The organism is Pseudarthrobacter sp. 10T415 (assembly GCF_056394175.1).
Genome location: NZ_JBFTHJ010000015.1, coordinates 1 through 57,671 on the forward strand (window position 1 = coordinate 1; position 57,671 = coordinate 57,671).

The following is a 57,671-nucleotide window of genomic DNA, read 5'->3' on the forward strand; positions in this document are numbered from 1 at the left end:
GGCGCTGCTGTCGGCAGAGAGCGTGTGGGGCCTGCAGATCGTCAAAGATGTTGGCAAGAAGCCGGGTACCGTCTACCCCATCCTGGACAAGCTTGAAGCTGCCGGATGGGTCCGGGGCGAATGGGACGCCAGCGAGGAGCGGAAAGGCCCGCGCCGCCGGTATTACCGGCTCCTGGCCGAGGCCCGCCCCCTTGCCCAGGAATACGTTGCGACGCAGAAAGCCAAGACGCCACCAGTGCAGGGACGACCGTCGCCCGCGCTTCTCGAAGGTCGCTGGAGCGGGGCATGAGCATCGGCGACGCCCTCCTGACCCTGTGCCTGATGGTGACACCGCCCCACCTGCGCGCAGTCCGCGAAGAGCAATGGAGGGCCGACCTTCGCGACGGCCCGTCCATGGGCATTTCAGCGGGTTCACTCCTTGCGGCAGCCGCGCGTTCGTCGGCCACCGCAAGGGTCCAGGACATGCTTTACCGCGGCGGCACCGTGCTGGCGCGCATCAAAGGGGGAAACATGAAGATGACACTGGGCATTGCCGGCGTTGCTGCATTCGTGATGGCTGGGACCGTCTTTGGCGTTCAGGCCAGCAACTCGGCCGGGGAGGCACCCGTGGCTCAGACGCCTGTGCATGACCTGCAGATCCAAGGATACGAGGGGTGGTGGAACTCGACGCCGGTAGACGGTGACACCACCGGGCTGCCGGCGGAGACAGTTACCGTCAACACCCGCACCGGAGACGTCATCGACGTCTTCAAACGGGCCAAGAACAGCACCCTGGCCTCGGATGTGGATTACACGCCGGTCCCGGATCCGTCCTGGCCGGCCAACTCGATCATCATCATTGACACAGCATCCGGACAGGTCATCGAAGATTTCCTGGTCGACGACAAGGGCTCCCCACTCGACGAAAACGGCAAACCCCTCGGATCCCCTGGCGCATAGAGGTCGCTGAGGTCCGACCGGTACGGCAGCCGCTCACGAGCCCGTTTAGAGTGCAAACCGGTTCTGACTTCTACCGCCGTCAGCCCGACAACAGAAGCCGAACGTCCCACCGGACCCACTAAAGGGCCCCACTCCCCCGGCTTTACAGAATCTCCATTATCGGCTCTTTGGTTTGCCTGCTGAAAGGGGTGCAGGTCGGGATTCGGCGTTTGTCAGGTTGTGCATTGCCAAGACGCCGATCAGCGGGCCGGGAAGCAGCAGCAGGAAGGTGTACTGCCATCCCACTATGGCGGCGAACAGTGAACGAACTGGATGGTTACCACCGTCAGGAGGAAGCCGACGGCTGTCTGGGTCGTGAGTGCCGTTCCGATGTATCGCGGATCCACGTTTTCACTCAGCGATGTTGAGAAGACACCGGAATCTGCGATGACGGCGGCTCCCCATACGAGGAGAAAGATGAGCATGGGCAGGCCTTCGGCCTTGAACATTATGGGAGAAAAGAAACAGCAGGTCCCGCTGACAGCGGGGCGGCGGCGGCGGTCTTGGGCCGTCCCCAGCGATCCGCGGCCCATCCTCCGAAGGGGCGCCGGCGACCCCGCCGACCCCCATTGCGACGAATACTGTTAGCCCTGTTTGGGGCGTTCCGCTCATGCCTGCCTGGCTGGCCAGCAGGTACATCGGGAGTCAGGTCCAGAGCGCGTAGAGTTCCCACATGTGTCCGAAGTAGCCGATGTTCGCTAGCTTGGGGCGTTGTTCTTTGAACATGGCCAGGGCATAGCGGGGGTTCGGTCTGGCACTGCTTTTTTCTGCGTACGGTCCCGGCCGAAGGGCGAGGACGGCTGTCACGGCGCCGGCACCGGCGAGGGTCGCGGCGGTGGCCATGACGTTCCGCCATGGCAGGTCGCCCATGCTGCTGATCAGATGCGGTGCGGCTGATCCCAAGGTTAGGGCTCCTATCAGGATTCCGAAAGCCTTTCCGCGCAGTGCAGGGGCAGACCATGAAGCGATCAGCTTCATACCCACGGGATAGACGCCGGCCAGGAAGACGCCGGTCAGGAATCGGAGCGCGATGGCCGGAACCAGACCGTCCACGAAGGCTGCCAGAGCGCCGGTGGTGAGGGCCGCTCCGGCGGCGCAGGCGCCAAGGAGCCGCTGTGGCCGGAATCTGTCAGCCAGGCCCAGCATTGTTGAAGTGACCGCACCGGCAACGAAGCCGATCTGCACCGATGCTGTCAGCCATACGCCGGCAGCGGAGCTGATGCCCCATTCGTGCTGCAAGGTAGGGCCCACTGCGGAGGCGGAGAACCAGACAGCGAGGCTAAGGATCTGCACGAGGGCGATCAGGGCCTGCTGCCGGTTCACGCGCTCAAAGTCCATGGTCAGTTGGTCCTGCAGCTGGGAACGGGCACGCGTGCAAAAGCCCTGAACCGGCATGGTGGCGGCTTTTTTGGTCGCTGCGCAAAGCAAGCCCTCTCCTGTATCGGCGGTGCCGGTACTTCGGCGGCAACACTCAGGCGGTCCCGTAACCCAGCCGGCAGGACGGTCAGTGCTGGGCCGGTGAAGCAGCGAGTTGGGCGTGGACTTCGGCCATGTCGAGCGCGCCGATGGCTTCCACGATGTTACCCAGCTGGGGTTCGCTGAGAACCCCGGAATGTGAGAACACAAGGACGTTCTCGCGGAAGGCCATGATGGTCGGAATCGAAGTGATTTTCAGGGCTGCGGAGAGTTCCCTCTCAGCCTCGGTGTCGACCTTCACGAAAGCCACGTCGTCGTGCTTTTCCGAAACCTTCTCAAAGATCGGCCCGAATTGACGGCACGGACCGCACCAGGCGGCCCAAAAATCAACGAGAACAATATCGTTGCCCTCGATTGTCGCGGTGAACTGTTCTCCGGTGATGTTGGTTGTCGCCATGTTGTTCCTTCCGTTGAAAAATATACGGGCCGTGGAGGCGGGCCCGCGTCAGCTAAGTCGGGTGATTACTGGGACCGGGTTGGCCAGAGTGTCGCGAATCGGTGACGTGGCTACGAGTGCGTGGACCAGGTCTTCAAGGTCCTCGCGGGAAGTGTCTGGGCTGTCGATTTGGACGTCCACGGTGATCTGCTGGGCGCCCTTGCGGACGTTGTCGTCAATTCCGAGGAAGCCGCTGAGATCAATATCGAAGCCCAAGGTCAGTGCAACGTGGTTCAGGGGAATGTTCCTGCCCGCGGCCAGTGACGCCAGGGTGACCATGTAGCAGCCGGCCAGGGCTTTGAGGATGTACTCAGCGGGGCTGACGGCGGTGTCGGTGCCCAGCAGGGAGACTGGTTCGTCGCTGTGCAGCGTGAATTTGCCGCGGCGCGATTCGTCGGCCACTCCTGCCTGTGTGAGAGGGCCTGTAATGGTCCGGGCGGTCAGGCCGCCTGCGGACTCGCTGAGCACACTGAAGTTGACCTTGCCAAGCTCACGCTGTTCGGTGACGGCCGCCACTGTCGCTTCGATGGCGGCGCGGTCCGCGAAGGCCTCCGTGCTTAGGGTGTTCATTTCGGTCATGGTGGTGTTCCTTTTCAGATGCATGCCTGGGGTGAAAGTTTCGGCTTCACGCACGTGGGTGAGAGCCGTGACTTCTCAGGACTGTGGGAAGCGAGAGGTTATGTAGTGGTCACTAAATAACTCTGGTTCATATTATGTAGTGGTTGATACAGAAATCGCAAACCACTGAACCTCCCACATGGTCCGGCAGATGCTTTGTCAGCCCGAAGTAAGCCTCTCGCTGGGGCCTTTCACGGCGTCAGTTCCTCTGTCGGGCGTTTTCTTATCGATGTTTATACGGCGCGGGCTCGGCTCGATGCTTTGCCGGGCTGGTAGTAGACCAGGCTCGTCTAGAGGCTGTAGCCTTGGGATTTTTCGATGAATTTTCGTGAGTGGAATCCATCGGCTGCCAGCCAGATGCCGGAAGCATCGGGCATGACGTCATCGACCAACCCGATGCGGTAGAGGGACATGCCAAGCCGGACCTCAACAATTGCCCCTAGAACGGACCGCCATTCAGTGCAGCGTTACAAACGCATCGACGTGATCCTTTGCTGGTTGGCTCTTATGTGTTGGTGCTTGGGGCTGTTCGCGGCACTCGCAGCGGCCAGGGCAAGTGCCGGGTGGAGCACCGTCCTCTTGGCAGTCGTTACAACTGCTGTCACTTTTCCCTTCCGCTTGCACGGGGCTGGTTTCAGTGCCCGGCAGTTATGGTCTTGCGATAGCCGAATAGACCGGGTTGCCCTCCGGTGTGAAGGAATAGGATGTCGCCGGCATGTCCGAGACCGTGTTCCTCTTTCTGGGTGCAGGCGATAAGGCCTGCCATGGCCTTGCCGGTGTATACCGGGTCCAGAAGGATTCCTTCGGTTCGGGCCAATAGATGTAAGGCGTCCTGCATTTCTTTCGTGGGTAGTCCATAGCCGGGCCCGACGAACCGGTCATCGACGGTGACGTCGTCCATTGTGGGACTGTTATGACGGTCGGCCCCCAGAAGGGCGGAGGTGTCGAGTGCAAGACGATGGACTTTTTCACGCTGGGGCTGTTCGGCGAAGGCCACGCTGAAGCCGACGACCGGGGTCCTATCCCCCGAAAACCGAAATCCGCTGAGAAGTCCTGCCTGGCTGCCTCCGCTGCCGGTACCCAGCACCAGTGCGTCGAATTTAGTTCCGGTGGCCATGATCTCTTCTGCGCATCGGACGTAGCCGAGTCCGGCGGGGGCGGTGGAGCCGCCAACTGGAATAGCGTATGGAGTTTCGCCGCGCTCACGGACGGATTCCACTGCAATACTGAGTTCCTCAGCGAGCGTGCGTTCCGGACCGACGAGCCTAGTTTCCGCCCCGAACATGTGATCAAGGAGCACGTTGCCGGAGTTGCGGTAGTCCTCGTCGGAGAGTGCTCCTGGTCCGAGGACAAGAACGCATTTGAGGCCTGCCCGGGCGGCGGCAGCAGCGGTCTGGCGTGCGTGGTTTGACTGCACGGCCCCGCACGTCACTAGCGTTGTTGCACCCACGAGCTGTGCCTGTCCAATGAGGTATTCAAGCTTGCGGACTTTGTTGCCTCCGAGCGCGAGACCGCTGTGATCATCCCTCTTGATCCAGATCCGGGTGGAACTCCCAAGGGCTTCGGAGAAGCGGTCGAGTGGGTGCAGGGGCGTTGGGAAGAAACCCAGCGGGGTCCTTACCTCGAGTGCTGCAGCAGTCACTGTTTTTGATCCATTCGTGGTTTCGCGCTTGTGCGCGGATTGGCGTGCCGCGGTGGCATGGGTGCAGTGATAGAAAGTCAGCCCTGGTGGCTACGGGCACGTTGCACATAGAAGCGGAACAGAGTTTTGGTGTCAATGCAGACCGGGTCTTGCCGAAGTCTCAGCACCACCGCCCACAACCTTGCAGGCGGCCAGGCCTATCGCTCCTCTGTTTCAAAGAGGCATCAATGGAGGGGGTAGCCCGGTCGCTTGGAAGTGAGGCGCCAAGACCGGAATATTGCTGGGGTCAGCTCGCTGCTGGTTTCAGCACGACGTACGGTCTGCCCCAGCTGGTGCAGAGAGGTCTATCTGGTTCAGTTGTTGACGCTGAGCCGGCGCATGCTGCTGTTGCTGAAGCGGGGATCAAGCTCAATCAGGGCTTCTGAGAAGGCGGAAGCCTCCTGCTGCAACCACTCAACGATCTGGGACCGGCGCGGCTCGGTCATGCGCGGTTCAATTGCGGCGACGCTGAGCGACGCTACAGGGTCCCCGTCCGCTCCAAGGACCGGTACACCAAGGCCGGCTGAGTCCGGGATCAGAAGCCCGGGGAAGTACGCGTATCCGTTTGCCCGGGCTTCATTAACCATTTGACGCACCACGGTGGATTCGAGACCAAGATTTCCACCGGGGTGGTCTGCATCGTCGCGGATGATGCGTTCGATGTCGTCGTCGCTCAGCCATGCCAGCAGGGCAAGGCTTCCGGCGCAGGTTCCGAGCCGGAGCCGGTCGCCCACGCGCGGGTTGAGCGTCCGGATGGGGAAAGATCCTACGGCCTGGTCGATGCAAAGGGCCTTGTTGCCGGCGCGAACGGAAAGGTAGATCGTGTCTCCGGTCAGTTCAGCGAGGCGGAGCAGGTATGGTTCGGCTACATCGAGAAGTCCGTGCCTGTCTGCTGCGGCGCTTCCGTAGCCAACCAGGGGCAGTCCCAGGAAGAACGTCGCTGACTCGTCATCCTGCTCGACCCAGCCAATTTTTGTAAGCGTTGCCAGCAGCCGGTGGACTGTGGTCTTGGAAAGTTTGGTTTCAGCGGCTATGTCGACCAGGCGGCTGCCGCTGCGGCCCGCGGCGGAGATCGCCTGGATCACAGCGGCAGCGCGCTCCACACTACGGATGCTGTCTGTGGCCCCAGCCAGCGCAGGCCCCTGCTCTTCAGGCGTCGTCATGGAATCAGGATATCTGGTATCGACATGGGAAGATCCGGGCGCTGTCATGGCTACCGCTTTATCCCGAGATAAGCAGTTCGTTGTACAGCCGGTCGCGAGAGGATCGCCTCTTCAATGGGTTCCGTTCCCCACCCTGGCCGGCCGGGAACCTGGAGCCGGTCTTCGCGCAGTACCGGGGCGTGGGTGAAGAGTTCATCGTCGAATTCAAGGCGGTCCACATCGTGTTCCATGATCCGCAGGTTCGGTGCCGCTGCCGCGAAATTGGCCGACATCATGGTTGAGAGGTGGCTGTAGAAGTTATGCGGAGCAACGTTGACGTCGAAAGCTTCTGCGGTGTTGGCAATCTTCATAGCCTGCCAGGCGCCGTTCCAGACGACGTCCACAATGCCCACGTCAAGGGATTGCCGCTTGAAATACGGCAGGAACTCCCGGACTCCAAAGAGGGTCTCGCAAGAAGCAATGGGGACGCCGCCCTGTTCCCGGATGTGGGCCAGGGCATCTGGGTTGTAAAGGTCGAGCTCAGCCCAGAAAAGGTTTACGTCCTTCAGTGCACGCAGCAGGCGAAGGTATCCCTCGGTGCGGGCGTTGAAGTTCATGTCCAGGAGGATCTCAACCTCATCCCCCACTCCCGCCCGGAGCGCCTCGACATGGGCGACAACGTCCTTGATGAGCCTGAGGTCAATGTTAAGTCCTGGCTCGTACGGGTTACCGAAGCCGGCGCCCCACGATTTGGGGCCGTTGGGGCCGTAGGAGAACATGTTGGTCTTGACCGCCCCGAATCCGCGATCACGCGCTTCCCGCCCGACATCAGTGACCCCGGCAAGGTCGGAGATGCGGGATCCGTAGTGGTCGGGGTGGCTGATCCGCCAGCTGGCGCAGTGGGACCAGTAGACCTGGATTTCATCCCGGTGCTTGCCGCCAAGCAACTGATGGACCGGAATACCAAGGATCTTGGCCTTGGCGTCGAGCATGGCGTTTTCGATCGCGCCAAATGCCTCTGCCGGCAGCCCGGAGGGTGCCGGCCGTGCTGTTGCGGCAACCTGCATGTAGGTGCGTTCGTGGTTGAAGATATCGGCGCCCACATAGAGGGGGGCGTAGAGCTCGATGACGTTGGTGAGGCCCCTGGGGCCGAAGTCTTCGTCGAACTCGGACCAGCCGACGACGCCGTCCTCGGTCGTGAGTTTAACGAAGTGGTAATTCCGCCATCCTGCGTCGCAGGACAACGTTTCGATGCTGCGGATTCGTACGGTCACTTCATCGTGGTTCATCTTGCCTCCATCGGGAAGAGTCTGGTGTGGGGTGTGTTGACCGGGTGCGCGGCCTGCTGGCCGTTCAGCAGGCGGGCTACGTCGGTAAAGGCTGTGGTGCTGACCTCCTGTAAAGAGTCAGCTGAGAGATACGCGATATGTGGTGTCAGGGTGATGGCCGGCTGGGACCGCAGCGGGCTGGTGTCCTGAAGCGGTTCCTGCTCGAAAACATCCAGGGCGGCTCCGGCCAGGTGGCCGGAACTGACGGCCTCTGTAAGGGCGGCTTCGTCGATGATGCCACCCCGGGATACGTTGACCAGGAAGCTGCCTTTCTTGAATCGGCCCAGAGTGTCCTTATCGAGGAGGTTTCGTGTCTGGTCCGTCAGTGGGACGTGCAGCGATACGATGTCCGATGTGGCGATGAGCTCCTCGAATCCCATCGCGTCCACCTCGGCTGAACCTGTGTTGGCCGGATTTTTGCGTGGGCTGTGAACGCGGATGGAGAAGCCGATGGGTGCCGCGATCTCTGCCAGCCGTTTCCCTGAGCGCCCGTAACCTACGATTCCGAGGGTCAGTTCGGACGGTCGCCGGATGGTCCTGCCAATTTCCTGGCCGTTCCATCCGTGTGCCCGTACATCGGCGTCGAATTCCTTGATCCGCCGTATGCCGCTGAGGATGAGTGCGAGGGCGTGGGTGGCGACGTCGGTGTAGTTGCCGTCGGGAACGTTGGTTACTTGTACTCCCAGCTCGGTTGCGGCGGTCATGTCGATTGAATCGACGCCAACTCCGGGCCGTGCAATTACTTTGAGGTGCGGTAAGGCCTCCAGGACGGTCCGCGTGATGGGCTCGGTCATGACGACGAGCCCATCCGCGTCCCTGCAGTTCGTGATGATCTCGGCCTCGGTCGCACAAGGCCGTACCTCGAATGAAACACCGAGCTTTTCGAAGCCCTTCATCGTTGCCTGGTCGACAGCGATTGGGGAGCTATCAATTTTGTATACCCGGTGCATCACGAACGTTTCCTATCTTGCGTTGGAGAACTAGTGTGCGGACTACGCCAGCGTCGTGACGACGTCAACGGGGCGGATCAGGGTGTCCCGGATCGGGGACCGCTGCTGGACCGTCTCGACCAAGTCCTCAAGTTCCTCCCGTGTGGCGGTGGGGGCGTCGAGTTCCACCGTGACGCGGATCTGGCTGGCGCCGGGGTGCTCTTCAGGAGCCACGCCCAGGAAGGACGCAAGGTCAAAGTCAGCCTCGAGCTGCAGCTTGTAGCTCTTCAGCTCGATGTTCCTTGCAGCGGCATTGGCCGTCAGGGTGACGGTGTAGCAGCCTGCCAGTGCCTGGAGGACATATTCGGCGGGTGATACCGCGGTGTCTGTGCCCAGGAGGCTGGCCGGCTCGTCGCTGCGCATCTCGAACTTGCCTGCGCGGGAGTTGTCCTTCTGGCCGGCCTGGGTAAGTGGGCCGGTCGCGGAGCGAAGCTTGAAGCCGTCTTCCCACTGACCTTCTACTGAGAATGTGACTTCACCGAGGGTCCGCTCGCCGCGCACCGCGTCGATGGTAGCCGTGAGCTGGTCCAGATCGACGCCATTGACGATGCCGCGCTGTGTGTTGGTCTCTGTTACAGACATTGATGATCTCCTGTTTGTTCTGGCAAGTGCCTAGTTAATGTAACCACAGTTCCGTTTAGCGGAACAGTGTTCCGTTTTATTTGATTGCGATTGGTGCGTGGGCGAACTCTTCTGCCGCTATCTTCGCGTTTTTGATGATCCGTGCTCGCGCGACGAGGACAAGGGCGCCGGACAGCAGCGTGAAGGCGCTGGCGACGAGCATTCCGGGCTGAAGGCTTCCGGTCATGTCCTTGAAGTATCCGGAAATGTAGGGGGCAAAGAATCCGGCGAGGTTGCCGATGGAGTTGATGACCCCGATGCCGGCGGCAGCCGCTGTGCCCGTAAGGAATGTGGGCGGAATCTGCCAGAACACCGGAATCGAGCAGAAGACTCCGACTGCAGTGATGCAGATGCCGATCATGCTCAGCAGAGGCGAGCCGAGGACCAGCGAAACGGCGAGGGCGGTTCCGCCGAGAAAGCAGGTAATGGCGACATGGACGAAGCGTGACTGCGTCTTGTCCGAGTGCCGGGACCAGGGAAGCATGACGGCGGTGGCGACTGCATAAGGAATGGCGGTGATCAGGCCGATCTGGGTGAGGTCGAACTTCACGCCGTAGGTTGCCTGGAATCCGGAAACGATCTGCGGGAGGAAGAACCCTACGGCATAGACACCGTATGCAATTCCGAAGTAGATGAATCCCAGCATGAAGACACGTGGGCTGAAAGCCTTGCGGATCGAGTGCCCGTCGTGGGCTGCGTCCACTGCAGCGTCTTCGGCGGCAATTGTGGCTTCCAGCCGCAGAGCGTCGGCTTTGTCCAGCCATTTGGCCTTGCTGGGACGGTCGACAAGGACGAAGTATCCGACAACACCGGCGGCAACGGTGATCAAGCCCTCGATGAGGAACATGAAACGCCAGCCGACAAGTCCAAACACGCCGTCGCCGTACTGCATCATCATGGTCGAAATCGGCGATCCCAGCAGGAATGAGATCGGAGCCGCGATGTAGACGAAGGCTACGATGCGTGCCCGCTGTCCGCGGGGGAACCACATGCCAAGGAAGTAGATAATGCCGGGGAAGAAACCTGCCTCGGCGACGCCGAGCAGGAAGCGCAGGATATAGAAGCTGATGGGTCCTTGCACGAAGGCCATTGCGGCAGCGATAGCGCCCCAGGTCACCACGATCCGGGTGATCCAAATGCGGGCACCGAACTTGTCCAGCATGAATTGGCTGGGTACTTCAAAGAGGAAGTAGCCGATGAAAAATACGCCTGCGCCCAGTCCATACGCGGTGGCACTGAGCCCCAGGTCAACGTTCATGGTCAGTGCGGCGAAGCCTACGTTGACCCGGTCTACGTAGCTGAGGAAATACAGAATCATCAGCATGGGAAGCAGTCGCACAGCGACCTTCTTCAAAACTGGTTTATCGATGTCGGCAATGGTCATCGAGGTGCCTCCTACAACGTCAATGTTGTCTGTGAATGTGACAGTTTCGGTTTCCACCCAAGTGGAAGATTGGTAGTGCCGCCGGCAGCAGAGCGCGGGGACTCAAGCTCGTTTCAGTCAATCGGACGGGGCAAACCTGACCCGAACGGAGCCGTTTGCCTTACGCCTTTAGTGAACCAGCTCACGTAAGATGGAGTCAAGGAAAAGTTTCACTAGACGGGTTCCAGTTCCAAGCAACGGAACTATTACGAACGTCTGGTCCTGAGCCCCCTCTCCCTCCACACGTCCCGCGACTGGCCCCTACGACAGACACGGGACGCTACGGCAGAGACGTTTGAGACGTGGCGGGGATGCCGCGGGCACGGAACCTGCACAGCATTGGCTGAAGAGAAGGGCTGGCGGTTCGGACACCCAGGCGCAGAATGTCCGTGGCGGCTTCACGTCCTTTTGCGGGGTGTGCAAATCGCGCGGATCCGAGACGAATGCCGCATTGCCTGGCAGGGACGCGGCCAACCGTCGTTCTAAAGCAGAATCGGTAGATATACTGTAGCGAACCCTACAGAAACTGCAGACAGCATCAGTTTCGAGCCCCTCAAGGAGCGCACGACATGCCGGGAGGCCGCAAGCGCACGTTCGACGACCAGGACGCCCTGCGAACAGCCATGGAACTGTTTTGGCGCCAGGGGTACGAGGGCACCTCCATTGCCGACCTGACGCAGGCGCTGGGCATCAACCCGCCCAGCCTATACGCGGCTTTCGGCAGTAAGCGCGAATTGTTCGAAAGAACCCTGAACCGGTACATGTGCGAACGAACCATTCAGCTGGAAGAGGCAATGACGCGTCCTACTGCTCACGAGGCCGTACTGGAACTCTTGACCGGCAGGGTCGAAGTATTCACCTCGCCCAGTCAGCCCGCTGGGTGTATGACAATCCAGGCAGGGTTAGCCTCTGGCGACCCACACCAGGAAATTGTCGATCTGCTGGCGGCTGCCCGCGAGGAGATGCGCCGATCGGTGCTACGGCGCTTCGATAAAGCCTTGGCAGAGGGCGATCTCCCTCCCGACACTGACTGCCGTGCCTTAGCGCGCTACGTAATGTCAGCCATATATGGGCTGAGTGTTGAGGCCGCCTCAGGGGCTCCGCGACAGGAACTTATGGCTGCTGCTGTCCTCGCGGCCGGGGTAGTGCCTAAAGCTTGACTTTTCCCACAGGGATACCCATGCCATCCCTCCCTGAGGGAGATCTGCGCACCCTTACGCTGAACTCAAAGTTCTGCTTCCGGCACGCAGTAAAAGTAATCCGAACGCTCTGTTGCCTGGCGCCGTATACGGCAAGCCCCGAAGCACTTATTCTTGCCCCCCATTTACACAAAGTGTTAAAATCCTAAAATTGAGTGCAGTAGATTCAACAGCTTTCGGATGGAGTACGAGTATGGGCAGTCAGGTGAGGGACACGGTGGCGCCAGCTCCAGAAGGTCTCCAAGGAATGGATGCTGAGTCCATCAACTGCGTCCTTGAACTTCTCGTGGAGCCCCTCCAGGCTTCTGTTCCCCAGCCGACGGAGGTTGTACTGCACGACTTGCAGCGAATCCCTGACACGGTCCGGGCCATTGCCGGAGTAGTGACCGGCCGGCGCATCGGCGATCCGCCCACAGACAAACTTCTGGAACGGGTTGCTGCCGGAGACCTCAGCCATGAGATCGGGTACCGGTCTCAGTTGCCCGACGGGCGGATACTTCAGAGCACCACGATCATCTACTCCGACCGGGACGGTCGTGCCGCAGCAGCACTGTGCCTGAACACAGACGTGTCAGCCTGGGTCACGTTGCGTGCAGCAATGGATCGTTTCGTCTTGGGCCACGAGGCGGCACCCGCGCAGACGCAGGCATCGCTGGCGGCCCACCGGTCCGCGTCATCGTCGGAACCGGTGAGCGGAAGTGAGTACTTTCCACACAGTGTTGAAGAGCTGAGCGGTCGCCTTGTTGATGCAGCGATTTCAACTGTCGGGGTGCTGCCCGAGAAGATGCGCAAGGAACATAAGGTCCAGGTAGTGGCTGAACTTGACCGGCGTGGCTTCTTCCTGATCAAGCAAGCCGCGGAGACAGTTGCCGCCGCTCTGGGCGTTACCAGGTTCACGATCTACAACTATCTCAATGAAGTAAACGGATCGGCTGCCGAACAGAGCGCTTAAGCAAAGAAGGCCCGGGGCTCCTGCCCGGGCCTGCTTCCTTGGTTTCAGGGACGGACCCGTCCCATTCGTTCGACAGCTTCAGTCAGGATCGTCGGGGAGGTCGCGAAGTTCAGGCGGACGTGGCCCTCGCCGCCACTGCCGAACACGTGTCCCGAGCTTAACGCCACCCTGGCTTTATCCAGGAACAGCTGGGCCGGCCCCGCCAAGTCACTCACCACAGCGAGCCCACCGGAACTTTGGTGTGTTTGAACTCCGAGGTGGCGACAGTCCAGCCAGGCCAGGTAAGTACCTTCGGGCTCTTTGTAGCCAACGTCCGGCAAATGCTCTGCAAGCAACTGCCCTAACAGGGCTCGGTTCGAGTCCAGCCCCTGAATCAGCGCTTTGAGCCACTCCTGCCCGTGCTCAAGCGCCGCTGTGTGAGCTATGAGCCCCAGATGGCTTGGTCCGTGGCTTACTTCTTCGGGCATGCGGGCGAGGTCTGCAGCGGCGTCGGGGCCTGCCGCAGCCAGTGCGGCTTTCAGCCCGGCCAGGTTCCATGCCTTCGAAGCTGACATCACGGCAAAGGCGTTCTCGGAGCCGGGGACGCTCAGGAACGGGATGAACGTGGCGCCGGGCAGAACCAGCGGGGCATGGATCTCGTCCGAAACGACCCGCACTCCGTAAGAGTTCGCTAGTTCAGCCACCGCTGTCAGTTCCTCGAGCGTGTGAACGGTGCCGGTGGGGTTGTGGGGGTTGCTCAGCAGGTAGGCGGCCCCGCGTCCCTCGTGCCTGATGCGGCTAAAGGTTTCCTCAAGGACAGCCAGGTCAATCCGCAGGTCCTCGCCCAGGGGGGATTCCACAACCCGACGATTGTCGTGGGTGACAAAGGCGTAGAAGGGTGCGTAGACCGGGGAATTGACGACAACTGCGTCACCGGGACTGGTAACCAGCCGCAGAACTTCCACCACACCCATCATCACGTCAGGAACAATCGCAGTCCTGTCGACATCCAACCCACTCCAAGCCCAATGCGCGGCCGCGAAAGCAGCAAAGGCCTCGGCATAGGCTGTGCCGACCGGATAACCTGTGTCACCTGCGTCGATGGCACGATGGAGTGCCTCGGCAACGGGGGGTGCGAGTTTGACATCCATCTCCGCAACCCACAGCGGCAGCACGTCATCCGGATGGGTCCGCCACTTCATGCTGGTGCGCTGACGAAGCTCGTTCAGACTGAGCTCCTCCAAAGGGTTGGGAAGCTGGCTGGCACCGTCGGCATGCATGCCAGTCATTCTCTCTGTGATCAGCATTGGACGGCCAGCTCAATTTCCACGCAGGCCCCCAACGGAAGAGACGCCACACCCAGCGCCAAACGCGCATGCCGGCCCCTCTCCCCCAAGGCGTCCAGGATCCGTTGCGATGCCGCATCCACAACTGCGGGCGCGTTGTTGAACCCTTCCCCGGCAGCGACATACCCGCCCAGCCTTGCGACACCCCTCACCGCATCCAGGGAACCCAGCGCCTCACAAATCACATCCAGGCAGTTGCTGGCGGCCAGGGTCGCCGCCTCCCTGGCCTGCTCCACGGTCACCTCCGTACCCACCTTGCCGGGATACAGGAGACCGGACCCGTCGACAGGAAGCTGACCCGAGACAAACAGCAGGTCACCAACACGCATTGCGCGGGCGTAAAGGGGAGGGGCAGTTACGGGCGTAGTCATAGTCAGGCCTTCCATAAGTTCAAAAATCGGAGCAGACGCACCCAGTGCTGCGGCGCGTATTCGCCGCTCAGCTTCCGCTAAACAACAGTGAGTGGTGGTCAAAGACCATGATTCCACAAAATGTGTAGCTGAGGAAGCAGGAACGACGCCTCACCTCACGATTGAGCGGTTTATTGTGAGTCAGATTGAAGTACTTGCAACTTGCTGTTGATTCTTGTGTGACTTGGGGCATATCCTCAACTGTGAATTGAAACGAAGGTGCCCTCGCCCCTCGCCCCTCAACGTTCAATCCGGAAGCTTGCTCCTTCGCCCTCCTGTGCTCCGGCACGCGCGGTCAGAGATACAGAAAACCCATCGACATCTCCACGGCAGATGCTCCCATCCCTGACAACCCCTCCTACGGTTGACCGGGATCGGTGACATCGCCCGCCAATGAAAGGTCCCCATGTCCATCCCACAATCTGACCTTGACCTGCCACCTGAGCGGGAAAACACCCGTGAAACCCGTTCTGTTCACGCCGAAGACGCCGGCTATCAGAAGAGCCTGAAGCCGCGCCAGATCCAGATGATCGCCATCGGCGGAGCAATCGGCACCGGCCTGTTCCTGGGCGCCGGCGGCAGACTTGCGGCCGCAGGACCATCGCTGGTCCTCGCCTACGCCCTCTGCGGATTCTTCGCTTTCCTCATCCTTCGCGCTCTTGGTGAACTCGTACTTCACCGACCGACAACTGGCTCGTTCGTCTCCTACGCCCGCGAATTCTTCGGGGAGAAGGCCGCTTTCGTGTCCGGCTGGTTCTACTGGCTTGTCTGGGCCACAACGACCGTGGCCGACATAACCGCCGCCGCGCTCTACATGAATTTCTTCGGCAACTACGTGCCGTGGATCGGAGCAGTTCCGCAGTGGGCCTGGGCCCTTATCTCACTCGTGGTCGTGCTCGGCCTGAACCTAATCTCGGTCAAGGTCTTCGGCGAAATGGAATTCTGGTTCGCGTTCGTCAAGGTGGCTGCGCTCGTTATCTTCCTCATCGTGGGAACCTACTTCGTCATTTTCGGCACTCCCACAGGGTCCCCCGTCGGCGTCCAGTTAATCCTTGATAACGGCGGGTTCTTCCCCACCGGTGTGCTGCCCATGATCGTCCTGATGCAGGGAGTCGTCTTTGCCTACGCCTCGATCGAACTGGTGGGCACGGCCGCCGGCGAAACCGAGAACCCCCAAAAGATCATCCCCAAAGCCATCAACTCCGTGGTCTTCCGCATCGGAGTGTTCTACGTCGGCTCCGTCATCCTGCTTTCCCTGCTGCTCCCGTACACGTCGTACCAAAAGGGTGTCAGCCCGTTCGTGACATTCTTCGGCTCCATCGGCATCGAGGGCGTGGACGTCATCATGAACCTCGTCGTCCTCACCGCGGCCCTGTCCTCCCTGAACGCCGGGCTCTACTCCACCGGCCGGATCCTGCGCTCCATGTCCGTCAACGGCTCCGCACCCAAGTTCGCCTCCCGGATGAACAAAGCAGGCGTGCCTTACGGCGGGATTGCCATCACTGCCGCCGTCTCCCTCCTGGGCGTCCCGCTGAACTACCTGCTTCCGGGCGAGGCCTTCGAAATCGTCCTCAGCGTCGCGGCGGTCGGCATCATCACCACCTGGGCCACCATTCTTCTTTGCCAGATCCAGCTCAAACGTTGGGCCGACAAGGGTTGGCTCCAGCGCCCCTCATTCCGCATGTTCGGCGCCCCCTACACCGGCTACCTCTCCCTCCTCTTCCTGGGCGCAGTGCTCATCATGATCTTCATCGACTCCCCCGCGACGCTCCTCGTCACGATCGCGGCTGTGACCCTCATGGTGGTCGGATGGTTTGCCTGCAGGGACCGCATCAGGACCATTGCAGAAACACGGGACGGCTTCACCGGCGCAGCTGCAACGATACCCAGCCCGCACCACCAGAAGCCATAACCCCTCCCCCGCGACGTCCCGGCGGATGCCTCCTCCTGCGGAGCACAGTGTCCTGTGATGGCGGAAGTCACAACCAGCAAACTCAAACGCCGGGTTTCGGCCCATAAACGATGGGCCGAAACCCGGCGTCGACTCGTCTTAAGAGAACCCTGAGGTGCGGGAAGACGAAGCCGTCTTCCCCGCCCCGAGAAGTAGTTGCACCCAATTACTTGAAGAGGCGTCGCAAGGATCCGAGTTCGCGCGTCGTCCCCTATACATATGCGTGCGGGTTTTTCCGGCAAGTCAGCTGGAGGATCATTTGCCATGACGAAGGACAATCAAGTGAAGCGTGAAAAGTACAGTCAGTGGAACGCCCTCATCGGCGCACGCGTGGAAATCCGCCACCACGGCATCGTCATCAGGAACGGCACTGTCGATGCCGCCACGGATGATTCCTCCGTTCTCTGGGTTGCAGCCGAGGGTGTCCAGCCGCGAACTATGTACGAGGCAGCCTTGGTCTATCAAGTCTGGGTCAAGCCCCAAGAGCTAGTCGGGACCAGTTGCTTCCGATTCCGGATGACAACGGCTCATCTCTATCCGCTCAACAATGGCTCCCGCGTTCAGTAGATGTCGGTGAGCTCTTTCATACGTAAGTCCTGCCCCTTACTACTGGGCACCAAGCACATGAAAGAGGTGGCAACCCGGCATGGCGGGTAGCTGGAGACACTGAGCAAGGGGACCGGGGCGCACGGGTGTTCGTCCAGATGCGGCACACCCCAATCTGACACGCAGGTCCTTGCCTAGTCCGCAGAGAAATGGCGACATTCTGGTTAGCGCGGTGTTCCCGATCGGGTTACCCAGGATCAACGGTGGATCCCAGGGCAATTGGGGCGAGGCGGGTGTCGTAAGAGTCCCGCGCTGCCATGACGTCTTCAATGTGTTTTTCGGCCCATTGGCCCAGAGCATTCAGCGGCTCGCGGAGCGTGCGGCCGAGTGCGGTCAATTCGTACTCAACGCGGGGAGGCATCTGGTCGTACGCGGTTCTGTCCACGATCCCGTCACGTTCCAGGTCCCGCAGGGTATCGGCCAGGACCTTGCCGCTGATGCCGTCCACTGCCTGCCGCAGCTCGCCGAACCTCAGGGGACCCCCGCTGAGCGCTATGACGATCATGGCGGTCCATTTGTTTGCGATCCTTGCCAAGGACGTCCGCGAGGGGCAGGTTGCCACCATGACGTTCCAGGCCTGCACGTTCATGAATTCAACTCCATAGTTACGTTGAGGTAACAGGTTACCAAGTGTAACCATGGGCAGGTAAGCAACCGGAGGAGAACCAAATGATGACTGACCAAACACCAGCGGCCGTGACCGCTTCGTACTTTGATGCACTCAACCGTGGTGACGTGCCCGCGGCGATGGGACTGCTAAGCCCTGACGTCGTCTGGCATCAGCCAGGTTCCAATCGTTTTTCCGGTGATCATTCCGGAATCGATGGCGTGGGTTCTTTGCTGGGCGGCATGATGGAAACCAGTCAGGGCACATTCCGGCTGACCGTTACGGGACCTGCAATGGTGAACGGCGGGTTCGTTGCCGTTCCGGTACAGTTCTCGGGCAAACGAACGGACGTGTCGATGGATATGTCCGGTGTAGATCTCCTCACGGTCCGTGATGGAAAGATCGTCGAAGTGCGATTGTTCTCCGCCGACGGTCCAGTAGAGGACGCTTTCTGGGGACCCGCCTAGTGAGTTGGAGCACTCCCAATGCAGATACATGCCTCTTTTCGTGGTCCTCCGGAAAACTAGTCCGACAAATTGAATTTATCGATCATTCCAAGCCACATAGCAAGGTGCCAGTCCTGGTCATTGGCAAGGGGATCGGCAGTGTGAGCTGGGACCCCGTCAACGGCGGTGGGCATGATGAAGGCACAGGTTGCTGACCCGTCGGGAAAGTAATTGCTCATGTTTGCACGAAGGATAGTTATGGCCAGGCTTTCATGCCCTGCATTCAGAAGTTCCTCCGGCAGGCCTAGAAGAGCCTCTGCGGTCAGGGCGCTCCAATAGTGAGGAAAAACATCGCCCCATTGCCGACGAAGGCCGAACCAGTAGCCGTCCCAGTGGCGGATTGCCACTCCGTACAATCGGGTGTGCGGCTGCGGCCCTCCGAAGGCAAGCAGCCATGGCAACGCCGTGCGTGTGGCTTCGAGGAACACGTGGTCCCCTGTAAGCCGGTAGGCATCACTGAATAGGCAGACCAAGGGCGCCACGATTGACTGTTCGTAGAACACTTCATGTGGGGGCAGCTGCACCCCGCGGGCAGCAAAGTGATGGGCGCTTTCAATCACTTGGCCTCTAAGTTGTTGGGCTGCCTCAAGAGCACCAGCGGCGGCCAGCGCGTCGGCCACTGCAACGCAGGTGCCAGAGAAGTGAATTGCCAGGAAGCCTTGCGCTCCCAAGGCGAAGGCACGGTTGAGAATTCGTTCTGCGCGGTGAAGGTGGTTGGTGTCTCCTGTGTGAAGGTAGCGCTCGAGGAAGAACTGGGCCAGCCATGGCGCGTCGTAAAGCCGTGCTCCGGTGTGATGGTCCTGGGAACCCCGGCGAGGCGCATCAGTGCTGTCCATAAGGTTCTCCACCGCGAACTCGGCCCACCCCTCAAGGGCAGCGTCAAGGGCCGGGTCTATCAGGCTGCGGCGTACGGCCATTTGCAGGAGCAGGGCCATGCCAATTCGTTCCGAGCCATCTGTCCAGTCAGACCAGCCGTTAGTGGTCTGAGCCAACTTTGTTGCGGTATCGACGGGGACGAACGCGTGGGCCAGGGAGCCTGGACGGTATGCCGCGCGCTGGTGGTCAAGAATGTAGGCGCACCGCCGTTTGATGACCTCGGCTAGCGGGTCGTGGAAGGCGATTTCGGTGCGTGAGCTGCCGCCGATGTCGATCGTGAAGGTGCCGGGGCAGGCGCTGCGGACCTCTGCACCCTCGGGGGAGGGAGTAATTTTCAGGGCCTCTGTTCTGCTGGTGACAGAGAGGTTGGTGGCGATGGTGATTGCCTGGCTTATGGGTGCTGAAACCGCCGAGAGTTTGGCCGGGGGTTTGGTGGCAGAGAGGAATTCATCCACACTTCCGTACCAGCCAAGCTGCCATTGGAGGACAAGGCTCTGACCGGGCTCGAGCGTGAGGGCCGGTTGGCCGCCGAAGGCGTCCGGGTTTCGGGCGTGGTCGGTAACCTGGAGAACGATGTGTCCGCGGGCGTTGGAGGACGTGTTCCGGTTGCGTGATTCTATGGAATATCCCCAAAGTTCCCCTTCCTCGAGGACCAGTCCAAGGAGAGGCCCTGTTCCTGACATGGGCTGGGTGAGCACCCATGCCCAAGCACCGCCGGTGAAGATGTGGGCGTGCACTGAACGCTGAAGGGCTTGCTGCGCGCTTTCATACAGGTCGGCGAACGGGGTCTGGATGCCGACGCTGGTCACCGTCGTTGTGTGAAATCCGGTATTGGTAAATTCGTAGCGTTCGATGAATTTGTCTTTGCGAACGTTCCTTTTGACTGTCAAAGCGAGCTGCTCGGAAGGGAGAAAGTGGCTAACTGAGGAGTTGGGTGCCACTTCCTGCCTGTCCGGCCTGTTCCAGCGTGCCGCTCCCCTATCGGTGATGATGTGACCGCTGCCCCACTGGTGCTCCAGAGAGTGCCAGACCAAGTCAGGATCAAGAAGGAACTGGCGGTCCGGGGCATCCTTGGCCACAAACTGCACGGGCGCACCGGTCACGGGGTCAATAACCGCCTCCCCCTGACCGAAGGGAATGCGGATCCTGTCCGGTGCCTGCGGTGTGTAGAGGGACGTTGAATCGGTAATAGTCATTTGACTGCTCCCCCGGTCGCGCCGGCTGCTATGTAGCGTTGGGCGACCGCGAGCACGGCGATGGCGGGTGTGGATGCGAGGACTGCGGTCGCCATGACGGCGCTCCAATCATTTACGTAGGTGCCGAGGTAGGAGTACAGGCCAACGGTCACAGGCCTGACTTCGTTGGTGGTGGTGAGGGTGACGGCGAAGAGGAAGTCTCCCCAAGCAAAGAGGAAGGCAAAGAGGCCCGCGGTGATGATCGCATTCCTGCTCATCGGAAGGACGATGGAAACAAAGGCCCTGACTGGCCCCGCGCCGTCGACCCGTGCAGCTTCTATGACTGAGGGCGGGATGGAAAGCATGAAAGCGTGCATGATGAGGATCCCGAACGGTATACCGGCGCTGGAGTTGGCAATAATTAGGCCAACAATGCTGTTCAACAGCCCCAACTGATTGAACGCTGTATAGAGAGCGTTGGACACGACGATCCCTGGAATCATCTGGCAGATGAGCACCGCGAAGAGCAGGGTCCGGGCGAACGGGATCCGCAATTGCGCCACTGCGTAGGCGGCAGGGGCAGCAATCACGAGACTGAATAGGACGCTGCCCCCAGCGACGAGGAGGCTGGTGACGAGGTTCGGGCTTTGCTCGGCGATGGCCGTGGCGTAGCCGGACAGGTCAGGATTGATGGGAAACCAGGGCGTGCCCACGGCCCGTCCGCCGGGCTGCAGCGACACGTTGACCATCCAGTAGACGGGAAAGAGCAAAACGGCAACGATCACCAGTCCGAAAAGTGTGTGGCGGGAAGCGGATCGTTCCCGCCCGGATGATCCGGCCGCTTTTATGGCGGTGGTGCTTGTCATGCCTTCGCCCCCTTCCGGTTGGCCCGCAGGTAGAGCAGTGCGAATACGAGGGAAATGACGATGAGGATGTTGCCCACTGCGGCTCCTTGGCCGAAGTCGAACTGTTGGAACGACAAACGGTAGGACTCTGTCGACAGGGTCTGTGTTGCATTCGCAGGCCCCCCACCGGTGAGGCCAAGAATGATGTCCAAGGCCTTCAGGGTGTAGACGACGCCAAGGACCAAAACCACCGTAACGACGGGCCGGAGCAGGGGCCAGGTAATGTACCTGAATGCTTTCGCTCCGGTGGCACCGTCCAGGGCGGCGGCCTCATAGAGTTCCTGCGGAATGTCCTGCAGGCCGCTGTACAGCAAGGCCACGTTGAACGGGATCCCGAGCCAAATATTTACACAGATCACCGCCAGGAGTGCCACTGATGTGTCGGTGAGCCATCCGATCCTGACATCGCTGAAGGTCAGGGCACTAAGGATCTGGTTGATCACCCCGGAGTCCTTATCCAGCATCCACCGCCAGACTGCACTGGAAACAATCAGGGGAATCAGCCAGGGCAACAGCAGCAGGCCCCGCAGTAGGCCGTTGAGCGGGAATCTCCGGCGGAAGTAGAGGGCTACGAGCATGCCGAGGATCAGCTGTCCTGCGATTGAAAAGACCGTGAATGCCAGGGTATTCACAGCGGCACGGCCGAAGTCTCGTGACTGCAATACCGCCTGGTAGTTGGCCAGGCCCGTCCAAGGTGCCTGGCCGGTGAAGAAGGTGGTCGTGGTGTACTGCTGAAGCGCCATTACGGCGTTCTGCACGACGGGGTATCCGAAGATCAGCAGAATATATACAGTGGCCGGCAATAGAAAGGCCTGCTGGAGGAGCCTTTCTTTGTTGCGACCAGATACCCGCCAGCGTGGTGTGATTGCCGGCTTCGTCTCGAGTTCAGTCATGGTCATGATGCTTGTCTCCCTGCAAGGGGCCTGGGCGGACTGGTCCGGCCATTGTGGCCATTGCTATTTGGCTTCCGCCCGACGCAGAGCTTCCAAAGGTTCCGCTCCTCCTGTAAGGACATCCTGGATGGCGGTGTAGATGGTTTGGGACGCCTCGGCGTAATCCGGTCCCAATTGGGCGGTGCGTGCGCGAAGACCGGGAATCTGGTCAACGAAGCCCTTCATCTTGGGGTTCTCTTGCGCATACTGTCCCGCGAGATTCTCATTCGTCGGGATGAGGTTTCGCCCGGATCCGAGCTTGAGCTGGCTTTCATCTGACCCCAGGCACTGCACCACCTTCGCAGCCGAAGCCATCTTCTCCTTATCGCCGGTGACAGGAACCGTCCAGGTCTCGCCCCCGAGCGGAGAAACAATTTCAGTACCCGGCTTTGGGGCCGGAAGGGCCACAGCCTCGTATTTGACTCCTGCCTTATCCAGGGCCGGGAACTGCCACGGCCCATTGATCATCATCGCGGCCTTGCCTGCGATGAACTGGTCGTTGACATCCGCCTGCGTCCAGGTCAGCACCGATTCCGATGCTGCACGGGTGCTCACGAGGTCCTTCCACAGCTGAAGAGCGGCAGCACCTTCGCTAGTGGGAATGTTGGTCTCATCGCCACCGTTGGACCAGAAGAACGGAAGGAACTGGAATGTTCCTTCCTCAGTTGCAGCTGCGGAAAAAGCGACCCCATAAGTATCGCCCTTGGTGAGGACAGAAGCCGTTCTTTTCAATTCGTCCCACGTTGCAGGGGCCTTCACCCCAGCGTCCGCCAGGAGTTCGGTGTTCACAAACAACGCGATCGTGTTAGCCACAGGCTGCACTCCATACAGTTCACCTCTGTAAGTCGAAGCCTGCACCACACCGTCAGCAAACCCATTAGTCGTGACGCCCAGCGGCTTCAGGGGTGCAAGTGCCCCCGATTCGGCGATCTGAGGCAACTCTCCGTTGTCCAGCATCAACACATCGGGCAGGGTTTTGGACGAAGCCTGCTGAAGGACTTTTGCCAGATAGCCACTACTGGGAATGTCCTGGGTCTTGATAGTGATCCCGGTAGTCTTCTCGCAGGCGGCAAAAACCGAATCATAAATCTCCGTGTCATTAGTGGAACCTGCAGGACGCTGCAACAGCACCGTCCTTTGACCGTCAGGGGCATTCGATACCGGAGCACATCCGGCAACACCACATGCCGTAGAAAGAACTGCCACAGCTGCAGCCGTCCGCAGAACCCCGCCTCGCCTTTGAGCCATCATCTCGCCTTACTATCAGAGGAAGTCGTCGATACGCATCGAATCGATGCGTATCGAAAGTAGCATGAAACCATTCTTGTAGGAAAGGGGTCCTGCTTAGCTGACGCGGGTTAGGTCGTGCGACGCCGGGTGAGCCGCGGCGGGATCAGTTGGATCCGGCCGCCCGGCTCGGCTCCGTTCAAGAGTTCGAACACACGGTTCATGGCCGCGTGCGACACTTCCCGCGGCCGCGGGGAGACATTCGTGACGGGGGTACTGAAAGTTTCAGAATCTTCGTCAGTGCACATGCCGACCAAGCCCACGTCCCGGCCAGGTTCGAGACGCTCGATGAGGAGCAACTGCAGAACCCAAGCCACAGTTTGGGGTGTGCGGGCGATGAAACCGACCCGTGAAGCCCTTCCATTACCGAGTTGCTCTGAGACTGCGGCCAGGAACGCACTCCACCCCGGGGCTGCGGGCCGAAGCACTTCAGCGGCCACAGCCCGCCGGTGGCACGCCTCCAGCGCGCCCCGTTCGAACCCGGCGATGAAGCCGTACTCCCGCCAGTTCACCTCGGGCGGCTCACCTACCACTACGACCCGGGTGTAGCCCCGGTCCAGCAGTTCTTCCGCGGCCATGGTGCCGGCAGCCTCAAAGTCGAAATCGACAGCGTCCAGGCCATGGTTGTCTTCCGCGAGGCCGATGAGGACGACAGGCACAGCCAACTGAGCCGCCCGCTCAAGCCGGACGTCATGCAGGTGCACGTCCATAAGAACGATGGCATCAACCAGTGACCTTCCCGCCAGTCGTTCCAGGCTTGCCGTTCCGGCCTCCTCGGTTACCAGTACGACGTCATGATCACGCACACGGGCATCCGAAGTTATTGCCTCTATGAAGGGCAGCAATCCGGCCATTTCCGTCGTCCGGGACATACTGACCACGAGGCCGATGACGCTCGTCCTGTTGCTTGCTAAGGCGCGCGCTCCAGCATTCGGATGGTAAGTAAGCTCTGCTATCGCAGCTTCGACTTTGGCGCGGGTTTCCGGCGAGATAGATCTCTTCCCGCTCATAACGTAAGAAACCGTGCTTTGGGCTACCCCGGCACGGGCGGCCACGTCCTTGCTCGTTACCACACGCATTCCTTACGCACATCTTCGGTGACTTCTACCCCTGTCTCCAGACTACCGATTTCACGTTGAAGCGGGCAGCACAGCCGCGACACGGGCATCCCGGACTGACCTACGGCCCCATGAAAGCCCGTGCATTTGAGGCAAGGCACCAGTCGCCTGTCGGAGCTCGAATTTCGCATCATGGCAGAACTTGGATGAAATGCGCGGGTCTCCGCAGCAGAGATAGCCAGCAGTCTGAATGTCAGCAGCTCCACAGCTTCCAGAACCATCCAAGTGCTGCTGGCCACAGGCGTCATTGCCCCTCGGTGGAGGTCGAACCGCAGCTGTGGGCTTCCCGTTAGCGGCAACCATATAGTTAAATTCGGCCAAATTCATTGGCGCCGTCTGGACGTTCTCGCGCGACTCATCCCGCAGCCCGCGTGGTCTCCATGGTGACAGGAAGCGGGCCGGTAGTCTTTCACGGCTCCTTCTCGGGACCCCAAGAGCTAGCCGCGTTCGTCACGGGCGATCTGGGGGACCTTCCAGGCGTTCAAGCGACAGATACGTGCGGCGACTTGGAATCTCAGCGGGATAGCAGCAGCGCTTCGCCTTGGCCGCCGCCCCCGCACAGAGCGACGGCGGCTTTGCCGGTGCCGCGGCGCATCAGCTCATGCACGGCCGTGACAACGACGCGTGCACCGGAGGCACCAATGGGATGGCCAAGGGCGATCGCTCCCCCATTGACGTTGACCTTGTCCATGGCGAGACCCAGCAGTGCCGCCGAGTGCAGGGCCACAGAGGCGAAGGCCTCGTTGATCTCCACGAAGTCCAGGTCCTCGATTGTCCAGCCCGCTGTCTTGAGGGCTTTGCTGATGGCGCGGGCTGGTTTGTCCGGGAGCGAGGTATCCGGGCCTGCGGTTTGTCCCGGGGCACCGACCGTGGCAAGGATCCTGAGGCTGTGGCTCTCTGCATAGCCGCGCGTAGTCAGGACGACGGCGGCGGCACCGTCATTAAGCGGGGAGGCGTTGCCGGCGGTAACAGTGCCGGTTGGGGAGAAGGACGGCCGGAGCCGGGCGAGGGACTCCAGTGTGCTGTTGGCGCGCACACCCTCATCGGTTCCTGCGAGTTCGGCCTGCCCGCGGCGCTGCGGGACCTTGATCGGGACGATCTCGTCATCGAAGAGTCCGGCGGCCTGGGCGGCGGCGGCACGCCGGTGAGAGTCGGCGGCTGCTGTGTCCTGATCCGCACGAAGGATGCCCAAGGCACCATTGGCCCGGTCTGTGGCTAGTCCCATTGCCTCGTGATCGAAGGCATCGGTGAGTCCGTCGTGGGCGGCGGAATCAATCAGCGCAGTGTCACCGTAAAGGTGCCCGGCGCGGGAACCGGCCAGCACGTGCGGGGCGTTGCTCATGGATTCCTGTCCGCCGGCGACCACCACCTCGGCTTCTCCCAGCCTCAGCAGCCGGGCGGCCTCGATGATGGCGCTCAGCCCGGAGAGGCAGACCTTGTTGACGGTGGCTGCGTGGGCGCTAAGCGGATGCCTCCTGCGACGGCGGCCTGCCGGGCAGAATTCTGTCCGGCCCCCGCCTGGAGCACATGCCCCATGATGACCGCCTCGACGGCGTCCGGGCGGATCTTCGCCTTCTCCACCGCCCCGGCGATCGCGGCGCCGCCGAGCTCAACGGCGGACAACGGAGCGAGCTGGCCCATCAGCCTGCCCTGCGGTGTACGCGCGGCCCCGACGATGACAACATCTGCACTGCGATTCATTTTTCTCCTTGAACGGGTAATGGCAAAATGTCCCGGCAGCTGTTGTCTGCAAGAACGCTGGCTATCGGGCGGGGGTGAGGGGTTCGCGCAGCTGGATGGAATGCGGTACTAAGGAGGTGGATCGCCGCGCGGGGCCGCGACAGGGCCAGGGATGGCGGACTACTGGCAGCTACGAGTGGATGCTCCTATTCTTGACGGCAGCACCGGTGTGCATTGCGGGACAAAGGAATCCCTAAGGCTGAAACACGATCTTTCCGAAAGTCTGTCCATCGAGCATCTGCTGGAATCCGTGCCGGGCGGATTCCAGTGGCAACGGAATGGAATACACGGTGGCGCATATGGCCGCCTAGTGATCGGGGGACATGGCATGGGGAGTGAAGGTGTGATTGACCAGACGGTTCATCGTTTTTGTCCACCAGCACTAGGCCGGCTCCCTCTGCGAAGTCCTTGGAACCGATGCGGCCAAGCCGCAACCGAGCGCGACGCGGCAACCTATCCGATGGCCTGTACGTCCCAGATATATCCCAAGCGACCCCGGAAACTTGACAGAAAGTAGCTGGCTCCGACATTCGGGAAGAATCCAACCCCTGTTTCCCCTAGACCGAGAGGCCGGGCCCTCCCCCTGGACAAAGGCCCTTGATGACGGCGCTGCTTAGTGAGTTCAGCAGCGCCCGTCCATATCCGCATCTTCCGATGCGAGGGCCTCTACAGCTCGTCGAATACTCGACCCATGTCGGCCCAGGCCTGAGCGCGGGCACGCTTGGTCCAGGCGGCCAGCGCCCACCCTGCCAGAACGATCGCGACTAAGACCCATGGAATGACACGAAGGACCATCGGAATGTCTCCACCGGGCTCCGCGGGAACGAACGAGAAGTAGAGACCGCCGAGTATCGCAACGATAGCGAATATCCCAGCTCCCGCTCCGGCAAGGATAAACTTCCGCATGCGATTTCGCAGTCCGTGAATTATCCCGGCGATACCGAGCATCAGGTACACGAACATCACCACGGGGGTCCCAAAGTTGAGTAGAAGCGTAAAGACGAAGATGCCTCCCGTGACGTGGTTATCAGTTCCAGCAAGCTCGACTTGCGCGTCCTTTGCAACGAAGAGCACCGATCCGGCGATCAGTAGGATCCAGATCACGATAGCCAAGATCATGGAGTTCCACGGGGTGTTCCAATGCGGGTGCAGTCGTCCGAGTCGTTTCGGCAGCACGCCCTCGCGCCCCATGGCGAACAGGACTCGAGACGATGCAGTGTGGAATCCCAAAGCGCAGAACAGGCTTGAACCACCAGCGGCAGCGAGGACCAGTGCCGAGGTGAGCGTGTTCGGAGCCACAGCGGCGAGACCGGTCGCCGAAGCAGGCCAATCAATCCTGGCCTGCTCGACGCCGAAGCCAATCGCGGTCGCGTAGCTGACAATTACATAGAAGATCCCGGCGACCAGGATCGAACCGATCACTGCGCGGGGAATGTTGCGCTTCGAATCACGGGTCTCCTCAGAGAGGGACGCACTCGACTCCGAACCCACGAAAGACAGCATCGCGAAGCTCATACCGAAGAAGACACCGATCCACGGGGCTCCCGCGGCGGGCGGCCAGAAGGCTGTCGGGTCCCAGCTTGTACCGGCTGCTGCAATCGGTGTCTCACCATCGACAAGGCTGACCTCAGGCGAACCCATAGCGATAACAATGAATGCGACCACGAGCATGGCCGACATGCTCAGCACAAGGAAGATGAGCTGGTTCCTTGTTGACACGGCAATGTTGAAGAAGTTGAGGAGGGTGATAATGGCGATACCGAGCAACGTGAACCAGTACCACTGCACTGCACCACCAAGGAGCACTTCGACTAGCTGAGACATGAAGAAGCCGAAGCCGCCCAGCACCCCTGCACCGAAGAGAAGGTATGCGCTCACGTATGCCCAACCTCCGACAAACCCGGTTGTCCTACTTGCACCCTTGCTCAAGTAGGTGTACATCGATCCGGCTGAGGAGAGGCTTCCCGCGAACATGGCGACCACGGACCCCACGCACAACATGCCCAGCGCCCCCAGCAGGAAAGAAAGCGGCGTTTGGACGAAGTCTCCGGCAGCGTAGCGCTCGGCCGGGTCGTACTGTGTAACCCACAGGTGCTTTGTGGCGAATGCGGCACGGGCGGCGAGCGAGGAGGCCGGGTCGGCCATCAGGGTGGGCTGGTCCCCGGGGTACAGCACGTAACCGGTGGGCTGGCCCAGCCGGTTTGTCTTCTCAGTGTTCACGATGTGCCAGGCGCGGCCTACTGATCCCTTAGCGTCACGGGCCGCTGTTTGTTCGGTGGCCAGACGCGTGACCGACTTCGTGAAGGCCTCCCCACGGTCGTTGGTGTCGCTGAACGGCAGGCGCACGGCGTCGACTTCATCGACGGCGTTTTTTACGCCGTCCACCATCATGTCCAGCCGTGCGCTGAAGAGATGCTGGTGATAGGGGGCTCCCAGTCCGGGGGCAACCTCCGAAGTGTAGGGGGCGTCGGCCTCCGCGTACCCGGAGGTGAAGAGGATGCCGGTGAGTTTGGCTTCAAGCTCGATCGTCCCGTCGAGATAGAGGTACCAGTAGAACCCGTAGTCGTAGTTGCCTACCGTGGTGAAGCTGCTGATCACCAGGCGGCGGGAGCGCCTGACCTCGCTGGAGTTGGTGAACATATCGGAATGCTTCCAGAGGGTTCCGAAGTCCTCTTCGTGCATGCAGATGCCGTTCTTGATGGTGAACGGCGTTCCTAGTTCGTCGCTGAGGACAGCGTCGAAGTACTGGATTTCGCCTACGCAGTCGCAGCCCAGTTCCAGCGAGTTGGTGAAGCGGCCGAAGAGGTACTCGCCGAGGTCAAAATAGTTTTGCCAGAACCGGATGGGCGAAGGGTCCCCGTACGGCACAACCATCTCCGCGATCGAGCCCCGGTACATGACCGGACGTTCCTCACCCTGGTCCGTGAAGGACAGGTTTCGCAGGATCAGGCCTTCACGGGCATCGAAGCCGATGTCGAATTTCCAGTTAGCCCAAGTGACCGAACGCCCCTCTACGGTGAAGCTGGGGCCTTCGGGCTGGGTGATTTCTATGGGCTTGAGCGTGCTTAGCGGTTCGCCCTGCACTGCGGGGTCATCAAAGTTGCCGGACTCAGCCGGAACCGGCACAGCCCCGGTATCGATGAGGCGGGTAATTTTGCGGTCGATCGTGTCAACATAAGCGCACAGCCCCTCGAGTGGATGTGCCCAGGGATGGTCTTCGGGGTAGTCCTGGCGGAAGGCCAGGACCCGTACGATGCGACGCCCTGCTTCCTCCTCGAAGCCGTAGGAGCCCGCGGACAACGGAATGCATACAACCTTCTGCGGCTCCGTCCCCCGGTCGGCGAGGGACTGCACCCAGCGGGGGTCTTCAGCGCAGATCCCGGCAATGGCATCGAACTCCTCCAACAGAATGGGAGTCTGGCCCTCGGCCGGGTCGATGGCCACGGAGGTCAACACACTGGCCTGGTCCAGGGAGACGATGTTGTCCGTGGAAGCACCGGTCGCCATGTCCAGCAACATCACCCGGGCCCGGCGTTCCGGTCGGGGACCGGCACCCTCAACGTAGGCAAGGACTTCCCGCTTATGGGGTTCCTCCAACCCCACATAGGCAAACCGGGTGGTGAGTGCGAAGGTAGATTCAGCCGAAATGATCTCCCGAATCTTGACGAACTCGTCGGCTGTCAGATCCGACAGCGGTGCTGTCGGAGACTGGGCAGGATGACCGGGATGGTGGGCGGAGCTTTCAACAACGGGGATGGCCATGGAGGTCCTTCTTTCTGTGCAGTGATGCTGGGGAGAAATTGCCTGGATGTGGACGTTCAGGCGAGTTTTTCCTTCTGCCGAGGCATGAGGCCTGGCCGGACGTGCCCGGCGATCAGGGCCCGGAGCATAGGGGCTGGTGAGTTTTTCGGGGGCGAGGCTTCCTGATACTTGCTATCGGGCTGGACGGAATACTCATGCACGCCCTACGGCTTTGCTGCGGCCCGCAAAAGATAAGATCCGGTTCCTGGTGTTTTCGTGGGAAACAATGCTGGTAATGGTCGCCACTTCGTCGTCCAGATGTTTTCCGTAGGCGGCGACAGTGGCCGTGGTGAGCAGGCGTTTGGTCGGCCCCAGCGTCTGGGCCGCAGAACCTGCGAGGCGGAGGGCCAAGTCTTGGGCCCTGATCTGAAGTGCAGATTCGTCCACGACCTCATTGACCAGACCCCACTGGAGTGCCTCCGCTGCCGTAACCACTCGGCCAGACAGGCAGATCTCGGCCGCCCTGCGCGGACCAACCACTTGGGGCAGAAGATATGAGACGCCACAGTCAGGCGTCAGACCCACCTTCGCATAGGCGCTTTGGAAGAACGCGTTCGAGGAAGCAAGGACCAGATCAGCGTTCAGGACCAGGGCGAGCCCTGCCCCCGCGGCTGCCCCATGGACGGCTGCAATCGTCACAAGCCGGGACCGGGTCAAGGCGAGTAGCCCTTCGCTCATCTTTCCGGCCAAAATGCGAAGAAATTCGGCAGGGTCCTCAGCATCGGCCATGGCCGCCACGTCGCCGCCGGCGCAAAAGAACTTACCGGAGCCCTGTAGAACGAGCACATGAACGTCAGGGTTGTCGTTTGCGAGGTCTACTGCCGCGCAGAACTCCTCGGCGAGGGCGACACTCAGGGCGTTGGCAGCAGCGGGCCGGTCCAGCATTATCCAGGCAACTCCGCCGTCGCACCGGAACTTGAGGTTTTCAAATGTCATTGGGCTTTGCTTCCTTAGACGGTTCAAAGGTTGACGAGTCGGAATGTTCCGCAGCACCCTGACCATCACTGATAAGGGGCACGTCAATCACCTTGCTAAATTCAGACTCGGTCGGTGAGCGGGGAACGCAGCTATCTGTACAGCCGCAGTGCTGTCTAGGCGGACCAGTTCATGAGCGATGAGCGGATGAGGAAGCGCACTCCGTCGGGTGATTCCAGTGAAAACCCGCTCCCTCTGCCCTGCACCACGTCCACCGTTAGATGGGTATGGCTCCAGTAAGCAAACTGCTCTCTGGACATCCAAAAATCCACTGGCTGGTGCTCAGTGTCAGAGCCTTCACTCTCAGCTTTGGAGGTAATGTCGAATCGTCCAAGCAGGACGTCGGCCGCTCCAGTCTGAAATTCACCTCTGGGATAGCACATGGGCGCCGATCCATCGCAGCAGCCACCGGACTGGTGGAACATCAACGCTCCATGCCTCACCCACAGTTTTCTCAGTAACTCCACTGCATCCGATGTCAGCGCCACCCTGGAGAAATCCTCGCCAGGGAGTGTTACAGCGGCGTCAAGGCGAGCTGTTGTCATGAGGAACTCCTCAGGTAGAACCGTCCAGGCATGTCCTGCAGCGTTTGGGCGAATGACTTCGGAGGCGTAGAAGGTGGTGCGGAAGGATGAAAACGTCAGCCCTGCCGCACAGCCCCCGGTCGTTTAGAAGAAGCCGAGTTTGTTTTCGTCGTAGCTGACCAGCAGGTTCTTGGTCTGCTGGTAGTGGTCCAGCATCATGGCGTGGTTTTCGCGCCCGATGCCGGAGGACTTGTAGCCGCCGAACGCGGCGCCGGCCGGATAGGCATGGAAGTTGTTGACCCAGACGCGGCCGGCCTGGATTTCGCGGCCCGCCCGGTAGGCGATGTTGCCGTTGCGTGACCAAACGCCTGCGCCGAGTCCGTAGAGGGTGTCGTTCGCGATCTCCATGGCCTCGTTGTAGTCGCTGAACTTCGCGACCGAGAGGACAGGTCCGAAGATTTCCTCCTGAAAGATCCGCATCTTGTTGTGGCCTTCAAAGACCGTGGGCTGAACGTAGTAGCCGCCGGCGAGGTCGCCGGGGAGATCGGCGCGGAACCCTCCGGTGAGCAGTTTGGCGCCTTCCTGCCTTCCGATGTCAATGTAGGAGAGGATCTTTTCGAGCTGGTCGTTGGAGGCCTGGGCTCCGAGCTGGGTTTCGGTGTCTAGCGGGTTGCCCTGAATGATTGTCTCTACCCGTGCCACGGCGTCGGCCATGAAGGACTCGTAGATGTCCTCCTGGACCAGTGCGCGGGACGGGGCGGTGCAGACCTCGCCCTGGTTTAAGGCAAAGAGGGCGAAGCCTTCGAGCGCCTTGTCGTAAAAGGCGTCGCTGGAGTCGGCGACGTCGTTGAAGAAGAGGTTGGGGCTCTTACCGCCGAGTTCGAGCGTGACCGGGATTAGGTTCTGACTGGCGTACTGGCTGATCAGACGGCCCGTGGTGGTCTCGCCCGTGAACGCAATCTTTCGGATGCGGGGGCTGGACGCGAGCGGCTTGCCGGCTTCGACACCGAAGCCGTTGACGACGTTGACCACGCCCGCGGGCAGGATGTCGGCCAGCAGCTCCATCAGCACCAGGATCGATGCCGGGGTCTGCTCGGCCGGCTTGAGGACCACTGCGTTACCCGCAGCCAAGGCGGGGGCGAGTTTCCAGACGGCCATCAGTATCGGAAAGTTCCACGGAACGATTAGTCCCACTACCCCGAGCGGCTCGTGGTAGTGGTAGGCGGTGGTGTTGTCGTCGAGCTGTGACAGGCGGCCTTCCTGCGCGCGAATGGCTGAGGCGAAGTAGCGGAAATGGTCTGCTACCAACGGGATGTCCGCCGCGAGTGACTCGCGCACCGGCTTGCCGTTGTCCCAGGTCTCTGCCACGGCCAGCAGCTCCAGGTTCTGCTCAATCCGGTCGGCCACCTTGTTCAGTACCGCAGCGCGCTCGGCCGCCGATGCTTTACCCCAGGCAGGTGCGGCTTTATGTGCGGCATCCAGGGCAAGATCGATGTCCTCGGCCGTGCTCCTGGCTACCTCACAAAAGGCCTTACCGGTGACGGGGGTGATGTTTTCGAAGTACTGGCCCTTAACGGGGGCCACCCATTCGCCGCCGATCCAGTTCTCATAGCGGTCCTTGAAGGTGACTTTCGAGCCCTCGGTGCCGGGCTGTGCGTAAACAGTCATTGTTGTTCTCCTTAATTTCCTGAATTCCTCACCCTCGAAAAACTTGCGCGGTTATCCGGGCAGACAAATGTTTTCCGTTGTTATGAGGAATAGGACTAGATACTTTCTTGGCGGTATTCCGAACTAACTCACATTCGGGTGGTTCCGCAGCCTCATCCCAAGGATGTGATCTTCGTCTCCCGATGTCGGCTACAAACCAAGCTACCGGCGTGCACGCCCTAAAACGAGATGTTTCTTGAAAATTCAGATGGGAAATTTCCTGCAAATTCTCCCGAGCTAGTTAACATGCCTGAAACATACCCGCAACATGCCGGAAATGTTGGCTTCTTCGGGCATTAGCATCAGCAAAGTGTTATGGTCGATCAATCTCGGGCCGATGCCTTGCCGCCGCAGTGACGGGATGGATAGCCCTTTGCATTGAGAGTCAGAAGCCGTGTCCGTTCCTCGCAACCGCTTGATATCCGCTCATTCACCCGTCGCTGGGCTCAGCCGCCGGAAGCTGCCGTTTATACCCGTGTTCGCGCAAGCGGTGGCGGCAGTTGCTCCCGCCGGGGGTATGTCGGTTGTTCCTGCTCTGGTGTTCGGCGCTGCGGGCACCAACCTCGTGATGTCCTTCCTGATCGCTATGTCAGTGATGCTGCTCGTCTCGTCCTGTCTTCGCCCGATGGCGCAAAGAATGGCGGCCGTCAGTGGCCTGTACAGCTACACAGCAAAGGGGCTCGGCCCCAGCGCGGCTATCACTGCAGGCTGGTCGATGATCTTCGGCTATGGTCTGATCGCGATGGCGAGCCTGCTGGCCGTCGGGACCTACGGCGCCAACATTGTGGAGAGTCTGTTGGGTTCCGTCGGCGGCGGAACCCTGGTCGTAACCTTGATCATGCTTGCTGCCGCTGCCCTTGCGGGCTTCTTTATGGTCCGCGGCATCCACATATCAGCCAAGGTGACCCTCCTGGTGGAGTGCGTTTCAATCCTGTTGCTGGCTTCTTTGCTTACGGCCTATTTCATACTGGCCCGACCACATGTGGACCTCGGTTCGCTCATTTCAGTGAACGGAAATTTCGACTCGCTCTCCCTCGGGGTAGTTGTCGCGGTTAGCGCTTTTGTCGGTTTCGAAAGCTCAACGACTCTGGGAGGAGAAGCGCAGCGGCCCTTTATCAACATCCCACGCACGATACGTTGGACTCCGATAGTCACCGGCGCGCTCTACCTTCTTGCGGTAACGGGACAGGACATCGCACTGAAGGACGCACCCGGTTTCATCGCTTCAAGCGCAACACCGCTATCGGACATGTTCTACTTCAAGACTTCCGCCCTCATGGCGGTCATGTTGGACGTGGGAATAGCCGCATCTTTTTTTGCCTGTGCCGTTGCCTCAGTCAACGCGCTGGCAAGAACCCTCTTTTGTATGGGAAGGGAGGGCGTTGCACCAACAATGATCGGGCGCACTCATCCAACCCTCAGAACGCCGTGGGCTGCAATTTTGACGGCCATGCCCGTTATCACCGCCGTACCCATCGTCATGGTCCTGTCCGGGGTCTCACCCGAAAAAGGGCTCACCCACCTCTTCACCTTGGGCGCCTACGGCTATCTCGGCGCCTACGTACTGGCAAGCGCATCCCTGCCCTTTTTCCTCAGGCGGATCGGGGAAGGAGCTTGGTTTTCCTGGGCTCTGGGAGGGGTGACGGTTGGCGCCGTAGCTTTCGTGGTCTGGAATGCAGTTTCGGTCTCAGCTCAGGAAGGCAACGTGCAAGCTGGCGTCTATGGCTCTGTTGTGGCCCTCAGCGCCCTATATGCCCAGTTTCTCCGGTGGCGCTCCCCCGCTCTCATGGATGAGGTCGGAATATACGATGAAACAAGGGAATCCGATCTTCACTACTCTCGGAAATCCGGGCGGAGATCGTGAATCTCGGAAGACCAGAGCGCTTGCAATCAAGTGCGACAGTAAACTCGTTGCGAATTCTTGAAACAGTTGCCCGGCTAGGCCCTGGTACAACCGCCAAAGATATTACTGATGCGTTATCAATGCCACCAGCAACCGCTTATAGGCTGCTCAATGCACTCGTTGGCGACGAATATCTGGTAAGAACTGCCGATTTGCGCGGCTTTGCTTTAGGGCACGCGATTACCGCCTTGATCTCGGCAGGTGCAGTGCCATCAGTTCCAACGTCGGCGCGAGATGCCCTAGAAGAATTTCGAGGACAAACACGATTTGCCGTTCACCTAGTCGCCTTCCAAGCATCGTCCATTAGAATCGCTGATTCTGATCCTGACCACCCTCCGCGTTCCGAAACTGAGATGACGCGATATCTGCACGCGTCGGCCGCCGGTAAATTGTTTCTTTCGCAATTGGAAGATCTCCTTGCGGTTCTTCCCGGGGGTTCACTCAAGAAATTGACACCCAAAACGATCACGAGCCTCGCATCCTTGCAAGACGATCTTGAGGAAGCTAGGGAGAGGGGCTACGCAATGCAGGTCGATGAACTGGAGGAAGGTCGCTGCTGTGTCGCAGTTCCCATAGCGTTACCCGGTTCAACACCGGGAGGCGCATTATGTTTGGGCGGCACATCGGAACGACTGGACGCCATTCGGGCGCACATAGCATCGGCGCAGCAGGCAGCCGAGCGGCTAGCTCCGCTCCTTCTCTGACCTCAGAAGCGTTGGAGTTAGTTCTTAGTCTCAGTTCCGGCTCTGAATCTTCTGGCGTCTTTGCCCGTCGTGGGAATCCGCTATAAGAAACAACGATTCCCTCGAAGCTTTGTGGCTTCGTAGCGACGCAGTAGACATTCCCGTTCACACCCCTGAAGCCTGCTGGCAGGGCGCGAATTTTTAGAGGCAGACGGGGCGGGTAGAAGCCCGGGCACAGCGTAAGGTAACGATACAGATAACAGACCGAGCACTCGGTCTGTTAGTGGTATCGTGGTATCCATCACATCAGGGACTGATACCTGGTGCTCCCCTCCCCCAACCCACAGAAAGCGATGAGACCCATGGTTGTGTCTGATCCGGCTGCAGGAGCGACGTTGCCGTCGCCCAACACCTCCCTTCCCAAGGAAAAAGCCAAAGCAAACGTGATCGCCACGATGGTTCTGGCCCGGCTCGGGCTTATGACGGCTCTTTCCGTGCCCATCGTGGCCGGGATGACGCTCAAGGTGCAGTCTTTGGTGTCCGAGGCTGCAGTTGCCTCTACGCTGGGTTTCGTCATCTCTATGGGGGCCTTCGCCGCCCTCCTCTTCGACCCCATCTTTGGCCGGCTAAGCGACCGCACTATTGGCCGTTTCGGCCGCCGTCGCCCTTGGCTGGTCGCTGGCGCCGTGGGACTGCTGGTGAGCCTGGCCGTGATCGCGCTGGCACCAAATGTCGTGGTTCTGGCCATCGGCTGGTTCTTTGCTCAGGCCCTTGGCAATGCTGCGGTGGCTGCGCATACGGCCTCCCTGGCAGACCAGATACCTCAGTGGCAGCGCGGCAAAGTTAGCGGCATGATCGGCATCGCTTCCCAGGCCGCGGGCTTGGGGGCGGCGTACTCGGCAAGTCTTCTCGGACAGAACATGCTACTTCTGTTCCTGGTTCCCGGAGTCCTCGGGCTGATCCTGGTCCTCGTCTTTGCATTCGTGTTGCCGGACCAGCCCATGGAGCGCCGGCCTGCATCTGAAGGTGGCCTGCGCACCGCATTGAAGACCTTCTGGGTTAACCCGGTCAAGCACCCGGACTTCGCCTTTGCCTGGATCTCACGCTTTCTTGTCGTCCTGGCATTGTTCATGTTCGTCACGTTCCGTCTCCTGTACCTGCAGCAGGACCTGGGCCTTTCCAAACAGGACGCAGCAGGTGCCTTGGCCACCGGTGTCCTCATTTACACCCTCGCGCTGGTTACTGCAGGCCAAATTGCCGGATGGCTATCGGACAGGCTCGGGCGTCGAAAGGTCTTTATCTGGATCTCAGCCATCATCTTCGGCCTAGGCACATGGATGCTGACCCTGGCTGACTCTACAACCGGCTTCTATTGGGCGGAACTGGTTATCGGCATCGGCTTCGGCACCTACATCGCCGTTGACCTTGCCCTCGTCATTGATGTCCTCCCCAACCCGGATGACACAGCAAAGGACCTCGGTGTCTTCAACATCGCCATGGCCGGCCCGCAGACACTTGCGCCGGCAGTATCAGCTGCACTGCTCGCAATGGGTGGCGGGAGCTACGACCTCTTGCTGGCCGTGGCAGCCGTGATCGCCCTGTTCGGTGCGCTGACGATTCTTCCGGTAAAGAAGGTCCGATGAGCGAATATCACGTGCCGACAAGCGCAGACAGCGAGGAGAGCGCAGCCATGGGCCAGGACCTTGGAAGCGCCATCGAACAGGCGATTGCCGCTTTGGACCTTCCTTCGAAGGTCAAGCTCCTCTCCGGGGCAAGGATGTTCAGCTTGTCGGATGAGCCCGCGATCGGCCTTCAGGAAATCGTGATGTCCGACGGGCCCTCAGGGGTACGCGGTCCGCTGGTGGTCGGAGGACGGGTCTCTTGCCTGCTGCCTAACGCAACGCTCATCGCCCAAAGCTGGGACGTGGACGTGATGCGCGAGGTCGGACATATCCTTGCAGACGAAGCAGAGGACCAAGGAACCCATGTCGTCCTGGGCCCCACGGTAAACCTTCACCGGACCCCGCTGGGAGGGCGCCTGTTTGAATGCTTCAGCGAAGACCCTGTCCTCACCGGTCACCTCGGGGCAGCCTACGTACAATCCCTGCAGGAACGGGGGATCGCGGCGACACCAAAACACTTCCTGGCCAACGAAGCCGAAACCGAGCGCACCACGGTGGACTCGGTGGTTCCGGAAGATGCCCTCCGGGAGTTGTATCTGCTGCCCTTCCAGATCATGGTGGAAGACGCCCGACCCTGGACGATCATGGCCTCGTACAACAAGATCAACGGAATCGCGGCCACCGAGCACGACGAGCTCCTGAACAAAGTCCTAAAAGAGGAATGGGGATTCGACGGGCTCGTGATGTCCGATTGGCTCGCCACCAAAACAGTCGTGGAAAGCGCCAACGGTGGGCTGGACCTCGTCATGCCCGGACCGGACACCCCCTGGAGCCGGTCATTGACTGCCACCGTCCAGAAAGGTGACGTCTCCGAGGACACCATCGACGACCACGTCCGCAGACTTCTCAAGCTCGCCTCACGGGTGGGGGCCTTCGACGAGAGTCGCAGCTGGACACGGAACCTGCCCCGCCCTGATAGCCCGGAACGCCGCGGACAGCTGCGCCGGCTCGCTGCCCGCAGCATGGCCGTCCTGGTCAACCGCGACAACACGCTTCCACTCCGCAGGGACTCCACGGAAAGCGTGGTGATCATCGGCCGTCACGGGATCGATACCGTGGCGCAAGGTGGCGGCTCCGCCATCGTGCGCCCGCCCCACGTCGTCAGCGCCGCCACGGGAATAGCGCGGGCCCTCGGCGAGGACCGCGTAACCGTCGTCGACGGGGTTCAAACCCGGACGCAATGGCTCGCAGCGAATCCGGAACTCCTCCGGGATCCGGAAACCGGGACCCGTGGTGTGCGCGCCCGGACCTTCGACAAAGAAGGTAATCTGCTCGGCACCCGCCACCTGGATGTCCCGGAGCTTGAGGTCAGCGGGGAAAGCTGGGCTTCCGGAGCGGCGTCCATCGAGCTCTCTGCCGAGCTGGCACTCGACAAGCCCGCCAGGATGATGATCGGCACCCGCGGGGCCGGCGTCTGGGACCTTTCCGCGTCCGGATACCGGGAGTCCTTCCGGACCCGCTTCCACGACGGTCCGGGCGGTGGCTTCTTCCGTCCCAAAAGCCATGCCACACCACTGGACGTCGGTCCGGGAGCGCGGATCAGCGCGACCACTGAGGCTGAGGACGAGAATCGCCTCATCGGCCTGGTCGCGGAACCCGCGCTGAAAAACAGCGCTGCTGCCATCCGGGACGCTGTGGCGGCCGCCGCTGACGCAGACGTGGCTGTCGTCGTCGTCGGTTACACGCAGGAACAGGAAACGGAAGGCCAGGACAAGAGCACCCTCTCCCTGCCCGGGGACCAGGATGCGCTTGTGGCGGCGGTGGCGGCCGTGGCGAAGCGGACCGTTGTGGTCCTGAATGCCGCCACGCCGGTTCTCATGCCGTGGATCGCGGACGTGGACGCGGTGGTCTTTGCCGGCCTGCCGGGACAGGAAGCGGGCGACGCCATTGCCGCGGCATTGACCGGCGACGTCGAACCTGCAGGACGCCTGGTCACCACTTTCCCTGCCCGGGACGGCCAAGGCCCGGCGTGGTCAGTGGCACCCCGTAACGGCAGGCTCCCGTATTCAGAGGGAACAGGAGTGGGATACAGGGGATGGAGCACCTCCTCTGAGCAGCCCCTTTTCTGGTTCGGACATGGCCTCGGCTACACCGAATGGGACTACAAGGCCGCCGAGATCACGTCCATGGAGGGGGAAGCTGTGAAGTCCGTGCGTGTCGCCGTCGGCAACGTAGGGAACCGCGCAGGAACAGAAACAGTGCAGGTCTACCGCTTCCCTGATGACCGTTCCGTTCCTCCACGGCTCATCGGTTGGGCGCAGCTTCACCTGGGACCCGGCGGGCAGGCAAGCATCGACGTCAGCTGCGACCCCCGCGCGCAACGGCTGTGGAACAGTACGGCCCATCGTTGGGATGACATCATCGGAGGCCGGGTCGTCGTCGCGCGTGGACTTGGCGATGTCAGACTGGAACTGGCTCCCACAAGACACGAGGCCGTAGTGGCCGGAAGAAGCAAGGAGTAAACCATGTCGTATCCAGCCGGATACCGAATAGAGCGGGAGCACCCCCGGCGCCGTCAAAGCGGGGAAACTGCAAGGCTGAAGGCGATCCAGGCCGCGATTGAGCTCTTTGCAGTGGGCGGTTACGGTGGAACGTCCATTGCCGATGTCGCGGTGAAGACCGGTCTCTCGCAATCGGGTCTGCTTCATCATTTTCCGTCCAAAACGGTCTTGCTGGCGGCGGTGCTTGAGCACCGTTCCAAGGAAGATGCTGACTTCCTTTTCGACGGCGAGCAGGCTCCGCTGGGCTGGGCAGCCTTCGATGCCCTGGTGTCCCTGGTTGCGAGGAACTCCACCCGGCCCGACTGGGTGGGGCTTTTCGTGAGGCTCTCCGCCGAAGCCACCGAACCAGGACATCCCGCGCATCAATGGCTTCTGGACCACTATTCGAGCCTGCGCCGGTGGCTTGGCGAAGCGTTGGAAGACGGGAAGGTCCACGGGGACGTCGCACAGGACGCACCCGTGGAGGCAATCGTCAACAACACCATCGCCGTCCTTGACGGCATGCAGCAGCAATGGCTGTGCGCTCCGGGGAGTTTCTCCATGGTGGCGCAGTTCAGAACCTTCATCGAAAGCATCAAGACCACTTGGGGCTAAGGTCCGGCACTGGGGAGGTTCCGCTTGATCCGCGGACTTCCCCTCTGTTGCCGTGCCCGGTTCACGGAGAAAGTCAGAAACATGGAAACTCCTGCCACACATCAAGTAGCGGTTGAAACGGACGCCCCGGAGCGGCACGAAGGGCAGCGGCGCACCATCAGCGTTCTCATCGCAGGACAGGTCCTCGGCGGACTAGGAATGGGCGCCTCGCTTTCGCTCGGTTCCCTTCTTGCCGTCCAGGTTTCCGGCTCCACGGCCTGGTCCGGAATGGCCGCCACGATGAATACACTCGGCGCCGCCGCCTTTGCCATCCCCTTGGCCCGCACCGCTGTGAAACGGGGACGGGGAGTTTCGCTCGCGGCCGGATCGCTGACGTCCGGATTCGGTGCAGCCCTGGCTATCGCTTCGGCGGCAATATCGTCCTTCCCGGCCTTGCTGATTGGGCTCATCCTGCTTGGCGCGGGAACCGCTGTGAGCTTCCAGGCCCGCTTCGCTGCCACGGATCTGTCAACGCCAAAGAGCCGTGGCCGCGACCTTTCCATCGTCGTATGGTCAACCACCATTGGTGCGGTTTCGGGCCCCAACCTCTTCGAACCCGGAGAGGCATTCGGCAGGCTGGTCCACTTGCCGGCGCTAACGGGCGCCTTCGCGTTCACAGTGGTGGCCCAGTTACTTGCCGCCCTGGTCTTTTATGCGGGCCTCCGGCTTAAGCCTCCGGTTCGGGGGCCCAAACCGGGAAAAGACAGCGGCACCAGAACCAAACCTGATTCCGGCTTCAAGATCCTTCGCCACAATCCCGGCGCCCGCTACGCCGTGACGGTGGTGGCGCTCAGCCATGGCGCCATGGTTGCTCTCATGTCAATGACCCCGGTGCATCTGCACGATCATGGGGCGAGCCTCGCCGTCGTCGGCATGACCATCAGCCTCCATATTGCGGGGATGTTCGGCCTTTCACCACTGTTCGGGTGGCTCTCAGACCGCCTCGGCCGGATTCCCGTGCTGCTGACGGGGCAGGCAATGCTGCTGGCATCCTTGGTGCTCGCCTGGCTCGCCCCGCACACCATGGTGACTCCGAGCCTGATCCTCCTGGGTCTGGGATGGTCGGCATCCATCGTTTCCGGCTCGGCTCTCGTGGGCGACTCGGTGTCCGCAGCCGAACGGGCACCCCTGCAAGGTGTTTCAGACCTCCTCATGAACCTCACCGGTGCAACTTGCGGAGCCCTCGCGGGACCCGTCCTCGCCGCCGTCGGCTATTCCGGGCTTGGCACAGGAACCATGGCACTGGTCGGCGCCGTTACTGTGTTTACCCTTTGGCGTTTGCTCACGGCCCGCCCGGGCTCCAGTCAGCTGACATGACAGCCGTAGGCTGCGGGGCGCGGGTTGAAGCCGTCGCCGGAACATTCGCAGCAGCCCAGCAGGACAGGAGTTCCATTCACGCCTTGCCATGGCACGGCACCACCTCGAAAACCTGCTTGCCGGTCTCTCTGCCACGGTGACCGCCGCAGATCCTGAAGGGCGGTCGGCCTCCTTCGGGGAGCCCGCAGAATACGACGGCGTGCGCCGTCTCATGTCGCCAGATGAGGCTCTGTTAGGGTCCCGCCTGACATTCCAAGAGGGACACCATGGGCTTTGCCCATGAGCTGAAAAGGAGGCAAACCACTGTCGAACGCCCAGCGAGGAGGCCGAAAAGTGCCCTCAGGCTGGCCACTGGTGCGCATGCATATTCGACTTGAAACTATTCGCCTGCGACAGCGCTGCAGGACCAGCAGCTAAAAGTTGGGCGAATAAGGCCCGGTGTAGAGCCGGTTTCCTTAAATCCCATGAACCTAGCTCACGGGCGGGAGTTCGTCTGCTTAAAGCACACCCCATCCTGACGTCAAAACCGCCTGACAAGGGAGGATAGGGCCTGTGGGCGGAGTTCCTGCTCGTTCTCAGAGGCCCGCCCAGCCACGACATATGACTTAGACACCCCCTGCCCCAAACGGACTTCATCAGGTCCAGATTCTTTGGCCTATTTCGACGATTCTCGAGCTACTCCCCCCGTTTCCTTCTCCTCTGACTGTCAGGGTGGGATCTGAGAACATCGTGAGCCACCGTCAAGAAAAAGGAATTTCCCACAATTTTGACGCTCACACACGAAGTGGCGGGTGCCGCCCGAGTGATGAGAACTCGAGGACATAGGGCCAAGCGATAATGCGTGACTTGGTGCCAGCCGCGCTCCGCTGCTCCGCGCCCTACCTTGACGGAATATTCATTATCGGCGATCGGAAATTAGCGGAGGATTACTGAAGGAGGGGCTGTTACTTCTAACGATCCGTAGGGAGAGCTCTTCACCTCCGAGGGACTACGCAAAGCGGCTGCGTGCCGTGCACATTGCAGGGCGCCCCGGGGTCCCACAGGTCCAAACAGGCGCTTTTTTAGATGATCATGCCAAGAGCCAGCGCAGCAGCGGTGCGAGTTGTACTCTACGTATCTCATCTGATGAATTAATCCGCCCTAATCCCAAGTAATTAGCAGGGGGACCACTGGACGACCGCGACTAGCGCCGTTACCACGCATCTCCCTGATCGATGACGTGCCGCAAGCCGAATGTCGGGTCCAACGCTCGACATCGCACTCTTGCACGGGAGCCCTTCGGTCACAGGCGTATCCATCAGGACTGACACTTGGCAGTAGCGCTGTTGGCGTCGCTGTGCCAGCAGTAGGCTGAAGACTCCTGACGCAGATCTGGCGCGCTTGAGGCCCTGGGCCTGGCGAAATGCCGGGCCCAGGGCCCTGTTCAGGCCTCATAATGCCGGTTCACTACAGTGACCAAGTCGCGTAGCTTCGAACGCAGCAATTGCGCTGCGGGCCGGGACTGGCACCAAGACTCCCCCGTCTCCAGTGATGACTTAGTGCCGGATCAGGTTATTGCTATCGAACGCTACTGAATCCTTGCTCTTAATAGTCACTGTGGCTTCTCCCTGCTTGTTCACCTCAATGGTAGGTCCGGTGCACGTGCCATTGTTGAAGTCACCATGGATGATATTGCAGTACGTACCAGCACGCATCCCTGTCTGGAAGGTCTGCGTTTTGTCGGTGGCATGGTTGTTGATGGCGATCCATCCCTTGTTGCCTCGGCTGAACGCAATAAGGTTGACCTCGTCGTCGTACCAGTTCTCCAGCTTGGCGTCCCCCGCATTGTTGTGCCACCGGACCATATTCGCGACCCCGGTGTTGCGGTGGGTGCAGGCCCACGCCTTGCTGCAGTCGGTATCGGTGATGAAGCCCTGATCGTCCGACGGAGGAGAATCCACTTTAAGGCCCTCAAAGGCATAGCCTGCGTAGACTTGGGGGGTTCCGTATCCGTAGGCCAGCATGAACTGGGTTGCTAGAGTATTCGTGCTGCCATCGCGGTAACTGAGTGTGTCGTTGCCGCGCTCGGTGTCATGGTTTTGGACAAAAACTGTTGTCTTTTCACTGGGCAGCAGACCTGCGTCCTCACCAAAAACCTCGAGATTGGTGATATTTCCCGGACTGCCGGGGTTGTAGCTCTTGAATGCGTTCTTGACTTGGTACGCGAAGTCGAAGCCAAGCAGGTCTCCGACCTCCTGATACGCATGAGGGGTTAGTTTCCCGGGACCGCCCGGGATGACCTCCAGGGCAAAGTACGGTGTGTCCCCGTCCACGGTTCTATCAAGCTTGCTTTTGATTGCAGCCAGGTCCGCTTGAGGCACGTGTTTGGCAGCATCGACGCGGAACCCGGACACCCCATAGTTAATGAGCTTGTTCAGATACCCTGCCAGTGTGTCCTGCACTTCATTAGTTTCGGTGCGAAGGTCGGGAAGCCTTAGCAGCTCGCAGTTGGTGACCTGCCGGTAGTCATTGAAGTTCCAGATAGTGTTCTCATCATTTGGATCCGCCGGTAATGGCACGGGGCAGTCCTCCGGGTGGCTGTGGAAGTCCGCGCGCTCGTAGAGCCCAGGATAGTTGTACCGGGTGAAAGTGGCACCGCCGTACGATTCGCTGCCATCGCGGGCCATGTGGTTGATCACCACATCTGCGTAAACCTTAATTCCGGCGCCACGGCAGGCGGCCACCATGGACTTGAATTCAGCTTCGGTGCCCATGCGGCTATCTAAGGTGTAATCGACCGGCTGGTAGACCTCCCACCAGGGATGCTGAGGTTTATTTGGCACGTTGTCCAGGCTCACCGAGTTCTGCGGAGGCGCCACCTGCACTCCGCCGTAGCCCTTCGGACCCAGGACGTTCACGCATTCCTTGGCGATCGATTCCCAGTTCCATTCCCATAAATTCGCGATCACATCACCTTGTGCGACTCTCCCCGGTCCAGCCTCTGGCGAGTTCTTGTCCAATCCTCTGATCATTGGCTGGATGTGGGCAGTGGATGACGCATCTGAAGCCACTGTCGATGTGGCCGCCTCGGACGGGGACGCGCTGGTCCCTACGCCGGTGGCGAGAAGGCTGAGGGAGGCAAAGAAGGCGAATCCGGGGGCAAGAATTTTGGGGGGACGCATAGCAGAGTCCTTCATCTTCGAAAGTTTCCGTCGGGCACTGATGCCACGGCGCTGTCAACGATCAGCCACATCACAGGGTTGGCGTTGCAGATCACGTTTATCGTTATACTTAATAAGCCACTAAGTGCTGTTCGTTCAGCATTCACATGAACCTAGCAAGCGTTGAATTGACTGTCAACGGGCCGCGTTGACTGAGGAAAGCCTCCGCGTGGCGGCATGGTGGAGCATCCTCGCTAGCGGCAACTGACGACAAAGAGCGACAACAGAACATCCGGGTGATGGAGCTACTGGGCCGCCACCGTGAGCTGCGCGAGGGCGGCGTGGATGACCTGCCCCGGCTGGCTGCCATGGTCAGCACGCCGGACCCCTGCCCGCCGGGAACGACAGATCATCGCGATGCAAGACGCTCACCAGCCATCGGCCTTAGACCTCGATCTCGGCGGCTGTCGAGACTTGGGTTGCGGAGAGCTCGATCAGAGTTCGCTACCGTTTAGGTCCTTCACCGATTCGCGTTCGATGAGCTCCACTTCAAGAACTGTCTCCTGTGGCTGCTGGTCTTTCGCTTTCAGGCTTTGTAGGAGGAGTTCGACGGCCGTATGGGCCTTTCGGTCCAGGTCCTGGGTGATCGTCGTCAGCTTAGGGTTGGCGATGGTTGCTATTTCGAGGTTGTCGAAGCCGACGATGGATAGGTCGTCCGGCACGGTGCGTCCTGCCGTGCGGGCGCCTTCCATGATTCCGACCGCAAGCTGGTCAGCCGTTGCAAAGACGGCCGTGACATCGCCGTGTTCTGCGCAGAGCAGCCGCCCGGCTTCAATGCCTCTTGCGTGGCTGACGTCGGAGGTCAGCGCGATCGCAGGATCAGGTGTTATCCCGGCTTCCTCAAGGGCTTGCCTGTAGCCCTCATAGCGCTCTTTGACTACGCCGCGTTCGGTCGTATCCGGGCCCACGAATGCGATACGTTTGTGGCCCTTCTCGATAAGGTGCCGGGTCGCCAGGTAGCCACCTTTTAGGTCATTGAGGCGGACGTTCATGAAGTCTGCATTGGCAGCGTAGCTCTCAAGCACGACCAGCGGCGTGTCGAACGTGGCCCGCATCTTTTGGATCTGGCTGTCCAGAAAGCCTATGTAGATTGCACCGTCCAGGTTCCAGGATCGCAGCGTCCCTGAGGCCTCCTCAACGTCGGGAACCCCGCGCAGCAGCAAGTGATACCCGTTGTCGCGCAGCAAGCGCTCGATGATGCCGATGACGACCACGTTGTGGGTGCTGAGGACGATCCCTTCATCATCGGGGGCAGGCAACAGCACGCCAACGAGCTGAGAGGACCTGGCGACAAGGCTGCGTGCTGTGGCACTGGGGACGTAGTCCAGCCGCCTGGCAATTTGGGAGACTCTCTCGATGGTTGCCCGGGAAACCTTATCGTGCCTGCGGTTGATCACATTGGAGACGGTCATGACCGTCACGCCGGCTTCCTTGGCGATGTCTTTGAGCGTGGCCATGGCCTTCATCCCCTCACCACCGCGGTACATATGACAGTCTCCATCGTACGGTCAGGCCCTCTCCCCCATTGACAGTCGCTGTAGCGCTTTGCTACATTTCCAGTATAACGCTAAACCTTCCTCAGCTTCGTGCGCCGATTGGTATAACGCTAAACGTGATTTGACGCATTTGAGCTGGCCGAGGGAAATCGTTGACAGCGCCGTCGGCTTTGGCCTCGGCGACCAAATTTCGGAGATGAAGGAGTCTTCATGCGTTCCCCAAAAATAGTTGCCCCTGGGTTTGCCCTCTTTGCTGCCCTTGGCCTTCTCGCCACCGGCTGCAGCGGCGGAGGGACCAGCACGTCCCCGTCGGAGGCGGCCACATCGGCTGTCGCTGAACCTGATGCGTCAGCTACTGCGGCCCCTGAGCGTGGCAATGCAGATCTGGTCATCTGGGCCACACAGGGCGCGGCCACCAGTCTGAAGCCTTTTGCCGAGAAGTTCGGTGCCGACAACGGTATATCCGTTGAGGTGCAGGGCATCGCCGGTGAGCTGCGCGCCCAGTACATAACGGCTACCAACTCTGGCAAAGGCCCTGACGTTATACTCACCGCCGCGGATGGCCTTGGAAATCTGATCCAAAATGCCGCTATCGAACCGTTGAACCTCAGCCCCGAAACGAAGTCAAAGTTCGTTGATGTCACTGTCGAATCCGTAACTTATAACGGGCAGATTTACGGCGTACCCCAAGCGGTGGACAATGTTGCGCTGATCCGTAACACCGAGCTCGTTCCGGAGCTCCCAGCCACGTTTGAGGATCTCGTCACGACTGGTCTGGAGCTGAAGAATCAGGGCAAAGTCACCGAGGCCCTCTCGCTTCCCGTGGGCCAAAACGGTGACTCCTACCACCTCCAGCCGCTGTTCACCTCTGCAGGCGGGTATCTGTTCGGCCAGAACGCTGACGGCAGCTACAACCAGGACGACCTGGGGCTGGACAAACCGGAATCCATCGCGGCCATGACCAAGATCCAGGAGTTCGCCAAGGCAGGGGTCCTGAAAACGTCCATCAGCGGAGACAACTCGATCGCGCTCTTCGCGGACGGCAAGGCCCCGTTCCTGGTTTCCGGTGGCTGGGCCCTCGAGGACCTCAACAAGTCCGGCGTGAAATATGCAGTTTCGCCAGTCCCTGGAATCGGCGGAAAACCCTCGCAGCCCTTCGTGGGGACGCAGACGTTCTATGTCTCATCCAAGGCCAAGAACAAAACCTTCGCCGAAGAGTTTGTAACGAACTTCATGGTCAACAACCCCGACGTGGCGAAGTCCCTGTCCAAGACAGATGGGCGCGCACCTGCCTTGCTGGCAGCTTTCAATGACCTCGCCGCGAGCGACCCGGTCCTGAAGGGCTTCGGCGATTCCGCCGCCCAGGGCCAGCCCAGTCCCACATTCCCGGCCATGGCTGTCGCCTGGGATCCGTTCAGCAAAGCCGAAGCAGCGATCATCGGCGGTGCCGATCCTGCGTCGACATTGAAGGCAGCCGCCGACACCATCCGTCAGCAGATCAAGGCAGCCGGCTGACCTGAGACAACCGTGGTGGTCCGGCCCCTAAAGGGGGCCGGACAGCCCCCGGCGTCCTTGAAAGGACACTCCATGACTTCACTCAAAGAACGGCCGGACGTGACCCCCGCCGGACCCTCGGACGGGCAGCGCCGGCATAGCCTGCGTCCCACCTCCGGAACGGGCGGCTTCGGCCTGTTCGTGCGGTACTTCCTGCTTGCCGTGGTGCTCGCTGTGGCTATACAGGGCATCTCCATCACCATCGGCCAGGAACAATGGATCGCCGCGGCCGTCATCGCCGCGGCCACCCTGGTCGTCGTCGCCGTCTACGCCACCGGCCGTGCGATACCGCTGAAGTATCTGGTGCCGGGGATTCTGCTGATGCTGATGTTCCAGATCTTTCCGGTCGCGTACACCTTTTACACCGCCTTCACCAACAGCTCGGACGGGCACACCCTGTCCAAGGAAGAGTCCATCCGCTCCATCACGGTGGACGGCCAAATCCTGGAACAGCCCGGTAGCCCCCGCTACACCCTCTCCGTTGCGGTACCGTCAGGAAGCGACCCGGCCACCGCAGACTTCGTCTACCTTCTCACCGACCCCGCCGGCACGGTCCAGAAAGGCGACAACGACGGCCTGGAACCGCTCCCCGCCTCGGAGGTCACCCTGACCGGCGGAAAGGTCACCGCAGCGGAGGGCTACGACATCCTCAGCGGTGTCCAGGTCAACGCCAGGTCAGCAGAATTCGACGCCTTCCAAGTGCCCGCCGGCGACGGCGAGGCCGTGAAAAAGGTCGGACTCTCGCAGGCGCTCCTGGGCAAAATGCAGTACACCTACGATCAGGCCACTGACACCATCACTGACACCTCAAACGGCAAAACGTACATCGCCCGCGATGCGAGCTGGGTTCCCGCGGACGGGCAGGGACCCTCGCTCAACCCCGGCTGGCAGCAGTTTGTCGGCTTCGATAACTTCACCAGAATCATCTCCGACACAACACTGCGGAACAGCTTCCTCGGCATCCTTACGTGGAACATCGCCTTTGGAGCCCTGTCCGTGGCTTCGACGTTCGCTCTGGGGCTTTTGCTTGCCGTGGTCCTGAACAGGAAACTGGTGGGGCAACGGCTGACCAGGTCCCTGCTGCTGCTGCCCTATGCCCTGCCCGGTTTCATCACCGCCCTCGTCTGGGCCAGCATGTACAACACGGACTTCGGCCTGATCAACAACCTGACGGGCCTGCATATCGACTGGCTCGGCGACCCGTTCTGGGCCAAAGCAGCACTGCTGCTGACCAACCTCTGGCTGGGTTTCCCCTACATGTTCATCGTCTGCACCGGGGCGCTCCAATCCATCCCGGCCAGCCTCACCGAAGCAGCCACAATCGACGGCGCCTCACCCTGGCAGGCCTTCCGTGCGGTCACCCTGCCCATGCTGCTCACCGCTGTCGCGCCCCTGCTCGTGGCGTCCTTCGCGTTCAACTTCAACAACTTCGCCTTGATCTACCTGCTCACCAGGGGCGGCCCGTTCGCACCGGACAACCCCCAGGCGGGGGCCACTGACCTGCTGATCAGCTACACCTACCGGCTCGCCTTCGGCGGGGGCGGAGCACAGTTCGGCTTCGCCGCGGCGATCTCGATCTTCATCTTCATCATCGTCGCCCTCATGTCCGTCTCCACCTTCCGCCGTACTCAGGCACTGGAGGAAAACAGCCAATGACCACCCTGAATACCTCCCTGCCCACGCCCGCCGCCGGACCCGAAACGCCCAAACGCCGGACCGGACCCGGGATCCACGGATCCTGGTGGCAGCGCGACGGATGGCGCTACCTCGTCGCGCTCCTGGCCCTGCTCTTCGCAGTCTTCCCGATCCTGTTCATCATCTCCGCAGCCCTGAACCCGCTTGGCACCCTCCAAAGCACCTCCGTCATCCCCACCGCGGCCTCCACGGAAAACTTCACCAAACTCTTCGCCACCCCCGGCCTCGAGTTTGGCAGTTGGTTCATCAACTCCATGGTCGTCGCCGTCAGCGCCACCGTGGCCACGGTTCTGATTTCCGGCGCCGCAGCCTTCGCCTTCTCCCGCCTGCGTTTCCGCGGCAGACACCAGTTCCTGCTGGGACTGCTCCTGCTGCAGATGTTCCCTTCCCTGCTCGCACTCATTGCGCTGTACTTGATGTTCGTCCAGATCGGAGACATCTTCCCGGCACTGGGCCTGAACTCCTCCTGGGGACTGATCCTTGCCTACCTCGGCGGCGTCCTCGGAGGCAACGTCTGGCTCCTGAAGGGCTACTACGACACCGTGCCCCGGGAACTGGACGAAGCCGCCAGGATCGACGGCGCCTCCCACGCCCAAACGTTCTTCCTCATCGTCCTGCCACTGGTCAAACCCATCCTGGCCACCATCGCGCTGCTGACCTTCGTCGGCACCTACGGGGAAGTCCTCCTCTCCTCAGTCTTCCTTACCGCCAACGAGTCCAAGACCCTCGCCGTCGGACTCTTCGGCCTGATCGACGGACAGCGCAACACCAACTTCGGCGTCTTCTCCGCCGGAGCACTGCTGGCTTCATTGCCCGTCCTGGTCATGTACCTGGGCCTGCAGCGCTACCTCGTGGCCGGCGCGACCTCCGGCTCCGTCAAGGGCTGAACGAACACCCACCTTCCATCTCCGCTTCTGCCATTCACCCCGGCCCGTATCCTGCCGTGCCCGGAAACCAGCGGGACGCGGCGGAACAAGAACACTGTCAAAGGCCAACACCGTGACTCTTACATCTGAAAAAACCCACCTCGACGCCCAACGCCTCGCACCTCATCTGCGGCTTGCAACCGATCCGGCCGCGGCGGAAACGTCCGTCATTCGCGGTGACCGATACCGGTTTACCGTCCTGACCTCCCGAATGATCCGGATGGAATACAACGAGGACGGCTCCTTCGAAGACCGCGCCTCCCAAATGGCGCTGAACCGGCGGTTCGACCAGCCCGAATTCCGGGTCATCGACGAAGCAGGCCACCTGCAAATCCTCACCGAGCACCTGCACCTGACCTATGACAAGAAGCCCTTTTCACCGAACGGCCTCACCATCCAGGTCAGGGGCAACCTCAGCGCCTACCACAGCCTCTGGCGGTACTCGGAGACCGGCGAAAACCTCGGCGGAACCGCCAGAACCCTGGACAACGCCAATGGCGCCGTGCCCCTGGAACCGGGACTGATGTCCCGCAACGGCTACGCCGTCCTCGACGACAGCGCCACCCTGCTGCTCGAAGACGACGGCTGGTTCTCACCCAGGCCCGGGCAGGGACAGGACCTGTACTTCTTTGGCTACGGTCGCAGCTACCGAGACTGCCTGCAGGACTTCTACCGCCTGACCGGGAACACCCCGATGATCCCCAGGTTCGCCCTCGGGAACTGGTGGAGCCGCTACTACAGGTACACAGCCGCCGAATACAAAGAACTCATCACCCGTTTCAAAACCGAGGACATCCCCTTCTCGGTCGCCGTCCTGGACATGGACTGGCACCACGTGGACATCGACCCGAAATACGGAAGTGGCTGGACCGGCTACACCTGGAACACGGACCTATTCCCGGACCCGGACCAATTCACGCACTGGCTGCACGAAAACGGCCTGCGGCTGACCCTGAACGTCCACCCCGCCGACGGCGTCCGAGCCCACGAAGACGCCTACGCCGCGGCCGCCCGCTCCCTCGGCCTGGATCCGGCGGAAGAACACCCCATCGTTTTCGACGTCACCGATCCAGAGTTCCTTAAGGCCTACTTCGAGGAACTCCACCACCCGCTGGAAGAGCGCGGCGTGGACTTCTGGTGGCTGGACTGGCAATCCGGAAGCCACTCCAAAGTGCCGGGCCTTGACCCGCTCTGGGTGCTGAACCACCTGCACTTCCTTGACAGCGCCCGTGACGGCAAACGCCCTCTGACCTTCTCCCGGTACGCCGGGCCCGGCAGCCACCGCTACCCCGTCGGATTCTCCGGCGACACCATCGTGACCTGGGAATCCCTGGATTTCCAGCCCTACTTCACCGCCACCGCCTCGAACATTGGCTACGGATGGTGGAGCCACGACATCGGCGGGCACATGGGCGGATACAAGGACGACGACCTCGCCGTCCGATGGACCCAATTCGGCGTATTCTCACCCCTCATGCGGTTGCACAGCTCCGCAAGCCCCTTCACCGGCAAAGAGCCCTGGCGCTTCCGCACGGGCGCGGGAGAGATCATGAAGGACTACCTCCGGCTCCGCCACCGGCTCGTACCGTACCTGCACACCATGAATCACCGCGCCTCGCACGACGGGCTGCCACTGATCCAGCCGATGTACTACGAACACCCGGACAACCAAGCAGCCTATGAGGTGCCCAACCAATACCTCTTCGGAACCAAGCTCGTAGTTTGCCCCATCACCTCACCCCAGAACACTGCCCTGAACCTTGGCAAGACCAAGGCCTGGCTGCCCGAAGGGACCTGGATCGATTTCTTCACCGGCCTGATCTACCGCGGCGACCGCACCATCTACCTCTACCGCCGCCCGGAACACATTCCCGTACTGGCACCGGCCGGTGCCATCATCCCCCTCACCGAGCGAAGCGAAGCCAGCAACGGAACAGCCAACCCCACGAGCCTTGAACTTCGGATCTTCGCCGGAGCCTCGGGGTCGTTTGACTTGATCGAAGACGACGAAACAGAAAAAACTTCATCCAGGAAACAGACCAGCACCAGCATGGAGCTGGACTGGGAAGCCGGGACTTTCACCGTCTACCCTGCGGTTGGCCACACTTCAGCGCTCCCGGCACAGCGGAACTATGACCTGTCGTTCACCGGCTTCGCTGCCCCGGAAAATGTCGCCGTCACCAGCTCAGGACGGCCCATGAAGTACACACTCACGACCAACCACGCCACCAACACCACCACAATCAGCGTGGAGAACGTCGCTACCGAAGACGGACTCCAACTCACCTTTGAGAGCGGCATGAATCTGGCGACGAATGGCGCCCCCACCCGCGCGCTTGAACTTCTCACAGACGCCCAGATCGACTTCCACCTTAAAGACAGCATTTTCAGAAAAATCCAGCAGTGTCCCGAGCCCTCCCTGCTGATCAGCCACCTTCACTCCATGGACCTGGAATCCGACCTGATGGGAGCACTGACCGAAATCTTCCTTGCCTAACTAGGAGTAAGTACGCTGCTTACGGCGTCGAACTTCGAACCCTGTATGAAAAAGCGCAGGGCTATACCGCCCTACTTATCCGACCCAGCGAGGTGAGCAAGTCATGAACATGCAAGATGTGGAACCCATTGATATCAGGGTCCGCGACGGGGCTTCCATGGACCGCTGCATCACTGCGGCGGTGGACAGGATGATCGAGAGCGCCAGGCGGCAACGGACGCACGGCATCTTGGTGACCCGGCTCGGAGACGGACATTTCGTCGTCGGCCTCAGCAATGCAGTCCCTTTTGGCTACACGTATCAACTCGATTCCCGACGCCAAACCGCTTGACTGACTGCAGACACTGTTCCGGCCCTTCCATCCGATCAGTCCCAAAAATACCCGGGAGACGCGCCTCACCATGGACCTGCCAGCCGGGCGGTACGAATATAAGGCAGCACTCAACGGCAATTGGGATGAAAATTACGGAGCAGACGGGGTACGAAATGGCTCAAACATCGTGCTGGACCACCCAGGCGGTTCCGTTACTTTCCGATACGACAATGCCACGCACCTGCTCAGTGCGGTATCCGGAACCCAGTAGCCGACGGATCTAGCCACAGTAACCACGGTGAGCTAGGTCCGCTCCTTCAAAAATGCAACGTGGGCCCCCTCCAACCCGGCCGAAGATGGCATGGGATGGGTTGGAAGCGGCCCCACGGTGTGTGCCACCGTTCCGGAGTAATACGCGGGGCCGTGAAATAACCAGACCAAATCACCAGCAACAACGCGCAATAATAAGAAAAAGGATCATACCGTTGTCCACCATCGCCTCTCCGGCAAACTCCTCAAAATCCGAGCGCATGGCCGACCCCACCTGGTGGCGCCAGGCCTCGGTCTACCAGATCTACCCCCGCAGTTTCTCTGACTCCAACGGTGACGGCATTGGTGACATCAACGGCATCACCGCCAAGGTCCCCTATCTGAAGGACCTGGGCATTGATGCGGTCTGGCTGAGCCCCTTCTACCCTTCAGCCCTCGCTGACGGCGGCTATGACGTGGACGACTACCGTAACGTTGATCCGCGGCTCGGCACGCTGGAGGATTTCAACGAGATGGCTGCTGCCCTGCAGGCCGCCGGCATCAAGCTGATCGTGGACATCGTGCCCAACCACTCCTCGAACCGCCACGAGTGGTTCCAGGAAGCCCTCGCCTCGCCCAAGGGTGCCCCGGCGCGCGACCGCTACATCTTCCGCGACGGACTGGGCCACAACGGTGAACTGCCGCCGTCGGACTGGGACTCCGTGTTCGGCGGTCCCGCATGGGAGCGCATTACTGAACCTGACGGGACGCCCGGCCAGTGGTACATGCACATCTTCGCCAAGGAACAGCCGGACTTCAACTGGGACAACCCCGAGGTCCGCGAGGACTTCCTGAAGACCCTGCGCTTCTGGTCGGACCGGGGCGTGGACGGCTTCCGCATTGACGTCGCGCATGCCCTGACCAAGAACCTCGAAGAGTCCCTGCCCACCAAGGCAGACCTTGAAGCCCAGGGCGAGGCGCTCTACCTGGCCGGTGCGCATCCGTACTGGGACCGTGACGAAGTCCACGAGATCTACGCCGAGTGGCGCAAGGTCTTCAACGAATACAACCCGCCGCGCACCGCCGTTGCCGAAGCCTGGGTGCACGCGGACCGCCGTGCCCGCTACGCCAGCCCGGAGGGGCTGGGCCAGGCGTTCAATTTTGACCTGTTGCAAGCCGACTTCGACGGCGCCCAGTTCCGGAAAATCATTACCAAGAACCTCGCCGAGGCTGAGGCGTCCGGCGCTTCCTCCACGTGGGTGTTCTCCAACCACGACGTCGTCCGGCACGCAACCCGCTACGGGCTCCCCGTGTCCGGGCCTTCGGCCGAGGGCGAGATCATGTCCGGCGAGGCCGGGAAGCAGTGGCTGCTCGCCGGAGGCAAGCAGGAGGATGTCGACGTCGAACTCGGCCTCCGCCGTGCCCGCGCCGCATCGTTGCTGATGTTCGCCCTTCCAGGCTCTGCCTACTTGTACCAGGGTGAGGAACTGGGCCTGCAGGAAGTCGGCAGCGAAATTCCCGACTCAGAGCGCCAGGACCCGGCCTTCTTCCGCAACAAGGGCGTGGAAATCGGCCGTGACGGCTGCCGCGTTCCGTTGCCATGGGCAGCCTCGGGCAACTCGTTTGGCTTCGGGACGGGGGGTGCCCACCTGCCGCAGCCGGAGTGGTTTGCCAGCCAGTCAGTGGAAGCCCAGGATGCGCAGGAGGACTCAACTCTGTCCCTCTACCGCCGGGCGCTGGCCCTGCGGTCGCAGCTGCAAACCGCCGAAACCCTGGAATGGCTGGGAACCGGCCGGACCGACGTCGTGGCCTTCCGGCGCCCCAACGGCTGGACCTCGGTCACGAACTTCGGTAAGGAAGCCTTCGAACTGCCCGCCGGCAAGGTGCTGGTCTCCAGTTCGCCACTCGAAGCGGACTCCCTGCCCGGTGCGACCACTGCCTGGCTCCAGCCGTAGCCGTACCGGGCACTGAAACCAGCCTCCCGGCGCCTAGGCGCCGGGAGGCACCTCCTTGCGATGCCGCCGAACCGAGCAGCACGAAGAAATACCCGAACAACGCCTCCGGCCATGCCCCCATAACTATGCAAAGGAAACGTGATGACACGACCCTCAACCGCTATCACCGACGTGCCGTCCGGACTAGGTTTTCGGATAGGAATCGATGTCGGCGGGACGTGGATCAAGGGTGCAATCATCAGCATGAGTAACGGCACCCCGGTCAGCGGCGTCCGTCAACTCCGGACACCTACCTCCGGCAGACCCGATGCAGTCGTAGACACCTTGTCCCAGCTCATCGATGAGCTGGGATCCGAAAGCCCTGGGCAGACCGACCCTGCTGTCGGGGTCGCTATCCCCTCGATAGTCCAGCATGGAGTGGCCAGGTCGGCAGCAAACATGGACGACAGCTGGATCGGACTGGATGTTCAGGCTTACTTGCGGGAACGGCTCGGTCGGCCCGTTTGCGTCGTGAATGACGCTGACGCAGCTGGTATGGCAGAAACCCATTACGGCGTGGGGAAGGACAAACACGGCGTTGTCCTGGTCCTTACCTTGGGAACGGGCATCGGATCAGCACTCATAGTTGATGGAAAGCTTGTACCCAATTTCGAGCTGGGCCATTTGGAGATTGACGGCTACAAGGCAGAATCCCGGGCATCGGCCATCGCCCGCGAAAATGAAGGCCTTAGCTGGATGGAGTACGCCGACCGGCTGCAACAGTATCTGTCACATGTGGAGTTCCTTTTCTCACCTGACCTGATCATCATCGGTGGGGGAATTTCGGCATGCAGCAACGAATACCTGCCACGCCTGTCACTCCGTGCCCCGGTTATCCCGGCCAGCTTGGAAAACTCTGCGGGCGTCGTGGGCGCTGCCTTGCAAGCAACGACCAGCTAGCCCAATAATTTCGGCTTGTCTGTCGGAGCCACTCTTTTGTCGCAGGATTCCATTGATCCTCATCGGATGCCTTTAAACAATGAGCGCGGCTTGGGCCAGTGATTCCAAGCGATTTCCTGAGGTCTTCACCGAACCTTAGCCTTCCGATCTCAATGTCCTCAAAGACTTCGGTCAGCGGTACCAGTTCCCCGTGGGACAGGGAGCCATTGAGACGGGTTGACCAGACCTTGTGTAGACCCAGTCCGAAGGACGCGCCGGAACTCCACCGCAACGCCTCCAGCACCCCCGACTGCTGCCAGCGTGTTCTCTGACCTTCCCATCAGCCTGAACTACACCCCCAACCCAACGACAAGAAACTATTTGCAACCTCTGAAGGCTGTCTCGCCTTCAACGACTCCTTGTCTTGCCGGTGGCGTCATCGCCGTCTACGTCGTGGGCCAGAAAAACCTCATCGCAGGAAAACACCGCTGGTGCATAGCGACCGGAACAACGAAAGGAAACCCCAATGACCGTAACCTCTCCGCTGCCCACGTCCCTGAGCCATCCACCATCGCTTCCTCTGCGAATCCTTCAGGTAGGACTCGGAGGATGGGGGCGTTCCTGGGCAGCCGAACTCAAGAAGCACCCAACCCTCCTGAGCACAGTGGGCTATGTCGATGTGGTACCCGAGATGCTCAAGCTGCTGAGCGCCGACGTCGAAACCGATCCTTCCCTTTGCTTTGCCTCACTTACAGAAGCCATCGCAGCTACCGATGCAGAAGCCGTTCTGGTAACGACGGCATTGCCCGGCCATGCGGCGGTAGCCATCGAAGCCCTGTCCGCAGGCAAGCACGTGCTGGT

46 protein-coding genes and 3 pseudogenes (1 of these 49 running past the window's edge) are annotated in these 57,671 nt (G+C 60.8%); 23 read left to right on the forward strand and 26 right to left on the reverse strand.

The features are described 5' to 3' along the window. The coding region (locus tag AC1DBN_RS16690; RefSeq protein WP_477723717.1) for a PadR family transcriptional regulator at nucleotides 1–289 on the forward strand (289 nt) is incomplete at its 5' end. After that, nucleotides 286–939, forward strand: a complete 654-nt coding sequence (locus tag AC1DBN_RS16695; RefSeq protein ID WP_477723718.1) for a hypothetical protein — start codon at nucleotides 286–288, stop codon at nucleotides 937–939. The genes AC1DBN_RS16690 and AC1DBN_RS16695, both read left to right, overlap by 4 nt. A 284-nt stretch (nucleotides 940–1,223) precedes the next feature. Here the strand turns inward: AC1DBN_RS16695 and AC1DBN_RS16700 are convergent, their stop codons facing one another. From AC1DBN_RS16700 to AC1DBN_RS16750, 11 genes are all read right to left on the reverse strand, one after another. Next, nucleotides 1,224–1,403: a hypothetical protein gene (locus AC1DBN_RS16700; RefSeq protein ID WP_231454866.1), complete on the reverse strand. Its 180-nt coding sequence runs from the start codon at nucleotides 1,401–1,403 to the stop codon at nucleotides 1,224–1,226. Between the two features lie 220 nt (nucleotides 1,404–1,623). Next, nucleotides 1,624–2,316, reverse strand: coding sequence for an MFS transporter (locus AC1DBN_RS16705; RefSeq protein WP_231454867.1), 693 nt, complete (start codon nucleotides 2,314–2,316; stop codon nucleotides 1,624–1,626). Between the two features lie 166 nt (nucleotides 2,317–2,482). Further along, nucleotides 2,483–2,851, reverse strand: a complete 369-nt coding sequence (trxA, locus tag AC1DBN_RS16710) for a thioredoxin (protein WP_231454868.1) — start codon at nucleotides 2,849–2,851, stop codon at nucleotides 2,483–2,485. Nucleotides 2,852–2,899: 48 nt separating this feature from the next. Next, on the reverse strand, nucleotides 2,900–3,469 hold the full coding sequence (locus tag AC1DBN_RS16715; RefSeq protein WP_231454869.1) for an OsmC family protein: 570 nt from the start codon (nucleotides 3,467–3,469) through the stop codon (nucleotides 2,900–2,902). Nucleotides 3,470–3,798: 329 nt separating this feature from the next. Continuing rightward, nucleotides 3,799–3,921, reverse strand: a complete 123-nt coding sequence (locus AC1DBN_RS16720) for a hypothetical protein (RefSeq protein WP_286187083.1) — start codon at nucleotides 3,919–3,921, stop codon at nucleotides 3,799–3,801. A gap of 221 nt (nucleotides 3,922–4,142) precedes the next feature. Next, nucleotides 4,143–5,150, reverse strand: a complete 1,008-nt coding sequence (locus AC1DBN_RS16725; RefSeq protein ID WP_231454870.1) for a D-cysteine desulfhydrase family protein — start codon at nucleotides 5,148–5,150, stop codon at nucleotides 4,143–4,145. 353 nt (nucleotides 5,151–5,503) lie between these two features. Further along, on the reverse strand, nucleotides 5,504–6,352 hold the full coding sequence (locus AC1DBN_RS16730) for an IclR family transcriptional regulator (RefSeq protein ID WP_231454871.1): 849 nt from the start codon (nucleotides 6,350–6,352) through the stop codon (nucleotides 5,504–5,506). Nucleotides 6,353–6,402: 50 nt separating this feature from the next. Continuing rightward, nucleotides 6,403–7,620, reverse strand: coding sequence for a mandelate racemase/muconate lactonizing enzyme family protein (locus tag AC1DBN_RS16735; protein ID WP_231454872.1), 1,218 nt, complete (start codon nucleotides 7,618–7,620; stop codon nucleotides 6,403–6,405). Then, complete coding sequence (locus AC1DBN_RS16740) at nucleotides 7,617–8,609, reverse strand: C-terminal binding protein (protein ID WP_231454880.1); 993 nt, start codon at nucleotides 8,607–8,609, stop codon at nucleotides 7,617–7,619. The genes AC1DBN_RS16735 and AC1DBN_RS16740 overlap by 4 nt, the downstream gene beginning before the upstream one ends. 42 nt (nucleotides 8,610–8,651) lie before the next feature. Further along, on the reverse strand, nucleotides 8,652–9,230 hold the full coding sequence (locus AC1DBN_RS16745; RefSeq protein WP_231454873.1) for an OsmC family protein: 579 nt from the start codon (nucleotides 9,228–9,230) through the stop codon (nucleotides 8,652–8,654). A gap of 76 nt (nucleotides 9,231–9,306) precedes the next feature. Further along, a complete protein-coding gene (locus AC1DBN_RS16750; protein ID WP_231454874.1) occupies nucleotides 9,307–10,653 on the reverse strand; it encodes an MFS transporter in 1,347 nt (448 codons plus the stop codon). Nucleotides 10,654–11,261: 608 nt separating this feature from the next. Here AC1DBN_RS16750 and AC1DBN_RS16755 point away from each other — a divergent pair. Continuing rightward, the gene (locus tag AC1DBN_RS16755) at nucleotides 11,262–11,852 is read left to right on the forward strand and encodes a TetR/AcrR family transcriptional regulator (protein WP_231454875.1); all 591 of its coding nucleotides are present in this window, start codon (nucleotides 11,262–11,264) and stop codon (nucleotides 11,850–11,852) included. Between the two features lie 286 nt (nucleotides 11,853–12,138). Next, a complete protein-coding gene (locus AC1DBN_RS16760; protein ID WP_231454876.1) occupies nucleotides 12,139–12,843 on the forward strand; it encodes a helix-turn-helix transcriptional regulator in 705 nt (234 codons plus the stop codon). Between the two features lie 44 nt (nucleotides 12,844–12,887). Here AC1DBN_RS16760 and AC1DBN_RS16765 read toward each other — a convergent pair whose 3' ends face one another. Beyond that, nucleotides 12,888–14,102: a MalY/PatB family protein gene (locus AC1DBN_RS16765; RefSeq protein WP_231457968.1), complete on the reverse strand. Its 1,215-nt coding sequence runs from the start codon at nucleotides 14,100–14,102 to the stop codon at nucleotides 12,888–12,890. A 20-nt stretch (nucleotides 14,103–14,122) separates the two neighbouring features. Beyond that, nucleotides 14,123–14,539: a RidA family protein gene (locus AC1DBN_RS16770; protein WP_377204646.1), complete on the reverse strand. Its 417-nt coding sequence runs from the start codon at nucleotides 14,537–14,539 to the stop codon at nucleotides 14,123–14,125. 445 nt (nucleotides 14,540–14,984) lie between these two features. Here AC1DBN_RS16770 and AC1DBN_RS16775 point away from each other — a divergent pair, with 445 nt between their 5' ends. Further along, nucleotides 14,985–16,490 carry an amino acid permease gene (locus tag AC1DBN_RS16775; protein WP_231457970.1) on the forward strand — a complete coding sequence of 502 codons (1,506 nt, stop codon included), beginning with the start codon at nucleotides 14,985–14,987 and terminating at the stop codon, nucleotides 16,488–16,490. Nucleotides 16,491–16,793: 303 nt separating this feature from the next. Continuing rightward, nucleotides 16,794–17,096: a hypothetical protein gene (locus AC1DBN_RS16780; RefSeq protein WP_231454796.1), complete on the forward strand. Its 303-nt coding sequence runs from the start codon at nucleotides 16,794–16,796 to the stop codon at nucleotides 17,094–17,096. 226 nt (nucleotides 17,097–17,322) lie between these two features. Here AC1DBN_RS16780 and AC1DBN_RS16785 read toward each other — a convergent pair whose 3' ends face one another. Further along, complete coding sequence (locus tag AC1DBN_RS16785; protein ID WP_231454797.1) at nucleotides 17,323–17,724, reverse strand: winged helix-turn-helix transcriptional regulator; 402 nt, start codon at nucleotides 17,722–17,724, stop codon at nucleotides 17,323–17,325. A gap of 80 nt (nucleotides 17,725–17,804) precedes the next feature. Here AC1DBN_RS16785 and AC1DBN_RS16790 point away from each other — a divergent pair, with 80 nt between their 5' ends. Beyond that, the gene (locus AC1DBN_RS16790) at nucleotides 17,805–18,209 is read left to right on the forward strand and encodes a nuclear transport factor 2 family protein (RefSeq protein ID WP_231454798.1); all 405 of its coding nucleotides are present in this window, start codon (nucleotides 17,805–17,807) and stop codon (nucleotides 18,207–18,209) included. 56 nt (nucleotides 18,210–18,265) lie between these two features. On the opposite strand, the gene AC1DBN_RS16795 is transcribed toward AC1DBN_RS16790, so the two are convergent. The 5 genes from AC1DBN_RS16795 to AC1DBN_RS16815 form a co-directional block, all read right to left on the reverse strand. Next, entirely contained in the window at nucleotides 18,266–20,320 is a 2,055-nt protein-coding gene (locus tag AC1DBN_RS16795) for a hypothetical protein (RefSeq protein WP_231454799.1), read from the reverse strand. After that, nucleotides 20,317–21,165, reverse strand: a complete 849-nt coding sequence (locus tag AC1DBN_RS16800) for a carbohydrate ABC transporter permease (RefSeq protein ID WP_477723719.1) — start codon at nucleotides 21,163–21,165, stop codon at nucleotides 20,317–20,319. Before AC1DBN_RS16800 ends, AC1DBN_RS16795 begins: the two co-directional genes overlap by 4 nt. Continuing rightward, nucleotides 21,162–22,103: a carbohydrate ABC transporter permease gene (locus AC1DBN_RS16805; protein ID WP_477723720.1), complete on the reverse strand. Its 942-nt coding sequence runs from the start codon at nucleotides 22,101–22,103 to the stop codon at nucleotides 21,162–21,164. The genes AC1DBN_RS16800 and AC1DBN_RS16805 overlap by 4 nt, the downstream gene beginning before the upstream one ends. Before the next feature lie 57 nt (nucleotides 22,104–22,160). Beyond that, nucleotides 22,161–23,267, reverse strand: a complete 1,107-nt coding sequence (locus AC1DBN_RS16810; RefSeq protein ID WP_374200913.1) for a sugar ABC transporter substrate-binding protein — start codon at nucleotides 23,265–23,267, stop codon at nucleotides 22,161–22,163. A 227-nt stretch (nucleotides 23,268–23,494) separates the two neighbouring features. Beyond that, nucleotides 23,495–24,496 (reverse strand): LacI family DNA-binding transcriptional regulator, encoded by a 1,002-nt coding sequence (locus AC1DBN_RS16815; protein WP_477723721.1) that lies wholly within the window; start codon nucleotides 24,494–24,496, stop codon nucleotides 23,495–23,497. Between the two features lie 207 nt (nucleotides 24,497–24,703). On the opposite strand from AC1DBN_RS16815, the pseudogene AC1DBN_RS16820 reads away from it, so the two are divergent. Beyond that, nucleotides 24,704–24,928: pseudogene (locus AC1DBN_RS16820) on the forward strand (hypothetical protein); the annotation flags it as partial. A gap of 127 nt (nucleotides 24,929–25,055) precedes the next feature. Here AC1DBN_RS16820 and AC1DBN_RS16825 read toward each other — a convergent pair. The 5 genes and pseudogenes from AC1DBN_RS16825 to exaC form a co-directional block, all read right to left on the reverse strand. After that, nucleotides 25,056–26,242, reverse strand: a pseudogene (locus AC1DBN_RS16825) (acetyl-CoA C-acetyltransferase). 705 nt (nucleotides 26,243–26,947) lie between these two features. Further along, nucleotides 26,948–30,043 carry a primary-amine oxidase gene (locus AC1DBN_RS16830; RefSeq protein ID WP_477723722.1) on the reverse strand — a complete coding sequence of 1,032 codons (3,096 nt, stop codon included), beginning with the start codon at nucleotides 30,041–30,043 and terminating at the stop codon, nucleotides 26,948–26,950. A gap of 192 nt (nucleotides 30,044–30,235) precedes the next feature. Continuing rightward, nucleotides 30,236–31,018 (reverse strand): enoyl-CoA hydratase/isomerase family protein, encoded by a 783-nt coding sequence (locus AC1DBN_RS16835; protein ID WP_477723723.1) that lies wholly within the window; start codon nucleotides 31,016–31,018, stop codon nucleotides 30,236–30,238. A gap of 155 nt (nucleotides 31,019–31,173) precedes the next feature. Next, nucleotides 31,174–31,602, reverse strand: coding sequence for a DUF779 domain-containing protein (locus AC1DBN_RS16840; RefSeq protein ID WP_477723724.1), 429 nt, complete (start codon nucleotides 31,600–31,602; stop codon nucleotides 31,174–31,176). A gap of 123 nt (nucleotides 31,603–31,725) precedes the next feature. Beyond that, the gene (exaC, locus tag AC1DBN_RS16845; protein ID WP_477723725.1) at nucleotides 31,726–33,249 is read right to left on the reverse strand and encodes an acetaldehyde dehydrogenase ExaC; all 1,524 of its coding nucleotides are present in this window, start codon (nucleotides 33,247–33,249) and stop codon (nucleotides 31,726–31,728) included. A gap of 514 nt (nucleotides 33,250–33,763) precedes the next feature. Between exaC and AC1DBN_RS16850 the strand changes: the two genes are divergently transcribed. The 6 genes from AC1DBN_RS16850 to AC1DBN_RS16875 all read left to right on the forward strand — a co-directional run bounded on the left by AC1DBN_RS16850 (nucleotide 33,764) and on the right by AC1DBN_RS16875 (nucleotide 42,007). Further along, nucleotides 33,764–35,152, forward strand: a complete 1,389-nt coding sequence (locus tag AC1DBN_RS16850) for an APC family permease (RefSeq protein WP_477723757.1) — start codon at nucleotides 33,764–33,766, stop codon at nucleotides 35,150–35,152. Nucleotides 35,153–35,172: 20 nt separating this feature from the next. Then, nucleotides 35,173–35,895 (forward strand): IclR family transcriptional regulator, encoded by a 723-nt coding sequence (locus AC1DBN_RS16855; RefSeq protein WP_477723726.1) that lies wholly within the window; start codon nucleotides 35,173–35,175, stop codon nucleotides 35,893–35,895. 341 nt (nucleotides 35,896–36,236) lie between these two features. Beyond that, the gene (locus tag AC1DBN_RS16860; RefSeq protein WP_477723727.1) at nucleotides 36,237–37,517 is read left to right on the forward strand and encodes an MFS transporter; all 1,281 of its coding nucleotides are present in this window, start codon (nucleotides 36,237–36,239) and stop codon (nucleotides 37,515–37,517) included. Further along, the gene (locus tag AC1DBN_RS16865; protein ID WP_231454805.1) at nucleotides 37,514–40,018 is read left to right on the forward strand and encodes a glycoside hydrolase family 3 protein; all 2,505 of its coding nucleotides are present in this window, start codon (nucleotides 37,514–37,516) and stop codon (nucleotides 40,016–40,018) included. The genes AC1DBN_RS16860 and AC1DBN_RS16865 overlap by 4 nt, the downstream gene beginning before the upstream one ends. A gap of 3 nt (nucleotides 40,019–40,021) precedes the next feature. After that, a complete protein-coding gene (locus tag AC1DBN_RS16870; protein WP_231454806.1) occupies nucleotides 40,022–40,651 on the forward strand; it encodes a TetR/AcrR family transcriptional regulator in 630 nt (209 codons plus the stop codon). Nucleotides 40,652–40,732: 81 nt separating this feature from the next. After that, nucleotides 40,733–42,007, forward strand: coding sequence for an MFS transporter (locus AC1DBN_RS16875; protein ID WP_231454807.1), 1,275 nt, complete (start codon nucleotides 40,733–40,735; stop codon nucleotides 42,005–42,007). Between the two features lie 1,535 nt (nucleotides 42,008–43,542). Here the strand turns inward: AC1DBN_RS16875 and AC1DBN_RS16880 are convergent. Both AC1DBN_RS16880 and AC1DBN_RS16885 read right to left on the reverse strand, forming a co-directional pair. Beyond that, on the reverse strand, nucleotides 43,543–45,168 hold the full coding sequence (locus AC1DBN_RS16880) for an alpha-amylase (RefSeq protein WP_231454808.1): 1,626 nt from the start codon (nucleotides 45,166–45,168) through the stop codon (nucleotides 43,543–43,545). Nucleotides 45,169–45,641: 473 nt separating this feature from the next. After that, nucleotides 45,642–46,664: a LacI family DNA-binding transcriptional regulator gene (locus tag AC1DBN_RS16885; protein ID WP_231454809.1), complete on the reverse strand. Its 1,023-nt coding sequence runs from the start codon at nucleotides 46,662–46,664 to the stop codon at nucleotides 45,642–45,644. Nucleotides 46,665–46,913: 249 nt separating this feature from the next. Between AC1DBN_RS16885 and AC1DBN_RS16890 the strand changes: the two genes are divergently transcribed. The 9 genes and pseudogenes from AC1DBN_RS16890 to AC1DBN_RS16930 form a co-directional block, all read left to right on the forward strand. Then, complete coding sequence (locus AC1DBN_RS16890) at nucleotides 46,914–48,218, forward strand: sugar ABC transporter substrate-binding protein (RefSeq protein WP_231454810.1); 1,305 nt, start codon at nucleotides 46,914–46,916, stop codon at nucleotides 48,216–48,218. Nucleotides 48,219–48,290: 72 nt separating this feature from the next. Further along, a complete protein-coding gene (locus tag AC1DBN_RS16895) occupies nucleotides 48,291–49,913 on the forward strand; it encodes an ABC transporter permease subunit (RefSeq protein WP_231454811.1) in 1,623 nt (540 codons plus the stop codon). Beyond that, on the forward strand, nucleotides 49,910–50,839 hold the full coding sequence (locus tag AC1DBN_RS16900; protein WP_231454812.1) for a sugar ABC transporter permease: 930 nt from the start codon (nucleotides 49,910–49,912) through the stop codon (nucleotides 50,837–50,839). The genes AC1DBN_RS16895 and AC1DBN_RS16900 overlap by 4 nt, the downstream gene beginning before the upstream one ends. A 112-nt stretch (nucleotides 50,840–50,951) precedes the next feature. Further along, nucleotides 50,952–53,375, forward strand: a complete 2,424-nt coding sequence (locus AC1DBN_RS16905) for a glycoside hydrolase family 31 protein (protein ID WP_377204639.1) — start codon at nucleotides 50,952–50,954, stop codon at nucleotides 53,373–53,375. 103 nt (nucleotides 53,376–53,478) lie between these two features. After that, on the forward strand, nucleotides 53,479–53,706 hold the full coding sequence (locus AC1DBN_RS16910; RefSeq protein WP_231454814.1) for a hypothetical protein: 228 nt from the start codon (nucleotides 53,479–53,481) through the stop codon (nucleotides 53,704–53,706). A gap of 61 nt (nucleotides 53,707–53,767) precedes the next feature. Beyond that, nucleotides 53,768–53,959 (forward strand): annotated as a pseudogene (locus tag AC1DBN_RS16915) (pullulanase X25 domain-containing protein); the annotation flags it as partial. A 214-nt stretch (nucleotides 53,960–54,173) separates the two neighbouring features. Next, the gene (locus tag AC1DBN_RS16920) at nucleotides 54,174–55,892 is read left to right on the forward strand and encodes a glycoside hydrolase family 13 protein (RefSeq protein WP_231454815.1); all 1,719 of its coding nucleotides are present in this window, start codon (nucleotides 54,174–54,176) and stop codon (nucleotides 55,890–55,892) included. A gap of 141 nt (nucleotides 55,893–56,033) precedes the next feature. Continuing rightward, the gene (ppgK, locus tag AC1DBN_RS16925) at nucleotides 56,034–56,831 is read left to right on the forward strand and encodes a polyphosphate--glucose phosphotransferase (protein ID WP_231454816.1); all 798 of its coding nucleotides are present in this window, start codon (nucleotides 56,034–56,036) and stop codon (nucleotides 56,829–56,831) included. A gap of 505 nt (nucleotides 56,832–57,336) precedes the next feature. Beyond that, nucleotides 57,337–57,671, forward strand: partial view of a Gfo/Idh/MocA family protein gene (locus tag AC1DBN_RS16930; protein ID WP_231454817.1) — the 5' end (the start) only. It continues 787 nt past the right edge of the window; 335 of the gene's 1,122 nt are visible here — the first part of the coding sequence; the start codon lies at nucleotides 57,337–57,339; the stop codon falls past the right edge of the window.

Coding starts and splice junctions, on each gene's coding strand:
- AC1DBN_RS16890 (WP_231454810.1), top strand. CDS start 46,914: ATGCGTTCCCCAAAAATAGTTGCCCCTGGGTTTGCCCTCTTTGCTGCC.
- AC1DBN_RS16715 (WP_231454869.1), bottom strand. CDS start 3,469: ATGACCGAAATGAACACCCTAAGCACGGAGGCCTTCGCGGACCGCGCC.
- AC1DBN_RS16865 (WP_231454805.1), top strand. CDS start 37,514: ATGAGCGAATATCACGTGCCGACAAGCGCAGACAGCGAGGAGAGCGCA.
- AC1DBN_RS16750 (WP_231454874.1), bottom strand. CDS start 10,653: ATGACCATTGCCGACATCGATAAACCAGTTTTGAAGAAGGTCGCTGTG.
- exaC (WP_477723725.1), bottom strand. CDS start 33,249: ATGACTGTTTACGCACAGCCCGGCACCGAGGGCTCGAAAGTCACCTTC.
- AC1DBN_RS16740 (WP_231454880.1), bottom strand. CDS start 8,609: ATGCACCGGGTATACAAAATTGATAGCTCCCCAATCGCTGTCGACCAG.
- AC1DBN_RS16870 (WP_231454806.1), top strand. CDS start 40,022: ATGTCGTATCCAGCCGGATACCGAATAGAGCGGGAGCACCCCCGGCGC.
- AC1DBN_RS16885 (WP_231454809.1), bottom strand. CDS start 46,664: ATGGCCACGCTCAAAGACATCGCCAAGGAAGCCGGCGTGACGGTCATG.
- trxA (WP_231454868.1), bottom strand. CDS start 2,851: ATGGCGACAACCAACATCACCGGAGAACAGTTCACCGCGACAATCGAG.
- AC1DBN_RS16760 (WP_231454876.1), top strand. CDS start 12,139: ATGGATGCTGAGTCCATCAACTGCGTCCTTGAACTTCTCGTGGAGCCC.
- AC1DBN_RS16720 (WP_286187083.1), bottom strand. CDS start 3,921: ATGTCCCTCTACCGCATCGGGTTGGTCGATGACGTCATGCCCGATGCT.
- AC1DBN_RS16780 (WP_231454796.1), top strand. CDS start 16,794: ATGACGAAGGACAATCAAGTGAAGCGTGAAAAGTACAGTCAGTGGAAC.
- AC1DBN_RS16755 (WP_231454875.1), top strand. CDS start 11,262: ATGCCGGGAGGCCGCAAGCGCACGTTCGACGACCAGGACGCCCTGCGA.
- AC1DBN_RS16745 (WP_231454873.1), bottom strand. CDS start 9,230: ATGTCTGTAACAGAGACCAACACACAGCGCGGCATCGTCAATGGCGTC.
- AC1DBN_RS16840 (WP_477723724.1), bottom strand. CDS start 31,602: ATGACAACAGCTCGCCTTGACGCCGCTGTAACACTCCCTGGCGAGGAT.
- AC1DBN_RS16730 (WP_231454871.1), bottom strand. CDS start 6,352: ATGACGACGCCTGAAGAGCAGGGGCCTGCGCTGGCTGGGGCCACAGAC.
- AC1DBN_RS16835 (WP_477723723.1), bottom strand. CDS start 31,018: ATGACATTTGAAAACCTCAAGTTCCGGTGCGACGGCGGAGTTGCCTGG.
- AC1DBN_RS16880 (WP_231454808.1), bottom strand. CDS start 45,168: ATGCGTCCCCCCAAAATTCTTGCCCCCGGATTCGCCTTCTTTGCCTCC.
- AC1DBN_RS16795 (WP_231454799.1), bottom strand. CDS start 20,320: ATGACTATTACCGATTCAACGTCCCTCTACACACCGCAGGCACCGGAC.
- AC1DBN_RS16700 (WP_231454866.1), bottom strand. CDS start 1,403: ATGCTCATCTTTCTCCTCGTATGGGGAGCCGCCGTCATCGCAGATTCC.
- AC1DBN_RS16785 (WP_231454797.1), bottom strand. CDS start 17,724: ATGAACGTGCAGGCCTGGAACGTCATGGTGGCAACCTGCCCCTCGCGG.
- AC1DBN_RS16765 (WP_231457968.1), bottom strand. CDS start 14,102: ATGCATGCCGACGGTGCCAGCCAGCTTCCCAACCCTTTGGAGGAGCTC.
- AC1DBN_RS16900 (WP_231454812.1), top strand. CDS start 49,910: ATGACCACCCTGAATACCTCCCTGCCCACGCCCGCCGCCGGACCCGAA.
- AC1DBN_RS16695 (WP_477723718.1), top strand. CDS start 286: ATGAGCATCGGCGACGCCCTCCTGACCCTGTGCCTGATGGTGACACCG.
- ppgK (WP_231454816.1), top strand. CDS start 56,034: ATGACACGACCCTCAACCGCTATCACCGACGTGCCGTCCGGACTAGGT.
- AC1DBN_RS16775 (WP_231457970.1), top strand. CDS start 14,985: ATGTCCATCCCACAATCTGACCTTGACCTGCCACCTGAGCGGGAAAAC.
- AC1DBN_RS16735 (WP_231454872.1), bottom strand. CDS start 7,620: ATGAACCACGATGAAGTGACCGTACGAATCCGCAGCATCGAAACGTTG.
- AC1DBN_RS16790 (WP_231454798.1), top strand. CDS start 17,805: ATGATGACTGACCAAACACCAGCGGCCGTGACCGCTTCGTACTTTGAT.
- AC1DBN_RS16770 (WP_377204646.1), bottom strand. CDS start 14,539: ATGACTACGCCCGTAACTGCCCCTCCCCTTTACGCCCGCGCAATGCGT.
- AC1DBN_RS16910 (WP_231454814.1), top strand. CDS start 53,479: ATGAACATGCAAGATGTGGAACCCATTGATATCAGGGTCCGCGACGGG.
- AC1DBN_RS16860 (WP_477723727.1), top strand. CDS start 36,237: ATGGTTGTGTCTGATCCGGCTGCAGGAGCGACGTTGCCGTCGCCCAAC.
- AC1DBN_RS16895 (WP_231454811.1), top strand. CDS start 48,291: ATGACTTCACTCAAAGAACGGCCGGACGTGACCCCCGCCGGACCCTCG.
- AC1DBN_RS16800 (WP_477723719.1), bottom strand. CDS start 21,165: ATGACAAGCACCACCGCCATAAAAGCGGCCGGATCATCCGGGCGGGAA.
- AC1DBN_RS16875 (WP_231454807.1), top strand. CDS start 40,733: ATGGAAACTCCTGCCACACATCAAGTAGCGGTTGAAACGGACGCCCCG.
- AC1DBN_RS16805 (WP_477723720.1), bottom strand. CDS start 22,103: ATGACCATGACTGAACTCGAGACGAAGCCGGCAATCACACCACGCTGG.
- AC1DBN_RS16705 (WP_231454867.1), bottom strand. CDS start 2,316: ATGGACTTTGAGCGCGTGAACCGGCAGCAGGCCCTGATCGCCCTCGTG.
- AC1DBN_RS16830 (WP_477723722.1), bottom strand. CDS start 30,043: ATGGCCATCCCCGTTGTTGAAAGCTCCGCCCACCATCCCGGTCATCCT.